Annotated in this window: 49 protein-coding genes and 1 pseudogene (1 of these 50 running past the window's edge); 28 read left to right on the forward strand and 22 right to left on the reverse strand. The window is 63.9% G+C overall.

Annotation, left to right across the window (positions count from 1 at the left end; all coding sequences use genetic code 11):
• Together G3N95_RS00005 and G3N95_RS00010 are read left to right on the forward strand one after the other, a co-directional pair.
• A partial coding sequence (locus tag G3N95_RS00005) for a class 1 fructose-bisphosphatase (protein ID WP_205967909.1) occupies window positions 1–934 on the forward strand: 934 nt, incomplete at its 5' end.
• A gap of 37 nt (window positions 935–971) precedes the next feature.
• Complete coding sequence (locus G3N95_RS00010; RefSeq protein ID WP_205967910.1) at window positions 972–1,844, forward strand: phosphoribulokinase; 873 nt, start codon at window positions 972–974, stop codon at window positions 1,842–1,844.
• Window positions 1,845–1,981: 137 nt separating this feature from the next.
• Here G3N95_RS00010 and G3N95_RS00015 read toward each other — a convergent pair whose 3' ends face one another.
• The 4 genes from G3N95_RS00015 to G3N95_RS00030 form a co-directional block, all read right to left on the reverse strand.
• Window positions 1,982–3,697, reverse strand: a complete 1,716-nt coding sequence (locus tag G3N95_RS00015) for an OmpA family protein (RefSeq protein ID WP_205967911.1) — start codon at window positions 3,695–3,697, stop codon at window positions 1,982–1,984.
• Between the two features lie 165 nt (window positions 3,698–3,862).
• Complete coding sequence (locus G3N95_RS00020) at window positions 3,863–5,251, reverse strand: DUF6513 domain-containing protein (RefSeq protein ID WP_205967912.1); 1,389 nt, start codon at window positions 5,249–5,251, stop codon at window positions 3,863–3,865.
• Complete coding sequence (locus tag G3N95_RS00025; RefSeq protein WP_205968703.1) at window positions 5,230–5,829, reverse strand: flavoprotein; 600 nt, start codon at window positions 5,827–5,829, stop codon at window positions 5,230–5,232. Before G3N95_RS00025 ends, G3N95_RS00020 begins: the two co-directional genes overlap by 22 nt.
• 7 nt (window positions 5,830–5,836) lie before the next feature.
• Window positions 5,837–7,942, reverse strand: coding sequence for a sigma-54-dependent Fis family transcriptional regulator (locus tag G3N95_RS00030; protein ID WP_205967913.1), 2,106 nt, complete (start codon window positions 7,940–7,942; stop codon window positions 5,837–5,839).
• Between the two features lie 335 nt (window positions 7,943–8,277).
• On the opposite strand from G3N95_RS00030, the gene G3N95_RS00035 reads away from it, so the two are divergent.
• Window positions 8,278–8,748: a dihydroneopterin aldolase gene (locus G3N95_RS00035; protein WP_205967914.1), complete on the forward strand. Its 471-nt coding sequence runs from the start codon at window positions 8,278–8,280 to the stop codon at window positions 8,746–8,748.
• Window positions 8,749–8,811: 63 nt separating this feature from the next.
• On the opposite strand, the gene G3N95_RS00040 is transcribed toward G3N95_RS00035, so the two are convergent.
• The 9 genes from G3N95_RS00040 to G3N95_RS00080 form a co-directional block, all read right to left on the reverse strand.
• Window positions 8,812–9,225 (reverse strand): hypothetical protein, encoded by a 414-nt coding sequence (locus G3N95_RS00040; RefSeq protein ID WP_205967915.1) that lies wholly within the window; start codon window positions 9,223–9,225, stop codon window positions 8,812–8,814.
• Between the two features lie 139 nt (window positions 9,226–9,364).
• Window positions 9,365–9,874, reverse strand: coding sequence for a formaldehyde-activating enzyme (gene fae / locus G3N95_RS00045; protein ID WP_205967916.1), 510 nt, complete (start codon window positions 9,872–9,874; stop codon window positions 9,365–9,367).
• Between the two features lie 134 nt (window positions 9,875–10,008).
• Complete coding sequence (locus G3N95_RS00050) at window positions 10,009–10,884, reverse strand: triphosphoribosyl-dephospho-CoA synthase (protein ID WP_205967917.1); 876 nt, start codon at window positions 10,882–10,884, stop codon at window positions 10,009–10,011.
• Complete coding sequence (locus G3N95_RS00055) at window positions 10,871–11,872, reverse strand: RimK family alpha-L-glutamate ligase (protein ID WP_205967918.1); 1,002 nt, start codon at window positions 11,870–11,872, stop codon at window positions 10,871–10,873. Before G3N95_RS00055 ends, G3N95_RS00050 begins: the two co-directional genes overlap by 14 nt.
• A complete protein-coding gene (mch, locus tag G3N95_RS00060) occupies window positions 11,869–12,972 on the reverse strand; it encodes a methenyltetrahydromethanopterin cyclohydrolase (RefSeq protein ID WP_205967919.1) in 1,104 nt (367 codons plus the stop codon). The genes G3N95_RS00055 and mch overlap by 4 nt, the downstream gene beginning before the upstream one ends.
• Window positions 12,947–14,170, reverse strand: coding sequence for an ATP-grasp domain-containing protein (locus G3N95_RS00065; protein ID WP_205967920.1), 1,224 nt, complete (start codon window positions 14,168–14,170; stop codon window positions 12,947–12,949). Before G3N95_RS00065 ends, mch begins: the two co-directional genes overlap by 26 nt.
• Window positions 14,171–14,189: 19 nt before the next feature.
• Complete coding sequence (locus tag G3N95_RS00070; protein ID WP_205967921.1) at window positions 14,190–15,116, reverse strand: NAD(P)-dependent methylenetetrahydromethanopterin dehydrogenase; 927 nt, start codon at window positions 15,114–15,116, stop codon at window positions 14,190–14,192.
• A gap of 90 nt (window positions 15,117–15,206) precedes the next feature.
• Complete coding sequence (locus G3N95_RS00075; protein WP_205967922.1) at window positions 15,207–16,274, reverse strand: beta-ribofuranosylaminobenzene 5'-phosphate synthase family protein; 1,068 nt, start codon at window positions 16,272–16,274, stop codon at window positions 15,207–15,209.
• Between the two features lie 277 nt (window positions 16,275–16,551).
• Window positions 16,552–16,938 (reverse strand): 4a-hydroxytetrahydrobiopterin dehydratase, encoded by a 387-nt coding sequence (locus tag G3N95_RS00080; RefSeq protein WP_205967923.1) that lies wholly within the window; start codon window positions 16,936–16,938, stop codon window positions 16,552–16,554.
• Between the two features lie 367 nt (window positions 16,939–17,305).
• Between G3N95_RS00080 and G3N95_RS00085 the strand changes: the two genes are divergently transcribed.
• The 7 genes from G3N95_RS00085 (at window position 17,306) to G3N95_RS00115 (ending at window position 32,433) form a co-directional block, all read left to right on the forward strand.
• The gene (locus tag G3N95_RS00085) at window positions 17,306–19,126 is read left to right on the forward strand and encodes a methanol/ethanol family PQQ-dependent dehydrogenase (RefSeq protein ID WP_205967924.1); all 1,821 of its coding nucleotides are present in this window, start codon (window positions 17,306–17,308) and stop codon (window positions 19,124–19,126) included.
• Between the two features lie 176 nt (window positions 19,127–19,302).
• Window positions 19,303–19,740, forward strand: coding sequence for a c-type cytochrome (locus G3N95_RS00090; protein WP_205967925.1), 438 nt, complete (start codon window positions 19,303–19,305; stop codon window positions 19,738–19,740).
• A 99-nt stretch (window positions 19,741–19,839) separates the two neighbouring features.
• Window positions 19,840–20,754 (forward strand): substrate-binding domain-containing protein, encoded by a 915-nt coding sequence (locus G3N95_RS00095; RefSeq protein ID WP_205967926.1) that lies wholly within the window; start codon window positions 19,840–19,842, stop codon window positions 20,752–20,754.
• A complete protein-coding gene (locus G3N95_RS00100) occupies window positions 20,751–21,560 on the forward strand; it encodes a hypothetical protein (protein WP_205967927.1) in 810 nt (269 codons plus the stop codon). The genes G3N95_RS00095 and G3N95_RS00100 overlap by 4 nt, the downstream gene beginning before the upstream one ends.
• A gap of 70 nt (window positions 21,561–21,630) precedes the next feature.
• Window positions 21,631–22,614 carry a LysR family transcriptional regulator gene (locus G3N95_RS00105; RefSeq protein ID WP_205968704.1) on the forward strand — a complete coding sequence of 328 codons (984 nt, stop codon included), beginning with the start codon at window positions 21,631–21,633 and terminating at the stop codon, window positions 22,612–22,614.
• A gap of 445 nt (window positions 22,615–23,059) precedes the next feature.
• The gene (locus G3N95_RS00110; RefSeq protein ID WP_205967928.1) at window positions 23,060–32,146 is read left to right on the forward strand and encodes a hemagglutinin repeat-containing protein; all 9,087 of its coding nucleotides are present in this window, start codon (window positions 23,060–23,062) and stop codon (window positions 32,144–32,146) included.
• Entirely contained in the window at window positions 32,143–32,433 is a 291-nt protein-coding gene (locus tag G3N95_RS00115; protein WP_205967929.1) for a hypothetical protein, read from the forward strand. Before G3N95_RS00110 ends, G3N95_RS00115 begins: the two co-directional genes overlap by 4 nt.
• Window positions 32,434–32,486: 53 nt before the next feature.
• On the opposite strand, the gene G3N95_RS40985 is transcribed toward G3N95_RS00115, so the two are convergent.
• Complete coding sequence (locus tag G3N95_RS40985; RefSeq protein ID WP_346778332.1) at window positions 32,487–32,744, reverse strand: SymE family type I addiction module toxin; 258 nt, start codon at window positions 32,742–32,744, stop codon at window positions 32,487–32,489.
• Window positions 32,745–33,142: 398 nt separating this feature from the next.
• On the opposite strand from G3N95_RS40985, the gene G3N95_RS00125 reads away from it, so the two are divergent.
• The 3 genes and pseudogenes from G3N95_RS00125 (at window position 33,143) to G3N95_RS00135 (ending at window position 36,087) form a co-directional block, all read left to right on the forward strand.
• On the forward strand, window positions 33,143–33,580 hold the full coding sequence (locus G3N95_RS00125; RefSeq protein ID WP_205967930.1) for a hypothetical protein: 438 nt from the start codon (window positions 33,143–33,145) through the stop codon (window positions 33,578–33,580).
• The gene (locus G3N95_RS00130) at window positions 33,486–34,241 is read left to right on the forward strand and encodes a hypothetical protein (protein WP_205967931.1); all 756 of its coding nucleotides are present in this window, start codon (window positions 33,486–33,488) and stop codon (window positions 34,239–34,241) included. Before G3N95_RS00125 ends, G3N95_RS00130 begins: the two co-directional genes overlap by 95 nt.
• 78 nt (window positions 34,242–34,319) lie before the next feature.
• Window positions 34,320–36,087 (forward strand): annotated as a pseudogene (locus tag G3N95_RS00135) (ShlB/FhaC/HecB family hemolysin secretion/activation protein).
• Between the two features lie 21 nt (window positions 36,088–36,108).
• On the opposite strand, the gene G3N95_RS00140 reads toward G3N95_RS00135, so the two are convergent.
• Window positions 36,109–36,315, reverse strand: a complete 207-nt coding sequence (locus tag G3N95_RS00140; protein ID WP_205967932.1) for a YbdD/YjiX family protein — start codon at window positions 36,313–36,315, stop codon at window positions 36,109–36,111.
• Window positions 36,316–36,327: 12 nt separating this feature from the next.
• On the reverse strand, window positions 36,328–38,406 hold the full coding sequence (locus G3N95_RS00145) for a carbon starvation CstA family protein (RefSeq protein ID WP_205967933.1): 2,079 nt from the start codon (window positions 38,404–38,406) through the stop codon (window positions 36,328–36,330).
• 205 nt (window positions 38,407–38,611) lie between these two features.
• On the opposite strand from G3N95_RS00145, the gene G3N95_RS00150 reads away from it, so the two are divergent.
• A complete protein-coding gene (locus G3N95_RS00150) occupies window positions 38,612–40,027 on the forward strand; it encodes a cache domain-containing protein (RefSeq protein WP_205967934.1) in 1,416 nt (471 codons plus the stop codon).
• On the forward strand, window positions 40,024–40,665 hold the full coding sequence (locus tag G3N95_RS00155) for a response regulator transcription factor (protein ID WP_205967935.1): 642 nt from the start codon (window positions 40,024–40,026) through the stop codon (window positions 40,663–40,665). The genes G3N95_RS00150 and G3N95_RS00155 overlap by 4 nt, the downstream gene beginning before the upstream one ends.
• Window positions 40,666–40,712: 47 nt before the next feature.
• Here the strand turns inward: G3N95_RS00155 and G3N95_RS00160 are convergent, their stop codons facing one another.
• Complete coding sequence (locus G3N95_RS00160) at window positions 40,713–41,372, reverse strand: hypothetical protein (RefSeq protein ID WP_346778333.1); 660 nt, start codon at window positions 41,370–41,372, stop codon at window positions 40,713–40,715.
• A gap of 13 nt (window positions 41,373–41,385) precedes the next feature.
• Between G3N95_RS00160 and G3N95_RS00165 the strand changes: the two genes are divergently transcribed.
• Complete coding sequence (locus G3N95_RS00165; RefSeq protein WP_205967936.1) at window positions 41,386–42,084, forward strand: phosphatase PAP2 family protein; 699 nt, start codon at window positions 41,386–41,388, stop codon at window positions 42,082–42,084.
• A gap of 13 nt (window positions 42,085–42,097) precedes the next feature.
• On the opposite strand, the gene G3N95_RS00170 is transcribed toward G3N95_RS00165, so the two are convergent.
• Together G3N95_RS00170 and G3N95_RS00175 are read right to left on the reverse strand one after the other, a co-directional pair.
• Window positions 42,098–42,769, reverse strand: a complete 672-nt coding sequence (locus tag G3N95_RS00170) for a DUF5074 domain-containing protein (RefSeq protein ID WP_205967937.1) — start codon at window positions 42,767–42,769, stop codon at window positions 42,098–42,100.
• 38 nt (window positions 42,770–42,807) lie between these two features.
• Entirely contained in the window at window positions 42,808–44,028 is a 1,221-nt protein-coding gene (locus G3N95_RS00175) for a helix-turn-helix domain-containing protein (protein ID WP_205967938.1), read from the reverse strand.
• An 86-nt stretch (window positions 44,029–44,114) separates the two neighbouring features.
• On the opposite strand from G3N95_RS00175, the gene G3N95_RS00180 reads away from it, so the two are divergent.
• Window positions 44,115–44,885 (forward strand): DUF899 domain-containing protein, encoded by a 771-nt coding sequence (locus tag G3N95_RS00180; RefSeq protein ID WP_205967939.1) that lies wholly within the window; start codon window positions 44,115–44,117, stop codon window positions 44,883–44,885.
• 2 nt (window positions 44,886–44,887) lie between these two features.
• Window positions 44,888–45,706, forward strand: coding sequence for a DUF2182 domain-containing protein (locus G3N95_RS00185; RefSeq protein ID WP_346778334.1), 819 nt, complete (start codon window positions 44,888–44,890; stop codon window positions 45,704–45,706).
• 66 nt (window positions 45,707–45,772) lie between these two features.
• Here G3N95_RS00185 and G3N95_RS00190 read toward each other — a convergent pair whose 3' ends face one another.
• The 3 genes from G3N95_RS00190 to G3N95_RS00200 form a co-directional block, all read right to left on the reverse strand.
• A complete protein-coding gene (locus tag G3N95_RS00190) occupies window positions 45,773–46,543 on the reverse strand; it encodes an SDR family oxidoreductase (RefSeq protein WP_205967940.1) in 771 nt (256 codons plus the stop codon).
• Window positions 46,544–46,573: 30 nt separating this feature from the next.
• Window positions 46,574–47,545: a zinc-binding alcohol dehydrogenase family protein gene (locus tag G3N95_RS00195; protein ID WP_205967941.1), complete on the reverse strand. Its 972-nt coding sequence runs from the start codon at window positions 47,543–47,545 to the stop codon at window positions 46,574–46,576.
• Between the two features lie 74 nt (window positions 47,546–47,619).
• Complete coding sequence (locus G3N95_RS00200) at window positions 47,620–48,474, reverse strand: alpha/beta hydrolase (protein WP_205967942.1); 855 nt, start codon at window positions 48,472–48,474, stop codon at window positions 47,620–47,622.
• A 153-nt stretch (window positions 48,475–48,627) separates the two neighbouring features.
• Here G3N95_RS00200 and G3N95_RS00205 point away from each other — a divergent pair, with 153 nt between their 5' ends.
• From G3N95_RS00205 to G3N95_RS00250, 10 genes are all read left to right on the forward strand, one after another.
• Complete coding sequence (locus G3N95_RS00205) at window positions 48,628–49,260, forward strand: ABATE domain-containing protein (protein ID WP_205967943.1); 633 nt, start codon at window positions 48,628–48,630, stop codon at window positions 49,258–49,260.
• A 313-nt stretch (window positions 49,261–49,573) separates the two neighbouring features.
• The gene (locus tag G3N95_RS00210; protein WP_205967944.1) at window positions 49,574–50,989 is read left to right on the forward strand and encodes an MmgE/PrpD family protein; all 1,416 of its coding nucleotides are present in this window, start codon (window positions 49,574–49,576) and stop codon (window positions 50,987–50,989) included.
• A 24-nt stretch (window positions 50,990–51,013) separates the two neighbouring features.
• Window positions 51,014–51,244 (forward strand): tautomerase family protein, encoded by a 231-nt coding sequence (locus G3N95_RS00215; RefSeq protein ID WP_205967945.1) that lies wholly within the window; start codon window positions 51,014–51,016, stop codon window positions 51,242–51,244.
• 16 nt (window positions 51,245–51,260) lie between these two features.
• Complete coding sequence (locus tag G3N95_RS00220) at window positions 51,261–51,467, forward strand: tautomerase family protein (protein ID WP_205967946.1); 207 nt, start codon at window positions 51,261–51,263, stop codon at window positions 51,465–51,467.
• A gap of 238 nt (window positions 51,468–51,705) precedes the next feature.
• Window positions 51,706–51,906, forward strand: a complete 201-nt coding sequence (locus G3N95_RS00225; RefSeq protein WP_241018194.1) for a hypothetical protein — start codon at window positions 51,706–51,708, stop codon at window positions 51,904–51,906.
• 429 nt (window positions 51,907–52,335) lie between these two features.
• Entirely contained in the window at window positions 52,336–53,439 is a 1,104-nt protein-coding gene (locus G3N95_RS00230) for an AI-2E family transporter (RefSeq protein ID WP_205967948.1), read from the forward strand.
• Window positions 53,440–53,457: 18 nt separating this feature from the next.
• On the forward strand, window positions 53,458–55,008 hold the full coding sequence (locus tag G3N95_RS00235; protein ID WP_205967949.1) for an efflux transporter outer membrane subunit: 1,551 nt from the start codon (window positions 53,458–53,460) through the stop codon (window positions 55,006–55,008).
• Entirely contained in the window at window positions 55,005–56,168 is a 1,164-nt protein-coding gene (locus tag G3N95_RS00240) for an HlyD family secretion protein (protein ID WP_205967950.1), read from the forward strand. The genes G3N95_RS00235 and G3N95_RS00240 overlap by 4 nt, the downstream gene beginning before the upstream one ends.
• A 7-nt stretch (window positions 56,169–56,175) precedes the next feature.
• Window positions 56,176–57,222: a DUF2955 domain-containing protein gene (locus G3N95_RS00245; protein ID WP_205967951.1), complete on the forward strand. Its 1,047-nt coding sequence runs from the start codon at window positions 56,176–56,178 to the stop codon at window positions 57,220–57,222.
• 182 nt (window positions 57,223–57,404) lie between these two features.
• On the forward strand, window positions 57,405–57,671 hold the 5' end (the start) of the coding sequence (locus tag G3N95_RS00250) for a hypothetical protein (protein ID WP_205968707.1). The gene runs 696 nt beyond the window's last position; the window shows 267 of its 963 coding nt (coding positions 1–267); its start codon is at window positions 57,405–57,407; the stop codon falls past the right edge of the window.

The following is a 57,671-nucleotide window of genomic DNA, read 5'->3' on the forward strand; positions in this document are numbered from 1 at the left end:
TGCCGATTCCGTGGCGGGCGGCGCGGTGCTCGCGTACGCGACGCGCCGGCGCAAGCTGGCCGAAACAGCCGCCCGCAACCGCGGCGCGGACGATGCCGACAAGCCCGAGTACCAGCTCGCGTTCGATCCGCTGAACTGCCCGTGGAACGCGGACATTAACGGCACGGCGGGCTCGATCTTTTCGGTGATGCGCGTGCAGTCGCAAGGCAGCGATGCGAACGGCGCGGATACGCGCGCGCAAGCGTATGGCGAACTCGACTGCGAGCCCTATGACGAAACGTACGGCGCGCCGTTCCTGCAACCGGGCCGCGAGCAGGCGGCGGCGGGCTACACGATCTACGGGCCCGCGACAATGCTCATCATCACGCTCGGCGAAGGGACGCACGGCTTCACGCTCGACAGTCAGACGGATGAGTTCATGCTCACGCATCCGTCGATCCGAATTCCCGACGAAACGGGCGAGATTGCCGTCGACGCGTCCAACGAGCGCTTCTGGGAGCCGCCCGTGCGCCGCTACGTGCACGAATGCCGCGACGGCCGCGCGGGCTGCCGCGAGCGTGATTTCAGCCTGCGCTGGAGCGACGCGCTCGTCGCGGAGGTGCATCGCATCCTGATGCGCGGCGGCCTGTTCCTGATGCCGCGCGACTACCGCACCCGTTCCGCGATGCGCGGGCGCCTTTCCGCCGTCTACGACGCGAGCCCGCTCGGCTTTCTCGTCGAACAGGCGGGCGGCATGGCGACGACGGGGCGGGAGCGCGTGCTCGATGCCGCACCGCGTACCTTCCACGAGCGCATGCCGTTGATTCTCGGCTCGGCAAGCGAGGTGGCGCGCATCGGCCGCTATCACCGCGAGCACGATCTCGGCATCGATGCGCCTTTCACGTCGCCGCTTTTTCGTGAGCGCTCGTTGTTCCTTCCGGAAACGTCGCTCTGACGGGCCGCCTTGAGCCGAAATACTTGGGAGACGGCGCATGTCAGTCAGACATCCGATTGTTGCTGTGACGGGGTCGAGCGGCGCGGGCACGACCACCGTCATGAGGAGCTTCGCCCACATTTTCCGCAGGGAGAAGATCAATGCGCAGATTATCGAAGGCGATGCGTTCCACCGGTACGACCGGCTCGGCATGCGCGAAGCGCTGCGGCAGAGCGAGCGCGACGGCGTGCGCAATTTCAGCCACTTCGGGCCGGACGCGAATCTGCTCGAAGAGCTGGAGCAGCTGTTCGCGGCGTATGGCGCCTCGGGCGGCGGGCAGTTTCGCCGCTACGTGCACGACGAAGCGGACGCCGTCGTGTACAAGCAGGACCCCGGGACGTTCACGCCGTGGGAGGGCATCCCGACGGGCACGGACATGATGTTCTATGAAGGGCTGCATGGTGCGGCCGTGACCAGCAAGGTCGACATCGCACAGCATGCGGATCTGCTCGTCGGCGTCGTGCCGATCATAAATCTGGAGTGGATCCAAAAGCTGCATCGTGACCAGACGCTGCGCGGCTATTCACACGAGGCCGTGGTCGATACGATCTTGCGGCGCATGCCCGATTACGTGAACTACATCTGTCCGCAGTTCTCGCGCACGCACGTGAATTTTCAGCGGGTGCCGACGGTCGACACGTCGAATCCGTTCACGGCGCGCGAGATCCCGCAACCCGACGAGAGCTTCGTCGTGATCCGTTTTTCCAAACCGAAGGGCATCGACTTTCCGTATCTGCTGACGATGCTGCACGATTCGTTCATGTCGCGGCCGAACGTGATCGTGGTGCCGGGCGGCAAGATGGGGCTCGCGATGCAACTGATATTCACGCCGATGATCCTGCAATTGCGCGACCGGAAGGCGCGGGCGTGAACATGACGCTGGCGGGGGCGTGTTGTCGTGCGTCTCAGTCGTGTGTTGGCTGACGGCCTGTAGACCGTACCCCGCGCGGGGCCGTCAGCTTCTTTTTTTTTGCTCCGCGCGCGGGTGTGCGGTTTATTGGATGCAGCTTACTGGGCGTGCGACGCGAACTCGATGCGTCGATTGTGGAACCGGCCGCTTTCCGTGTCGTTGCTGTCGACCGGGCGCTCGGCGCCATAACCTTGCGAACTCAGCGTGCCGGCGGGAACGCCTTGCGCAACGAGGAACGTGCGTACCGACTCGGCACGGCGTTTGGACAGCGCAGCGTTTGCTTGCGCATTGCCGATGTTGTCCGAGTAGCCCGCCACTTCGAGTTGCACCGGCTTGCCCGACGTCGCGCAGGACTTCAGCGCGGTCGCCGACTGGCGCAGATCGTCGGTGGCCGAACCCGGAATCTTCGCGCTGCCTGCCGGGAAGTTCACGACCTGAAGATTCAGCACCTTCGCGACGTCCGCGCCGGCGCACGAGCCGCCGTTGCCGGACAGCGCCGCGAGGGCCGCGCGGAACGATTGCGTCGCGTCTGCGACAGCCTGCTGCACGTTGAACACACCGATGTCGAACGTGGGGCCGAACAGCGATTTCAGCTTGTCGAGCCAGCCGAGTTTCGCGTCGGCGGCCGTGCCGCTCAGTTCGAGATGCGTGCCGTCGATTTTCACCTCGGCGCCCGGCTGCGCCATCAGCGGCAGCAGGCCGTCGAGATGGGCGAGCCAGTCTGCCGGCTTCGTCGTGGGATCGACGGTGATGTCGGCGTTCACAGTGGTCGGGCCGAATTTCTTCTTCAGCGCGTCGAGAAGTTGCTGTTTCTCGGCTTCGCTGCCGACGGTCGCCTTGAGGGTCGGCACGCCGGTCTTGTCGACAGTGAACGACAGATGGGAGTCGACGGTCGGCGCCGGGGCCGCAGCCGGTGCGGATGCAGCCACGGCAGGCGCGGAAGCCACGGGCTCGGAAGCAGCGGGCGCGGAGGCCGCAGGCGCAGATGCCGTCTGTTCCGCAGCAGGTGCGGCAGCGGCGCTGTCGTGGGCCGGCGTCTGCGCAACCTGCTCGTGCGTGCTGCACGAGCGCAGCAGCAGCCAGGCAAGCGCCGCGACGACCAGCGCCAGCACCCACCACAGCCAGCCATGCTTGCGGCGCGGCGCAAGGGTCGGCTGATCGGCGGCGAGGGGCGACACGGGCACGCTCACGGGGCGCATCGTGGGCGCGGGATGATCGAAATGCGCGGAGACGTCCTTGAGCTTCGCCAGCGTCGCGCTGCCGAACATCGCCGCGCTGCCGAGACCCAGCGCGTCGGCGATGCGGTCCGTCAGACGCGCGTTGACCGTCGGCGCCTGATGGCCGAGCAGTGTCGGCAGCTGGCCGACCAATCCCTGCGATGTGGCGAAGTGCTGCTTCAGAATGCCCATCAGCGTCGCGCCGACGACGCTGCACAGCGACAGCGAAGTCAGCGGCGATGCACCCGTCTGCGAAGAAACGGCCTCGGCCAGTGCGCCGATGCGATCGCCCGTGATCTTCTGCAGCAAGCCGCGGCCCGTCGCTTCGAGGCGGGCGAGGTCAGTCGTGCTGCCGAGCAGATAGGGCAGCTGCTTGCCGATGTGCGCATCGACATCGGGCGACTGGATGGTCGAAAACAGACTGCGCGCGCCGTCGGGCGTGCTGCCGCGATGCATGATCGCGGCTATCAGCGCGGGCGCAGCGGTGTCAGTGACCTTGCGGGTGAGATCGGGCGACAGACCGACGGCAGTCGCGAGGTTCCGGACGACATCCTCATTCAGGACTGTCTCCAGCAATTTGAAAACATTGATGCTCATCGACTCGTTTCCTGTGGTTCAAGGACGGATCACGCTGACCCATCCGTCGGACGCACAGACTATACGGAGTGCAAATGATGATCACGAAGGTTGACACAATTTGACAGCACGCTGCCGCGCGCTAGAAAACGGCTGACAGATTGCCTTCGAAGCCGCCGGCGCAGACTACGAAGCGCTGTTTTTCTTCGTCGGACCGGGCGCGCACCACACGTCGAGATTTTCTTCCGGCCGGTCGACCTGGCAGCCCCAGTCGAGCGCCTGATCCTGATCGAAGCGCTTGCCGAGTTGCCATGCGATTTCCGCGCGCGCCGTCTGCACGCCCATGTAGAACGCGTGGCCGCCGTCGTGTTCGAGCTTCAGGTGCGGATAGAGCGCGAACGGATCGCCTTCGACGACATGCGTGTCGCGGTTGTACACGTGAATGCCATCCGTCGTGACCTGCACGCGGAAATTCGGATCGCGCACTTGCGCGGCCAGCGCGGCGATTTCGTCGGCATCGTAGGGGAAGGGGCGCTTCGCATGCAGCGCCGAGAGCGCGGGATCGATGCCTTTGGGCAGCACTTGCGCGTCGTGCGCGGCGTGCATGATGCGTCGCGCGACATCCGCCTCGCGAACGGCACGCCGCGCATGCAGGCTGACGGAAGTGGTCAGCACCGCCGACACGCGCAATTCAGCGGCGATGCCGAGCAGCACCGCATTGATGCCGCTCGTGTCGGCCTCCGTCAGTTCCGTCAGATTGCCGACGCCGAGCATGATCGCAATGTCGGGATAACGCTCGCGCAACGCGACATAACGTCCTATCGAAGCGGCGAAGCCGAACGGTATCGGATCGAGAATCGGATCGGCGAGAAAGGGTTTGCCGCGCGCCGTGAGCGTGTCGATCGCCTGATGCAGCGAGGCCGTATCGCGCGGCTCGCGTGCGACGACGATGGGCGTCGCGGGCACTTCGTCGGCGATCCACAGCGTGTCGACGTTCAGGCTCATCAGGTAATCGGCGCCCGCGCGTCCGCCGCGCAGCAGTTCGTCGGCGACCATCGAATCGACGCTCACGCGATAGCCGCTCGCCTTCAGCATGCGCACGGCGTCTTCGAGATGCGGGAAGGGCGTGTCGGGCAGACAGCCGACGTCGATCACATCCGCGCCCTGATCCGCGTAGTGTTTCGCGCGGGCGGCGATGCCGTCGAGATCGAGCCTCGGCGCGTCGACGATCTCCGCGAAAATCGCCGTCGCGTAGCGCGACAGGTCGAATTTTCGCGCCGCGTGCCCGAAGTGCTGCGGCAGGTCTTTCGCTTCTTCCGGCCCGCGCTCGACGGGCACGCCGAAATGCTCGCTCAACGCCGCGAGATCGCCGCGGCAGCGTCCGGGCACGATCATCCGGTCCGCGCGCAGCGGCAACGCGACGCGCCGGCGGATCATGTCCGCCGTCATCAACGCGGCGACCTGCAGGCCGATTTCGCGCACTTCCCACGTGAACGGCACGTTCGCCATGCCTTCCAGCACCTGCACGACACTTTTTTCGGCGAGCCTGCCGGTCAGGAAGACGATGTGTTCCATGCGAGCCCGAGGTTCGATAGCCGTTCGCTCAATGCCGCGCGCAATTCGTCGAGCGAGCGCGCGACGGTCGTATGTTCGATGCGCGCAAGCCGTTCGACGTTTTCGAGTTCGATCGTGCGCGGCCGCACTTCGACCCATTCGTGCGGGCTTTGCGTGATCACGCTCGGCTCGGTGTCGCACGCGAAAACGATGCCGGGCACGCATTGCTTGCCCGCTTGCGCGTAGAGATTGGTCGGCAGCGTGTCGGAGATGCCGAACGCGCATTTGGCAACGGTGTTGCTGGTGGCGGGCGCAATCACGACGGTGTGATAGATGCCTTCGTACAGCATGCCGACGGGGACGCTGCTCGCGCTGTTGTCGCGCACCACGCGAAAGTGCTCGCGCAGCTTCGGCACGGTCCAGCCGTACAGCGGCAACACTTCCTCGCCGGCGGCGGACAGAAAGAGATCGACGCCCGGCAGCGCGAGCGCAATGGCGACCGACTCCTCCAGCATGTGGCCGGAGCCCGTGATGCACCACGCAAAGCGCGCGTCGGGGCGAAACTCGCCAGGACGGCGGACGGGCGACGGCGCGCTCATGCGTGATTCATCGGCCATTCATGCTCGCTGCGTCGTCAGCCGAAGCCTGCGCGCCGTCGTGCGAGAGCCGGATGTGCAGTCTGTGCATCTTGCGGTACAGGGTGTTGCGGCTGATGCCGAGTGTCTTCGCGACGTTGCTCACGTTCCAGCGGTGTTCGTCGAGCATCGCGAGCACGGTTTCGCGTTCCTTGAGCTGGATCGCGTTGAGCGCCGACAGATCGGTGTCGTCGTCGAACGGCGGCGCGACGGCCGCGCGCGCGGACTGCGCGAACTGTGCCGTGGACGAAGCGCGCGTGTTCGTACTGCTCGCATCGTCGACGATTTCGGCGGGCAGATGCGCGCAACGGATCTCCGGCCCGTCGCACAGCGCGATCGCCATTTGCAGCACGTGCCGCAACTGCCGGATGTTGCCCGGCCACGCGTAGTTGACCAGCGCCTGACGCGCTTCCGCGCTCAGTTCGGGCGGATCGTCGGATTCGCTTTCGAGTATGTGCTGCACGAGCGGCAGCAGATCGGCGCGCTCGCACAGCGGCGGCAGGTTGATCTCGATACCGTTCAGCCGGTAGTACAGGTCTTCGCGGAACAGCCCGCGCTGCACCAGATCGAGCAGATTGCGGTGGCTCGCGCTGATCAACTGGAAATCGACCTTGATCGTGGTTTCGGCGCCGAGCGGCGTGACCTCGTGTTCTTCCAGCACGCGCAGCAGCCGCGCCTGCAAGGCCATCGGCATGTCGCCGATTTCATCGAGGAACAGCGTGCCGTTGTTCGCCTGCACGATCTTGCCGCGCCGTCCTTCGCGCTGCGCGCCCGTGAATGCGCCCGCGCGATAGCCGAACAGCTCGCTTTCGATCAGCGTTTCCGGCAGCGACGCGCAATTCACCGCGACGAAAGCGCCCGCCGCGTTGGGGCTGATGCTGTGCAGTGCGTTGGCGAAGACTTCCTTGCCCGTGCCCGTCTGGCCTCTCAGGATGATCGGGATCTTGCGCTGGATCACGCGCGCGGCCAGCTGGCTTTGCGCGGCCATGCGCGGATCGCCGAACTCCAGGTGCGAGAGCTTGTCGAGTCCCGCGGCAGCCGGCTTCGCTTCGCGCGGCGTTTTCGCGCGCGGATTGCGGTTGATCGACACGTCGCTCCACGGTCCGCGCGCACTGGGCACAGTTTGACTCGCGCCGCCGAACGACTCGGCATCGCGCGGCGTTTGCGCGATCAGGAAGAAACGGTTGTTGGCGTGCGCGCTGTAGACGGTGATCGGATGGAACGAGCCGCGGATGCTGCGCGCGATCATGTCTTCGAGCGTCGCGCTGAACGCTTCTTCGATCCGCTTGCCGCACAGCTGGTCGGGCGAACGCAGATCGAGCTGGAACAGCGCGCTGCGATTCGCGGCCAGCACGACGCCGTCGTCATCGACGGCGAGCTTGCCGGCATGCAGCGTGCCGACGAATTCGGGGCGGCTGTGAAAGTGGACCGTATTCGCGCGCCGGTAGCGCGAATCGATCAGCCGGTTCTCGATCATCTGGCGCGACATGCCGACCAGCACGAGCGAATGCTGCTGCAGCATCCTCGAGCGGCTCGTCACGTCGAGCACGCCGACGATCGTGCCGCGCTCGTCGAAGATCGGCGCCGCCGAGCAGGTGAGGGACGTGTAGCGCGGATAGAAGTGTTCGTGCTGATAGATGGCAAGACACTCGCGCTCGGTCAGGCACGTGCCCATGCCGTTCGTGCCCGCTTCGCGCTCGCTCCATACGGCGCCGACGCGCAAGCCGTCGGCGGCGACGGCCTCGCCGAACGGCACCGACGACACCTGATGCACGATCACGCCGTTTGCATCAACGAGAATCACGGCGAGTTCGGGGTCGGCGAGCTGCTGGTAGAGCGTGGTCATTTCCAGCTTCGAGCAGGCGATCAGGTCGCCTGCCGCCTCTCGATGCGTGTTCAGTTCCGGTTGCGTGAGCACGGGCGGCATGACGAAACGGCCCGGATCCAGCCCGAAATCGACGAGACAACGCGTCCACGATTGCGCGACCGAATGGCTCATCGAGCACGCGGCAGGCTGGTTGTTGACGATGTTCAGAACATCCCGGACGTGCGAATTGATGTCAACGAGCGATGACATTAGGGGCGTCTCCGATGCGCTGGGCTCGGTGCTCGCCATGATGCCGGTGAGCGGGGCGGCCTACGCTGTATGTAAGTGTTTTCCCCGTGTGCTTCCCGTGTGCCTTTGTGTGCCGCGCGTCTCTCGCGCGCGTGGCGCAACCGCTGACGTATGTTCTTTGAATCCGATCCGGCGCACTCAGCGAACACTGTACAACCCGTGTCGCGATACATCAATAAATAGTCGTACGAGTGTTGCGCACTGCGCCTGCTTTTTGCTTTGCATCATCCGGCATGAAAACCGAATTCGATCGAACGATGCGCGTTGCACGCGCGGTCTCTATGCGGAGCCCTTACATGGACCGTTTCAATCCGGGAAGCAGTCCCATCCATTTTACTGTCGTGTTGCCGTCGAGCGCTCGGCCCGCGCGCGAACCTGAGGAACGGCGGCACAGTGGCGCCGCACTCGATATCGTGTATATCGAAGGCTTCGCCGCGCAGACGGTCATCGGCATCGATACCGATGAACTGCACGAACCTCAGCCCGTACAGATGGATCTTGCGATCGGCGTGCCGTCGCTGCGCGCGTGCAAGACGGATCAGATCGGCGACACGATCAATTACGCGGCCGTGCGCGCCGAGCTGCACACGCTGCTCGCAACACACAAGGTCCAGCTGCTCGAGGCGCTGGCCGAACGGATCGCGCAGTTGCTGATCGACCGGTTCGGCGCGCATTGGGTGCGCGTGAAGCTGTGCAAGCCCGCCAAATTCGACGACGTCGCAGCCGTTGGCGTGATCATCGAGCGGCAGTGCGAACGCTTCGACTAGTTTCGCCTGAAGGGCACGCATCGCCCGTGCCCGGTTGCTGAGCGGGAGCGTGGACTCAGCTGCTCACTTCGACGCGGAAGGCGAGGGCTTCGCGAGCCCGCACGCCTGATACGCCTCCTGCTGCAACGCGCGATATTTCTTCGTCTGCGCACGCGCACGGTCGACGCGGAATTCGTTGCCGCCTTCGCCGCCGAGCGCCGCGTACTTCGAGAAGGTCATCTGCTCGACGTAATCGTCATACGGGAGTGCGGCCGCGATCTTGTCGATCGCGCACGAGCACTTGTAGACGTTGGCGAAGTCGTGGCCGTTCTCGTCCATGCAGCCGAGCACGTATTCGACGCGGCCCTGCGTCGGGTAGTCATTGCCCTTGGCGGGCGCATTGTCGGCCGTGGCGTCCGCGGCCAGCGCGGCAAGCGGAATTACTGCAACGCACGCGAACGCCGCGACAGCGAGGCGCGTGCGACAACGTGAGGTCATATCGATGCCTTTAGCGTAAGTTCTGCATCCCGCTCCCGGAGTACGCACGGGAGAAACACGCGCGGCGCGAGCCGCGGCGGACCTCGACGGCCCGCCGCGGCTCGCGCGCGCGACACTGCTTTCGATGCATACGGCACGCCTAGTTCGGGGCGAACGGGTGTGCCGCGCTGCCCTTCTTCGACACCACTTCGGCGGCGCTCGGCTCGCCCGCTACCGCGCGCTGGAGCGCTTCGCGAGTCGCCTTGTAGTTGAACTCCTGAATCTTCTTGTCGTCGTCGGCTTCCCAGTGGATGAAGACGCCGACGCAGATGAACACGTCGTCGGCTTCGTCCTTCGGAATCGTGCCGTCTTCGACGCAATCCGCGACGGCGAGCGCCACGGCGTGCTGCGCCGGGCCGAACATCTGCACGGCCTGCTTGGCGCCCTTGATCGTCACCTTGTTGAACATCACGGTATTGGGTTTTGCCATCAGGTTCGGTGCGACGACGGCGAGCAGCGACGTGAAGCCGTCCTTGTTGTTGGTGAGCGCGTGGCAGAAGGCGGATTCGGCGGCAGAGCCTCGCGGCCCGATGATGAGATCGATGTGAGCGACTTCGTTGCCTTCACCGATAAGCGACTCGCCTACCAGGACGCGGTTGATCTTGGCCATGCTGTTCCTCCAGTGAATTGGGTCTGTCGACGTGGGACGAACTCGCGACGCGTGGCGACCGCAGCGCGTTTTTCGAGGGGGACGCAACGCGTTCCCGTCTAACAGGAACCGTGCCAATCGGACGAACGAGCCCTTCAAACAGGGGTAATTGCCAGGCGTTGCGGGTCGATCAGTGCACCGGCGAAGAGCGCAGCGACAGTCAGGTCGGCGCTCGTGCCTGGGTTGACGCCTCGCGCCTTCAGTTCGGCATCCCATGCTTCGAGCTGCGCGGCATGTGCTTCAGGCCCGGCAACGCGCGCTTGCGCGTGACGCTCGCGTGCCTCGCGCGTGACACTTTGCGCCAGCGTCTCGCCATGTTTGCGCAGTATGTGCGAGTCGGGCCACGCGCCGAGGAAGGTCAGGAACACGTCGAGCGTGAGCGCGGTCGCCGTCGTGCCCTTCGAACGGGCGAGGGCGTCGAGGCCCGCGCCGAAGATATCCGCGAAGCCGTTCGCGTATTGGCGTGCGATGCTGTCGCGTCCGGCGGCCAGCGACATGGCAGCGCGCAGATCGACCGTGGGCGGCGCGTGGACGGATTGCTCGGGCGCGTCGCCGAGTCCGCCCGGATTGGCGAGCGCAATCGCACGGTAGGCGGCGCGCGCATCGTCCAGGTCGAGCGTCGACAGCACCTGTTCGACGGCGGCTTGCCAGTGCGCGGCGTCGAGCGTTGCCGTGCGTTCCAGCGCGGCTGCCAGCGGCGCGACCAGCAGAACGATGCCGAGATTCGTGTTGCACCCGGCGATCTGCCGCGTGCGCGTCACCGCTTCGAGGATGCGCGTGCCGACGCTGGCGCCGCGCGCGAACAGCGCGGGCGCGGCTGCCTGCGCGCTGTCGATGAACTGCGCGGCCTGCATTCCGTGTCCCGCGCTCGCGACACTCACGTTGCCCGGTTTCGCCGTTTCGACGTCCAGCCGGCACGCGAGCAGAAACGCGTCGCGGGCGCGCGCGAGAAGCTCGTCAGCGGCCTGCATGGAGCGGCGTGACAGGCAGCGACGGCGCGCCGCTCGCGGCGAGCTTGCGATCGAGCAGATCGTCGACGAGCGCTGCCGCGATATCGACGGGCGTCACCGATTGCAGCCCGCGCCACGCCGCGACGCCGTTTACTTCAAGCACGAGCGGCACGCCGGTCTGGTCGGGCGTCGACAGATCGGGGATCAGATCGACGCCGGCGTAATCGAGGCCGAGTGCAGCCGTCGCACGCTCGGCGAGGCCCGCGAGCGTCGGATCGAGGTCGGCCGGTTCGCAGCGCGCGCCGCGCGCGACGTTGTGAATCCAGCCGCTGCCGCCGGTTCGCCGCATCGCAGCAACCGCGCGTCCGCCGATCACGAGCACGCGCCAGTCGTAGCCTCGATGACGCACGCGAGTACTGCCGACGAAACGCTGCAGATACGCGACCTCGCTGTAGCTGCGCAGCGGCGGCAGCGGTTTCAATGCGCCGTTGGCGGGACTCGCGCCGAGCCGCCGCAAGCCTTTGCCCTGCGAGCCGAACAGCGGCTTGAGCACAACCTGACGCGCGGCAGCCGTCTCGCGCATCAGCACGCGCTGCGCAAACGCCGCTGATTCCGTCGCCCATGCGGGCGGCGTCGGCACGCCCGCGCGATGCAGCAGGAAGCTCGTCATGGACTTGTCGACGCTGCGCTCGATTGCCCGCGCATCGTTGTAGACGGGCACGCCGCACTCGCGCAGCGCGTGCAGGATGCCGAGGCGCAGCGTGACCTGCTCGAACGTGCCGCCCGCGATGCCGCGCACGAACACCGCATCCGGGAGATCGCGCGCGAAGCCGGGAATCGCGAGTCCGTACTGCGACCATGACGTATCGATGCGGCACGCGGCCAGATCGACGCAACGCGCCTCGACGCCGCGCGCCCGAAACGCCTTCTTGAGCCGGCCCGTGTGCCAGCCGGTTTCGTCCGTCATGATCGCAACGCGCAGGCCGCTTGCCGATGACAGATCGCTCATGGCGCCCCCGGTCCCGTGACGCCCGGCGTGGTCGACGACGCCGATGCTTCGCCCGTCGCACCAAATGCATCGCCTTGCCAGAGCGTGTGCAGCAAGGCGGCATCGAGCCTGCCGCCCCGATAGGTCACGCCGCTTTCCAGGCTGCTCGCCCACACTTCGGCGGGCGCGAACAGCGACGGATCGATCTGATAGAAGTCGTGGTTGAACGACGCGAAGATGTCGGCGAACGGCCGCCCGTAGTCGCGCGAATTCGACGACGGCAACTCAGCCGCGAGCCGCCGCGCCACGGCGTCGCTACGCACGGTCAGATGCACGCGCCCGCCATAGAGGATCGCGTCGTTCGTGCGGCCCATCGCGGCGAGTCCGTCGGGCGCGGGCGGCGGCAGCGGCGCGGTGCCGCTCGCCTCGACGATCTCGCCGAGCGGCACGCCGAGTACATGCGTCTTGTGCAGCGCGACTTCGACCACGCGCGCGACAACCTGCACCGTGCCGGCGACCGACTGGGTCGGCGTGACGATGACCGTCAGCCGGTCGGGTGCGAGACCGCAATCGCCGGCGATTTTTTCCAGCACCGCTTGCGGCGGCAACTGGCCGACTTCCATCACCAGCACACCAGCGTCGTGCCGATCGCGATAGCCGAGTTCGTCGAACAGCGTTTCCTTACCGGCCAGCGCGCGCGCCGGTCCCGAGCCGAGCGAGAAGAACTTCTTGCCGTTGTTCTGCTCCTTGCTCGCGGACAGGCTCCAGCCCGCGTACTGGCTGCCGAGGCACGCGAGCACGGGCGAGGCCGTGTGCACGTCGATCATCGCGGGCCACAGCGGCTCGTGTTCGGCGCTGATGCGCGTCTCGATGCGTCCGAGGCCGCCCATGCAGATGCGCGCGATCGTCACGCCCGCTTCGACGCAGCCGGGCGATGCGATGCCTGCATCGACGATGGTCGGGCCGAAGGCATGGCGCGACGATGCCACGCGCAGCCGCGCGGCGTCCGCGAGCAGTTGCGCGACGAGCGGCGCGGCGAGCGCGTTGACGCTGGGCGCGTCGCCGGCGATGGGCGGCGGCGCGTTGCCGCCATGTTCAGCCGTGGGAGTCGACGAGTTCATGGGCAGGCTCCGTGCTGGTTTCGATGCGTTGCAAAAGGCGCTGCGTATGGCGTTGCAGTTCGTGCATCAGGACGGCGCGCGAAGCGGCCGCGTCGACCGTCACGAGCACTGTGCAGACCGGATGGCCCGCTTCGATACGCGTGCCCGCGTGCGGAATGTCGTGACAGACGGGATCGACGAACAGCGCGTCGCTGAAACGCCGTGTGACCGTGAATGCATGAGGCGCGAATACGACCTGTTGTGCGGCACGGCATTGCGGCGCACCGACGCGGGCAGTCGGCAGACGGCCATGCAGGCAGGCGTCGATGTGCGCGGCGAGCAGGCCGCGCGGCCACGCGTCGCGCCATGCGCGTTCGTATAAAGCCATCGTCGACGACGGCCGCGCGTTGACTTCGAGCACGCGGATCGCGTCGCCGTCGAGCAGGAAGTCCAGGCTGTTGATGCCGACGAGATTCGCACGTGCCGTAATCGAACGTACGACACGATCGACCTGCTGCGCGATGTGCGCGGGCAGATCGACGGGGCCGAGCGAGCCCACGTGCAGATAGGGCAGCGCGCCGCTCGTGATGTGAAGCTGCTCCGCATGGCCGATCACGCACGCTTCGCGCCGCGCGGCGATGAAGAGCGCCGACATCGACAGTCCTTTGCCTACGCGCTGGAAGTAGCCGGAATGTGCATCCGTTTGCCCTGCTGGAAGGATATGCGTGCCGCCGCAGCCGTCGGCGGCTTTACGCAGCCAGCCTTCGGGTTGCGCGGGACGCTCGAAAGCGATCTCAGGGTGCGCGAAGCCCAGCTCGCCGAGCAATGCGAAGAAGCGCGCGGGATCGCGCACGGCCGCCGTCGCGTCCGCGTCGTTGCCGATCAGGCGCGGCAGTCTTGCCGTGTCGTGCAACCAGCCGATGTGCGGCTCGATACCGCTGCCGGCGATATAACCAGTCAGACGCGGCAGCCGCGCCACGCGGTCGAGTGCCGCGTGCAGCTTGGCGCGATCGAGCGACAGCCCGCTGCCGCCGGTATCGAGCCACAGCTTCGCGTAACGGCGCGTGTCGCGATCGCCGAACAGGTCGAGCGCGGCTACCTGATAGCCGGCATCCGCGGCGGACTGTGCAAGCATGCGCGCCGACAGGCCGACCACCGCGACGAACGGCGCGGAAGCGGACGGGTGCGAGCGGCTGCCGCTCGCGGACGTCGCCGGCATGATGATGCCTCGCTGCGCGCTAGCTGCGTTCGGCGACGACGGCGCGCGCTTCGTCGAACGCTTCCGTGAAGCCGAGATACGCGGGCTTGCCGGCCGTGCGCATCCGCGTGAACAGCCGATGCTCGACCTGATACTTCACATTGCCGATCGCGAGCGCGCCAATGCCGATCGCATCGGGCCGCACGGCGCCCGCGAGCGGTTTGCCGTCGTCCATCACGTTGACGCCCGCGATGCCTTCGGGCGGCACCGCGTTGACGTCGGCGGCGATCAGCAGACGCGGCGCCTGCGCGAGATCGGCGGCGCCCGTCACCTGCACGCCGGCCGCCGCCGTCGCGAAGACGATATCGGCGTGTGCAAGCGCCGCATGCAGCGTCGATGGTGTGCCCGTGCCGACGCCGGAAGTCTTGATGCCGAAGCGTTCGTCGACGTCGTGGCTCGCGCGCTCGGCACGCGCAGCGTCCGAATGGCTCGCGATCGCGACATGCGCGCCGAGGGTCGCGGCGATGGCGGCAGTGACGCGCCCGACGGCGCCCGTGCCGCCGAGTATCAGCACGTGCTTGTCCTTCAGTTCTTCGCCGTACTGCGCCTTCAGGTGATGTTCGACGAGCGCGACGAGCGCCGCCGATGTCGTATAGGCGCCGCTCGGGTCGGCGAACACGGAGACCTCGAACGGCGGAACCATCGCTTCGCGCGCGCGGTCGAGCATGTCGGCGGCGAGCATCACGTCGCGCCCGCCGATGAAGATGCCCGTGCGCGACACGCCTTTCGGGCCGCGCGAAAAGATCGCGTCCTGGGTCAACTGCACGACGTTGCGCACGTCGACGTCGCAGTACGGCACGAGAATCTGATAGCCGGCGTCGGCGGCCATGTTGACGTCGAAGGGGCTCATCTGCGGCGTCGGGGTGAACATATGCAGGATGTAGGGCCTTTCAGTGGTTTGGGACATGGCGTCGGCTCTTTCGTAGTCGATATGGGGCGGGCGCGAGGGGCTGGCGCGCTGTGATTCGGTAAGTCGGCGGATAAGCGGGCATCCGGCTTACTGCGCGTCGATGCCGAAGCGCGGTTGCTGGACGGCGTAATAGCGCGCGCCGCAATTGCGGCCGCGCGTCACGGAACACACGATGCCGGGAAACGCGCGCGTCGCCGCGCGGGCTGCGGCGAGTGCGTCGTCGGCGTGGCGCGAGCTCTGAACGAACGCGAAGCCCGTCGGGCCCCACGAGCTTTGTCCGACGCCCGCTGTCTGGTTCGCCGCGATGGCCTGCATCGCGGCCGCGACGGCGGGGCTCGAATACACGCCGCCTTGCACGGGCGCGAAGTATTCGCCGATCGATTGCTGGATCTCGCTGACGCCGGCAGCGAATGCGTCGAAGTCGCCTTGCGCCATGCCGGGCAGCACGCGCATCAGCAACTGATGGCAGACCTCGGCGGCGAGCGTGTGCGGGAAGGGCGGCAGCGCGGCGAGGCCGCGCTTCTCTTCGTCGCCGTGCAGACCTTCGCGCGTGGTGTCGTCGATCAGCACGATGCGCCAGTCGTCGGGAAACGGCTGGCGCGCGAGCAAGGGCGGCAGCGCGGCGGCGCTTTTGGGCGCGGTACTGATCGAGGCGGCCGTCGCCGCACGGCCCTGGCCGCCGTCGACGATCAGCCCGCCGTGATCGAATCCGAGCACGCCGATGCCGGAGCGCGCGCCGCGTCCGAGCCGTTGTGCGAGTTCCGCCGTCGTCGCCGCGATGCCGGCGAGCCGCGCATACGCAGTGCCGACCGCGAGCGCGAGTTGCGTGCCCGAACCGATCCCGCAATGCGCGCGCGCTGCCTGCTCGACTTCGAGCGATACAGCGGGTCCGCCATAGGCGTCGTGCAACAGCGCGAGATAGCGTTCGATGCGCTCGCGCTGCGCATCCGTGGATGCGCCTTCGACCTGGGTGTCATCGGCGTGCCGCGCTGTGACGCGCGTGCCGCATCCCTCGATGACGATGCCGATGCTGCCGAACGCGCGTCCGAGCGATCCGTTGGGATCGAGAAAGCCCATATGCAGCCGGCCGGGCGCTTCGACGGTGATCGCCGAGATGGCAGGCAGTGTCGACGTGCGTTCGGATGACATCGGCATGCGATAGCTTCCTTGTCGAATCGTGTATGCGCGGGCGCGGCCGCGCGGGCTGACGCGACTGCACCCGTCGACGTCAGGCAAGAGGCGTACCACGCGCGACGCCGCGCGGATTCGCGCGCATCGGCCGAACCATGCGCCGCGTGCGGTCGATGCGCGTGCAGCACGGCGCGCGACATCGCGTGTCAGATACGGCACAGCGCAAGCCGCCGCCGCCACGGGCTGTCACGCATGGCACGATGCCGCGCGTTCGCAGCGATAGCGAACGCTGGACGCTGCGTCAGCCCTTCGGCGTGTCGTACTTGATATAGCGGAAGCGCTGATCGTCCGCGGGCGTCCCTTCGAGCGGGCCGCCTTCCTTACCCGGCTGCCACTGGATCACTTCCTCGATCTTGCGCGCGAGCGCGAAGTCCTTGTCAGTGATGCCCTTCGCCGTATGCGTCTTCAGCTTCACGACGACAAACGCATACGACACCGTCAGATCCGGGTGATGCCACGCCGCTTCCGCCAGATGGCCGACGGTGTTGACCACCATCAGCGTGCCTTTCCAGCTTTCCGTGCGGTACTTGCGACGCAGCCAGCCGTCTTCGAGATACCAGTGCTGCAACGGACCTTCGAGTTTCTTCTGGACTTCCTCGTCGGAATACACCTGTTCGCTTTGCGTCATGACGAACCTCCGCTCGTGTCGTGAGAGGGGAATCGCACGGGAAACCTCGCGCCCCGTGCGCCTTGCCAACCGGGCCTGCCGCGCGTGCCAATGCGCCTGCTGCACGCCGTCCTGCGAATTGCGTATCTGACACAGTATGTCCCGCCGCACGTCGCGAAGCGCAACACGTTGACGCCGGGAGGCCGTGTGGCGGCGGTCAAACGCGACCGGCATGGAATATGCGATCCGCCGTCATACGCATGGGCCGGGCAATGGATCCGGCGCAGCAAAGGCGTTACCTGCATCCAGAGGCGCGGCTGGAGCGACCCGGTAGCGTGTCATCGGTAACTGGACGGTTTCAACCAGTATCACCCATTCTGGAGGAGACATGAACGTACGCACCCTGGTTCTTGGACTGGCGGTGTTGGTTGCGACGGCGCTGAACTCGTTCCTTGCGTATGCCGATCCGCAACTGGACTCGCTGATCAAGAACCCATCGAACTGGGCGGCGCAGGCAGGTGACTATGCGAATCACCGGTACAGCCCGCTCAAGCAGATCAATGAAAGCAATGTCGGCAAGTTGCAGGTCGCCTGGACGATGTCGACGGGCGTGCTGCGCGGTCACGAAGGTTCGCCTCTCGTGATCGGCGACACGATGTACATCCACTCGCCGTTCCCCAACAAGGTCATCGCGATCAACCTGAAGGATCAGACCTTCATCTGGCAATACGAGCCGAAGCAGGACGCGTCGGTGATCTCCGTGATGTGCTGCGATACCGTCAACCGCGGTCTCGCGTACGGCGACGGCAAGATCTTCCTGCAACAGGCCGACACCAAGCTCGTCGCGCTCAACGCGAAGACGGGCGAAGTGGTCTGGACCGCGCAAAACGGCGATCCCAAGGCAGGCGAGACCAACACCAACGCGCCGCACGTGTTCGGCGACAAGGTGCTGACGGGCATCTCCGGCGGCGAGTTCGGCGTGCGCGGCCGTCTGATCGCGTACGACATCAAGACCGGCAAGGAAGCGTGGAAGGCCTACAGCACCGGGCCCGACAACGAGATGCTGCTCGACCCGCAGCAGACGATGACCTGGGCAGACGGCAAGATGCAGCCCGTCGGCGCCGATTCGTCGATCAAGAGCTGGAAGGGCGATCAGTGGAAGCTCGGCGGCGGCACCACATGGGGCTGGTATGCGTGGGACCCGAAGCTGAATCTTGTCTACTACGGCACGGGCAATCCGGGCACATGGAATCCGACGCAGCGTCCCGGCGACAACAAGTGGTCGATGTCGATCTTCGCGCGCGACCTGAATACGGGCAAGGCGAAGTGGGTCTATCAGATGACGCCGCACGACGAGTGGGACTATGACGGCGTCAACGAAATGATCCTGGCCGACATCGCGGTGAACGGCAAGAAGACGCCCGCCATCGTGCACTTCGACCGTAACGGCTTCGGCTATACGCTCAATCGCGAGACAGGCGAACTGCTGGTTGCACAGAAGTACGACCCGGCCGTGAACTGGGCGGATAGCGTCGACCTGAAGAGCGGACTGCCGATTCGCAACGCATCGTACTCGACACAGAAGGCAGGTCCGGACCACAACGTGAAGGGCATTTGCCCGGCTGCGCTGGGTTCGAAGGACCAGCAGCCTGCGTCGTTCGATCCGGGCTCGAATCTGTTCCTCGTGCCGACCAATCACGTCTGCATGGACTACGAGCCGTTCGATGTCGATTACGTGTCCGGCCAGCCGTATGTGGGCGCGACGCTGTCGATGTATCCGGGTCCGAACGAGAAGGGCGCGATGGGCAATTTCATCGCGTGGGATGCGGCCAAGGGCAAGATCGTCTGGTCGAAGCCGGAACGCTTCTCGGTATGGTCGGGTGCGCTGGCGACGGCAGGCGGCATCGTCTTCTACGGCACGCTGGAAGGCTACATCAAGGCCGTGCGCATCAAGGACGGCAAGGAACTGTGGAAGTTCAAGACGCCGTCGGGGATCATCGGCAACGTGTTCACGTATGAGTATCAGGGCAAGCAGTTCGTCGGCGTGTATTCGGGCATCGGCGGCTGGGCAGGCATCGGCATGGCAGCGGGCCTGCAGAAGTCGACGGAAGGCCTCGGTGCAGTCGGCGGCTATCGCGAGCTGGCGAAGTACACGGCGCTCGGCGGCACGCTGTTCATCTTCGCCATTCCGGGTGGATCGAACGGCTGATCGCGGTCCCGTTTGACTGGCTCGCGCAAGCAGTACGCGCAGCAGTTTCGCAGCAGCAGTGACGTAGCCGAAGACGCCAGCATGCGGTCTTCGGCTTCGAAAGAAAGTGAGTACCGTGTGCGGTCGCCATGTGTGACCGACGAGCAGCTTCAATCGAATGATAGGGAGACGAACGCATGAAAGGCCGCGTTGTGCTGTCGCTTGCAGGTGCGTTACTGGCGTTGAGCGCTTTACCTGTTGTCATGACCAATAGCTGGGGGCAGTCGTCGGACGCGCCCCAGGTTCAGAAGGTCGCTTATAAAGTCGTCGACGGCAACAAGGTCGACAACGATACGCTACAAGGATGGAAAACCTGGCGCGCGCTCGCCTGCGAACGCTGCCACGGCGCGAAGCAGGAAGGACTCGTGGGTCCGTCGCTGATCGACGCGTTCAAGACACTCGACAAGAACGAATTTCATCGGACGGTATTCGGCGGACGTGTCGACAAGGGCATGCCCGATTTCAGTTCGAGCCAGATGATGCAGAAGAACTGGGAGAACCTCTTCGCCTACCTGAAAGGCCGCTCCGATGGCAGCATCAAGCCGGGCGATCTGCAGGCGATCGATGCCAAATGAGCCACGAATGAGCCAAATAATGTCGTGCGATACTGCGTGACGCGCCGCTATGCCTGGTATCGCGCGCCACGTCGCATGACGCACAATCCGGAGACCTCCATGTCCGATCGCAGAACTTCCGTCGTCCATGCCGTATGTGCAATGTTGACGTTGTGCTGCGTGTGTATCGGTGCGCCGGCGGCGCACGCGCAGGGCGCGCCCGCGCCGAATCTTCCGAACAACGACGGTGCCGACAAGGTGCTGCGTGTCTGCGCCGATCCGAACAACATGCCGTTGTCGAATGACAAGGGCGAAGGCTTCGAGAACAAAATCGCGGCTGCGATGGCCAAAGACTTCGGCTACAAGCTCGAATACACGTATTTTCCGCAGCGCATGGGCTTCGTGCGCCACACGCTGCGCGACAAGGTAGACAACTCCGAGCAGTTCAAGTGCGACCTGATCATCGGCGTGCCGCATGGCTATGACATGACGTCGACGACGCGGCCATGGCTGCATTCCACGTATGCGATGGTGTTCAACAAGCGCCCCGAGTTCGCGAGCATCAATACGCCTACCGATCTGCTGAAGCTGCCGCCGGATCAACTGAAGAAGCTCAAGCTCGGCATCTTCTCGCAGACGCCCGCCGTCGACTGGCTGCTGTCGAACAACCTGATCGACCAGGCCGTGTCGTATCGTGCACAAAGCGGCGATCCGAATGCGTTTCCGGGCGAGATGATCCAGCACGATCTGGCGCAGGGCAACGTCGATGTCGTGTTCGTGTGGGGGCCGATTGCGGGTTACTTCGCGAAGCAGGCAAGCGATCGCGTGAAGCTCGTGCCGTTTCCGCCGCAGCAGGGCATCCGCTTCGACTATGAGATTTCGATGGGCGTGCGCTACGGCGAGAAGGCATGGCACGACAAGATCGACCAGTGGATCGCCACGCATCAGAACGACATCAACCAGATCCTGACCAGCTACGAAGTGCCGCTGCTGCCGCTGGCGAGCGCGCCTGTCGCATCGGATGCACCGAAATGATGGGCGCCTGTGCAGCAGACGTACGCGTTCGCACGCGTGCGTTTGCGTTGCGCGGCGTGGCTGCGCTGACGGTGCTCGCTGCTGTGTCGATGACGTTGCCGCAAGCGGCGCATTCCGCCGATGCGGCTAGTGGAGCCAGCGGAGCGGAGGCGCCCATTGCGCCCGCCGAAAAGCTGCTGTTTCTCACGCCGCATCTGCATGGCGTCGCGTCGCAGACGGAACTCGACTATGCGCTCGTCGTGACAGCGCCGCCCGACAAGCAGACGGACCGGGTCCGCGTGCTCGTCGCGAGCGCCGACAACGCGAAGAGCGACGCCTCCGTCAGCGATGCGAGCGGCAAGGTGCAGTTGCCTGAGAACCTGCCGTGCAACCCTGTGATCCTGTATTTTCTCGAGCGCGATATCGCGGAAATGGAGCAGGCGACGGGCGGTCAGCGGCGCTATTTCCAGCAGCGCGTGCGACTTGCGCTGGCCGCGAGCCCACCCATCACGGACGCCACGGTCCAACTGGACGGCAAGACCGTGAGGGCGCGCAAGATCGTGATCCAGCCGTATCTGCACGATCCGAACGCGCAGCGCTTTCCGAAGTTCACGAGCAAGCGCTATACGTTCGTGCTCGCCGACGGCGTGCCGGGCGGCGTGTCGCTGTTGCGCACCGATGTGCCCGGCGACAACGACGACTTCGCGCATCCGCAGAAGACGGAGTCGTTGAGCTATGAAGGCTCGCTGCACAAGTTGCAGCCGCCTGCGCAGGGCAAGCCGTCTTCACCGCCGGCGACACCCAACGCGCCGCGCGCGAGCCGCTGAATCCGTCGATGTCTGGTGTGGCGACAGGCAGCATGCCCGCTGCCTGTCGCTATGCGCATGGGAACGCATGATGAACCTGATCCGCTCGCTGACGCTCAGGCAATTGCAGATCTTCGTGATCGCAAGCCGCTTGCCGAGCTTTGCGCGTGCGGCGGAAGAATTGCATCTGACGCAACCGGCCGTGTCGATGCAGATTCGCCAGCTGGAGGAGGCGATCGGCATGCCGCTGTTCGAGCGGATCGCGCGGCGCCTCTCGCTGACAGAAGCGGGCGAGCGGTTGTCGCATCACGCAAGCCGCATTCTTGGCGAGATCAAGGATGCCGAAGACACGATGACTTCGCTTGCTCAGGCCGATAGTGGGTCGATTGCGGTGAGCATCGTGAGTTCGGCGACTTACTTTGCGCCCAAGTTGCTTGCGCAGTATTCGAAGCAGTATCCGAAGGTCGATGTGCATTTCTCCGTCGGCAATCGGGAGACGTTGTTGCGGCTGCTGCAGGACAACGCGACCGATCTCGCGATCATGGGGCGGCCGCCGCCTGAACTCGGCACGACGGCCGAACCGCTTGCTTACCATCCACATGTGATCATCGCACCTGTGACGCATCCGCTGCGCGATGCGCGGCGTTTCGATATGCAGGAGCTTGCGGGGGATACGTTCTTGTTGCGCGAGCCTGGGTCGGGGACGCGGGCTGTTGCCGAGCATACTTTTCGGCAGCATCTTTTTACGCCTTCACGGTGCGTGACGCTCGGCAGCAATGAGACGATCAAGCAGGCTGTGATGGCGGGCATGGGGGTCAGTCTTATCTCGTTGCATACGCTTGCGCTGGAATTGCGGACGCGGGAGATTGCTCTGCTCGATGTCAATGGGACGCCCGTTGAGCGGACCTGGCAGATCGTGCATCTGGCTTCCAAGCAGCTGTCGCCGACTTGTGTGACCTTTCGGAGGTTTTTGCTCGAGCATGCTGAGCCGTTTCTTGAGGCGGAGTATGCGGAGTTTGTTGCCGCGTTGTCTGCGCGGCGGGGGCCGCGGAGTGCTAAGGGTGGGGTGTTGTAGTGGTTTTTTTGTCTGCGACGCAGTCGCGAGTTTGGTTTTTTGGTTTTGGTTTTGGTTTTGGTTTTGGTTTTGCTTTTGCTGGCATCCGCGTTTTTCTTCTGGTTTGCTAGCGTTGCCCCTGTGCGGGGCGGCACCTACTTTTCTTTGCAGCGGCAAAGAAAAGTAGGCAAAAGAAAGCCGCTCACACCGCCAATCCTTGACGATTGCCCACGGAATATCTACGCCCCATATCCCATCTAGTTCACCCTCCGATTCGACGCAACTCTTTTTCAGCCTGCCCGATTGCGGGCTTTTTTTCGTCTGCCGGTTTCGCGTCGCGGCAATCAGATATCACCTAATTTCCGCGAACCGTTGTGTGTGTGCGTGGTTTTGCAATCCTTGACAGATCTGCCTGACGCATTCCGATAGCTTTGCGGATTCAGCTTAATTCGCATAACGAATAACAATGAATCAGAGAAGCCATCGGCTGGTATTCAGCAGACTGAGAGGCATGCTGATCGCGGTCGAGGAAAGCGCGACGGCTTCCGGAAAATCGGCCGGCGAAACACGCGTCTCCGGACGCGCATCGCGGAAGACAACCCACTCACCACTGCAACGCCTGGCGGCACTGCTGCCCGCCGTGGCGCCGCTTCTGGCGTTCGCGCAGATCGTTCCGGGCGGCGCGCACGCGCCCAACGTCATCCAGACACCGAACGGTCTTGAACAGGTGAACATCAATCGCCCGTCTGGCGCGGGCGTGTCGGTCAACACCTACAACCAGTTCGACGTACAGCAGCGCGGCGCGATTCTGAACAATTCGCCTACGATGGTGCAGTCGCAACTCGGCGGCATGATTAACGGCAATCCGAACTTTGCACCGGGGCAGGCCGCGAAGGTCATCGTCAACCAGGTCAACAGCGCAAGCGCATCGCAATTCAACGGCGCGCTCGAAGTCGCGGGCCAACGCGCGAACGTGGTGTTGGCAAATCCGTCAGGGATTTCTGTCAACGGTGGCGTATTTATCAATACGAGTCGCGCGACCCTGACAACCGGCACACCGAACTATGCGGCGGACGGTTCGGTGTCGGGCTTCAATATCACAGGCGGCAACATCACGGTCAGCGGCGCCGGTCTGAACGCGTCGAACGTCGATCAGGTTGATTTGCTGTCCCGCGCCGTGCAGGCCAATGCGGCTGTCTACGCGAAGGCGAACCTGAACGTCGTGACTGGCGCGAACAGCGTTGATTACAACACGCTCAACGCCACGCCGATTGCGGGCGATGGCGCGGCGCCGGGTGTCTCGATTGACGTTAGCAATCTCGGTGGAATGTACGCCAACCGCATCCAGTTGGTCGGGACGGAATTGGGCGTCGGCATTTCACTCAAGGGCATCACGGCTGCGCAATCGGGCGACCTCGTGCTGACTACGGCGGGCAAGCTGGTATTGGCCGGCCAGACCAACGCGAGCGGCAACATCAACGCTTCCGCGCACGACGGCATCGACAACAGCGGCACCACCTACGCACAGCAGAACGTCAACGCGACGACATCGGGCGCGCTCACCAACAGCGGCACGTTCGTCGCGCAACAGAACACCAGCATCAGCGCGGGCAGCGTCGCATCGACGGGCACGCTGGGCGCCGGCGTGAACAGTAGCGGTTCGGTCGGCAACGCGGGCGACCTGAATGTTGCGACGACCGGCCAGTTGAGTGCGACCGGCTTGAACGTGGCGGGCGGCAATGCAACGCTCGCGGGTGGTGGCGTCAATCTCGCGGGCAGCAAGACGGCGGCGAACGGCAATCTCGCGCTGAACGCCCGCGCGGGCGACCTCAACCTTGCCGGCGCAACCACGAGCGCCGGGGGCACAGTCAATGCACAGGCGACGGGCGCACTGATCAACGACAACGGCACGATGACGGCGAATGCCGTCACGCTGAACGCGGGCAGCCTTTCGAACCAGGCAGGCAACGTTTCGGCACAGGGGCCGCTCAGCGCTACCGTGGCGGGCAACGTGTCGAACCAGGGCGGCCAGTTTGTTTCGCAGGGTGCGATGCAGATTCGCGGCGGCACGGTCTCCAACTACCAGGGGACCATGCAGAGCGCGGCGGGTTTCGGACTGTACGCGGCCTCGCTGGACAATACGGCGGGCCGCATCACATCATTGAACGGCGACGGCCTGAACCTCGGCATCACGGGCACGCTGCTGAACGGCATCGGCGGCGTGATCGGCGGCAACGGCAACGTCGGCATCAGTGCCTACACCCTCACGAACGCAGGCCAGTTCAGCGCGGTCGGCGCGCTGGCCCTCTCGGCGTCGAGTCTGGTCAACAGCGGAACGGCCACGGCGGGCGGCGCCCTCACGGCCACCGCAACCGGCGCGCTCTCCGACGCAGGCGGCACGCTCTCGGGTGCGACCGTCGCGGTCACGGGCGCATCGATCGACAACACGAAGGGCAACATCAACGGGAATGGGGTTGCGGTTTCGACACCGGGCGACCTCATCAACCAGGGCGGTGCGATCACGCAATCGGGGACGAGCGCGCAGACGGTCAGCGCGGGCGGCAAGCTCGACAATTCGAACGGCGGCCAGATCGCGTCGAACGCCTCGAACCTGAGCGTCACGGCCGCACAGGTCGATAACGATACGGGTGCCATCACCCACGGCGGCACCGGCACGCTGGCGATCAACGCGGGCAACGGCACGGGTGCAATGTCGAACGTGGGCGGCACGGTGACCAGCAACGGCAACGTCGTCGCGCAGGCCGGCGCGTTCAACAACACGAACGGCTCCGTTTCCGGCCAGGGCAGCGTCACGGCGATGGTCGGCGGCGCGCTGGACAATACCGGCGGCAAGGTCCTGTCGAATACCGACCTGAGCGTGACGAGCGGCACGCTCACGAACGACAGGGGGCAACTCGGCGCCGGGGCGAACGAAACCATTCACACCGGCTCGATGACCAGCATCGGCGGCAAGATCGTTGCGCCGGACCTGTCCATCACGACGACCGGCACGCTGGACAACAGCGCGGGCGATATCGAGGCGAACCAGCTTGCGCTCTCCGCCACGGACCTCCTGAATCGCGGCGGCTCGATCACGCAGTATGGCGCTTCGGCAATGGGCTCCAGTGTCAGCGGCACCTTCGATAATTCGAATGGCGGCACGCTGCAGACCAACAGCACGGATTTCAGTCTCACGCCCTGGGCCATCAACAACAACGGCGGCTCGATCCTTCACGCCGGAACGGGCACGTTCACGCTGTCGCCGGGCAACGGCGCGGGCACCTTCACGAACGTGGGCGGCCAGCTCATCACGGCGGGCCAGCTCATTGCGCACGCGGGGAATCTCGACAACACCACGGGCGTGCTGGCGGCACGCGGGAATATCACGGCCATCATCGCCGGAGGCGTGAACAACACGTCCGGCGTCATGCGCGCGCTGTCGTCCTTCTCGCTCACCAGTGGCGGCGCGCTGACGAACGTGCACGGACAGATCCAGTCGGGTACGGGCGCGGCGGGCGACGCCGGCACGCTGGCCGTGCAGGCCCCCTCCATTGACGACACGAACGGCGTCATCGGCAATCTCGGCACGGGCGACACGACCGTTCAGGGCGGCAGCGAACTCATCAACACGGGCGGCCAGGTCACGGGCAATGGCGATGTCAGCGTGAATGCGTCTGCCATGGTGAATACCCAGGGCGGCCAGGTGAGCGGCGCGAACGTCGCAGTGTCGGGCGACACGCTGGACAACACCAGCGGGGCCATCGGCAACGTAGCGGGCAAAACCGGGGACGTGACGGTGACGATCACGGGCGCGATCAACAATACCAACGGCCAGATGGGCGCGACCCATGACCTCGCGGTGAGTGCCGCCACGCTCACGGGCGGCGGGGCCTACAACGCGGCCAATGACGTGGCGGTGAATCTCCAGGGCGACTTCGCGCCCACGCCCGATGTGCAGTTCAACGCGGGTCGCAACCTGTCCTTTACGCTGCCGGGCACGTTCACCAACGGTGCGATGGTCCAGGCGGTGAACGACCTGAACATCAACGCGGGCGATGTCGACAACAGCGGCGTCATGATGGCGGGCGGCACGCTCACCACGCACGCGAATACGCTGGAGAACACAGGCGTGATCGTGGGCGGCAGCGTGTCGCTCAATGCCAGCAGCAGCATCACCAACGTGGGACCGGGCGCGCTTATCGGTGCGACGGACAGCAACGGCACGCTTGAACTGCTTGCGCCCGATATCGAGAACCGCGACGACACCACGGCGACCGACACGCAGGCGACGACCGCGATCTATGGTCTCGGCAAGGTCGTGCTGGCAGGTGGAAAACATGCAGACGGCAGCTACAGCAATGCCGCGCTGATCCGCAACCAGTCCGCACTGATCGAGTCGGCGGGCGACATGGAACTGCACGCCGCTCAGGTGACGAACACCCGCACGACCATGACGACGACCGGCTTTAACCAGCCCGTCGATCCGGCGCTGCTCGACCAGCTCGGCATCAGCCTGTCGGGCTGTACCTCCACGGTCGCGGCTGCCTGCGCCGCCAGTCATCCCTTTGTCGGCTGGATCAACGGCACGCCCGACCTGACCGGCGGCGTGCCGACCGATCCTCCCCACGGCGGACAGTGGAACAGCGGCTGGCAGTACACGACCTACACCGGTGTTGCGCTGGCGAACCTGATCGCCGGTATCAGCCCGCAAGGCCAGATCATCGCCGGTGGCAATCTCGATGCGTCGTCGGTGGGCCTGTTCCAGAACTACTGGAGCGCGGTGGCGGCGGCCGGCAACCTTGCCGCGCCGGTATCGCTCGACCAGAACAGCTGGCAGGGGCAGGCAGCGCCAGGCGTACAGGTCACCTATTCGGGTGAGTATCACTACACGAATTACGACCACAGCATTAATGACTGGCAGCTGCCGTTCGGCGATGCGCCGTTTGTCGGTTCGCGGCCTGGCGGCTATACGCAGGCGGCGCCCGCCGATATCCGCCACTACTCGCTCCCAGGCTATGAATCGTCGTTCGTGGCGGGCGGTACGCTTTCAGGCAACGGCATCAGCATCAACAACACGGCGGGCAATGCCGGCATTCCATCGCTGAATCTCGCACCCGGTCAGGCCATGTCGGGCGTGAACATAAACGGTATCAGCGGCAACGCGAGCGGCGGGAAGTCTGGCGCGGCGTCAGTCAATGGCGGCGGCAGCATGGTCGACCCGGCGATTGCGAGCGCCACAGCGCAGAACGTGCTGCAAAACCTCTCGGTTCCCCAGGGCGGACTGTTCCACCCCGCGACCGCACCGGGCGCAACGTACCTGATCGAAACGAACCCGGCGTTCACGAACCAGAAGACGTTCATTTCGAGCGACTACTATCTGCAACAGCTTGGCCTGAATCCGCAGACGACCGAGAAGCGCCTGGGCGACGGCTTCTACGAGCAGCAGCTTGTACGCAACCAGATTACGTCGCTGACCGGCAAGGCGGTACTCGGCCCGTACACCGATCTTCAGTCGATGTATCAGGCCATGCTCGACGCGGGCGCGTCGCTGTCGAAGTCGCTCGACCTGCCGCTTGGCATGAGTCTGTCGCCTGAACAGGTAGCGGCGCTGACCAGCAATGTCGTCATCATGCAGACGGAGACCGTCAACGGGCAGCAGGTATTCGTGCCTGTCGTCTATCTCGCGAAAGCCAGTCAGCAGAACATGAACGGCCCGCTGATTGCGGCGACCGACATCGACCTCCAGAACGCGCAGACCTTCACGAACAGCGGCACTGTGCAGGCTGGAAACACGATGTCGATTCAGGGCAACCAGATCAATAACGCTTTCGGCACGCTGCAAAGCGGCGGCCTGATGTCGCTGAACACAAAGGGCAATATCGACCTGACTTCGGCAGCCGTGAACGCGGGCAGCCTCGCGCTGAACGCGGGCGGCAACCTGATCCTCAACACGGCGGTCAATACCGTCAACCAGGTCAGCGCGACGGGCGCCACGCGAACCACGAGCACGCTCGGCCCTATTGCGAACCTGAATGTCGCTGGCAACGCAGCCATCGTGACGGGCGGCAACTTCGAGCAGAACGGGGCCAGCCTCAATGTCGGCGGCAACCTCGGCATGGCGGTTGGCGGCAATTACGACCTTGGCTCGGTGCAGACCGGCGAGCACAAGGTCGTTGCGCGCGCCAATGGCAGTTCAAACACCGATTTCAACCAGACGACCGGCAGTTCCATCAAGGTCGGAGGCGTTTCGCAGATTGGCGTGGGCGGCAACCTCACGGCGACGGGCGCGAACATCAACCTGGGCGGCGGCGGTGTCGTTGCGGCGAAGGGTGATGTCACGCTCCAGGCGGCAAAGGCGACCTCGACCGTTGACAGCCATGACTCGGGCAGTGATTCACACGGCAGCTACGCGTCCACGATCCACCGCTCCGACGATACGCTCACGGCGACGACGCTCAATTCGGGCAATTCGCTCACCGTGGCGTCCGGCAACAACATCAACGTCACCGGCAGCACGATCAATCTCGACAAGGGAACGGCGACGCTCGCGGCGACGAACAATGTGAACATCGGCGCGGCGACGGAGACGCATGTCGATAACGGTCAGGAACAGCACAGCCATAGCAATGTGGTGAGTGGCAAGCAGGTGTCGAGTTCGAGTGACACCACTGCCACGCTCTCACAGGGCAGCATGGTTTCTGCGGATGCCGTCACGATCTCAGGCGGCCACGATATCAACGTGAACGGCAGCACGATTGTGGGCACGAACGATGTCGCGCTGAACGCCGCCCATGACGTGAACATCACGACGACGCAGGACACGATGCAGTCGTCCAGCAGCTACCAGGAGACGCGCACGGGCCTGGGGACGAGCGGCCTGACGATCACGGTCGGCACCAGCAAGCTCGCGACGACTGACCAGGAATCGAGCGTCACGAACAACGCGAGCACGGTCGGATCGCTGAACGGCAATCTCTCGATTCGGGCCGGCAACACGCTACACGTCACGGGCAGCGACCTTGTCGCGGGTGGCAATCTCGCGGGCACGGCAGCGAACGTCATCATCGACGCGGCAACCGATACGTCGCACCAGGCGCAGACGCAGAAAACCAGCAGCAGCGGCGTGACGATTGGCCTGTCCGGATCGGTCGGCGATGCGATCAACAGCGCCTATGCGCAGGGCCAGGCGCTTGCGAACGGCAAGAGTAACGGCCGCGCCGATGCATTGCATGCGATTGCGGCGGGTGGCGATGCGGCAATGGCCGGCATGGGCGCAGCGGGTATTGCAGCCGGCGCGACGGGCCCGAATGCGCCGAGCATCAGTGTGCAGGTCAGCATCGGATCGAGCAAGAGCCAGAGCCAATCGTCGGAAGACCAGACGACGCAGCGCGGCTCGAATGTGAGGGCGGGCGGCACTGCGGCATTTGTTGCGACCGGCGACGGCACGCGCGGCAGCGGCAACGTGACAATTGCCGGCTCGAATGTGAGCGCGAATGATGTCGTGCTCGCGGCGAAGAACCAGGTCAACATCGTCAACACGACGAACACTGATGTCACGCAAAGCTCGAACAGTTCCAGCAGCGCGAGCGTGGGTGTGTCGTATGGCACGCAGGGCTTCGGCGTCTCGGCGTCGATGTCGAATGCACATGGCGACGCGAACAGCAATGCGGCGATCCAGAACGCCTCGCACGTCAATGGCACGAACAGCGTGACGGTGGTCTCAGGCAGCGATACCAACGTCATTGGCTCGCAGATCAATGGCGGTACGGTGAACGCGGCTGTCGGCGGCAACCTGAACATCCAGAGCGTGCAGGATACGACGGTGAGCACCGCGCACCAGAGCAGCGCGGGCGGTGGCTTCAGCGTCAGCCAGGGCGGCGGCAGTGCGAGCTTCAGCGCGCAGAACGGGCATGCCGATTTGAACTATGCGGGCGTGAACGAACAGGCGGGAATCAACGCGGGCAACGGTGGCTTCGATATCAACGTCGAAGGCAACACGGGCCTGACGGGCGCGGTCATTTCCAGCACGGCGGATGCGTCGAAGAACAGCCTGAGCACCGGCACGCTGACCTGGCGCGATATCCAGAACCAGTCGCACTACGACGCGACGAGCAACGGCATCAGCGCGGGTGTGGGCGTGGGTAACACTGGCAAGGCTGTTGGCCCTGGCTCGGTAAGCGGTACGGGTGGCGTGACGCCGATGATGAGCCAGAACGACAGCGGCGATTCCAGTTCGACCACGCGCAGCGCGGTCGGCGCGGGCGCGATCAACATCACCAACGGCGCAGCGCAGACGCAGGACGTGGCGGGCCTGAGCCGCGACACGACCGGCACCAACCGCAAGGTGTCGAATACGCCCGACGTGAATCACCAGCTTTCGCAACAGGCCGACACGATGCAGGCCGCGCAGGCGGCGGGTCAGGTGGTGGCGCAGGGAATCGGCGCATATGCGGATAAGAAGCGCGATGATGCGCTCGCCACTGCGAAGGCGGCACTGAAAAGCGGCGACATCGACAGCGCAACGGCCGCGCTCGCGGACTACGACAACTGGGATGAGGGTGGGACGGATCGGGTTGCACTGCACGTAGCAGGCGGCGCACTGGTAGCTGGGCTGGGTGGTGGCGGCATCGGCAGTGCAGCGCAAGGTGCGGCGGGTGCTGGTATCGCGGCTTGGGCTGCGGGGGATCTGAACCGGCTGGCCAACGGCACGCGCGACGCGCTGGGTGGAGGTGATGCGGCGCAGATGGCGGGCAACGTGCTGTCCAATGTCGTGGCCGGTGCGGGCGGGTTCCTGATCGGCGGCACGACGGGCGCATTCACGGCGGGCAATGCGGACCTCTACAATCGAAGCACGGGTAACGGTGACGGCAAGGGCGGCACGATCAATTCGGCTGTAGATTCTGTGAAGAACGCAGCGGCTGGCGCGTGGAACGGTCTGGTCAGCCTTGGCGAGGTTATTGCCAATGTCCCGAACGGCGGCCCGTTTGCTTCGCCTGGCGATCCTGGCTATATCTCGGCGAATGGGCTGAAGCTGCCCTACACTCCAGGTGATCAGGTCGGACCGGGGGTGGAGTTCTTTACGGCCGCGCTGGCGACCAGGGGTGTTGGCACGGTTACTGCGGCGGAAGCCGAAGCAGAGGCGCAAGCAGCGTTGAGATTGGCGCAGTCCACATCCAGCAACTCCATCAATCAAGCAGATTTGGCGACGCTTGCAGCTAATGGAGTGAAGTTCACATCTCAGAACGTGGTGGCAACGGGAACCACGTCATCAGGGCAGACTGTGTTTCTTGAAGCAGGAAATGCAAATGCTGGACTTCAACACATTATTCAAGAGCACGGTGCCGAGTTTGCGAGCATGGGAGTGGCGCCAGCGCAAATTCCCGACGTGTTAATGCAGACCGTAACCCGAGGGACGATTGTTGGCTATCAGGGTGCAGGTACAGGCAGGCCTATCTACGAAGTGACTATTAACGGCCAACAACAGCGAATTGCGGTCACAGTCGGTAGCAATGGATATATTGTTGGGGCGAACCCCAGAGGCAGTGCAAAATGATGAAAATCAAGGTGATGGCGGACTATCGGTGCTATCCGCTCTGGGATATGGCACCTGGAATGTATGGGGACGTTGACCCAAACAGCTTGCCTATCTCAGCGGAATTGAAGCGTCAACTCATTGCTTGGGCACAGGAGTTTGACGCGACATTGAATATGGATGATCCTGCGAGCTCAGGTTTTAAAAGCGACGAAGCAGCCGCTGCATTTAAAGCGTGTGGTCTTCAACTGGCAAGACGTTTGCAGCTAGAACTCGGCACTGATGCCGAGGTTTCCGTGCAAGTGTAAATGCAACAAAAACAAACACAGTTTCGAGCTGGGTTTGCTGTTTATAGCATTGTTCAATCCGGCGTGATGACGAGCCGACCGTACTGGACCTCGATCCTCACGCGTTGACCGGGTTCGAAGCCGGCGTGCTCAAGCCACATGCCGGCGATGCGCAGCCAGGGGAAGAAGGTAGGCGTTCGCCAGTCCCTGCCGGGTTTCGGTGAAGGCCGCCAGCGCATGAGCTGCTGGACGGTGGCGCTGCGCTCGGGATGAGCGGGCAATGCATGACGGGGTCGGCGCCGGGGTGGGTTCGCCAGGGCTTGCACGATCATGGAGCAGTGGGACACGAGCGCCCTGTTCCGCCGGGTTTGCCGTCGCACTGCGTGCGCCGTCAAACCCGGTGGGATGAGATTGCTTCGTGATGCGATGTAATTGAGATGTTCAGAACCTGCCTTCTTGCGGACTCGCGCCTTCTGGCCAGAAAGCGCGTCGGGGCAAAAAATTGCAGGCTCCGATGCATGTCAGGCGAAACCCGTTTGCAAGGGGTTGTTGCGTCGGGGAAAAACCGGATTCGACAACGGCGGGCGCGTCGGATGCACGCGTCTGGCGCGAGGGAGGTGACACGCGCGCAGGTCTCCAGGCCGCGGGCGGCGCGCTGATTGGCGGGCTTGGCGGTGGTAGCGCGTTCGGCGCGATAGGAGGCGCTGCGGGCGCAGGACTCGCGTCAAAGATGGCCGGCCAGACGAAGGAAGTTGCGGGAGCGGTGACGGACGCGACGGGTTCGTCGCTGGCGGGCAATATTGCGGGGAATGTCCTCACAGGTCTGGCTGGCGGGGTGGTCGGCGGCAGTGCGGGCGCGGCGATCGCGTCGAACGTAACCCTGTATAACCAAGGGCATGATAAGAACGAAAGTGAGGCCGAAAAAGAAGCCCAAGAGCTTCACCACGAGGTGGAGGCGGAGCGAGCAAAGCTCGGTCAGGTCTTTGTGCCGAGTGAGGGCAATGGTCCGGTCCAGGTGCGAGGAATGGCGGGGGCAGGTACGCTATCCCAAGGTACGCAAGCAGCGACGAATAATGGACCGAGTGCACCGGTCTATAACCCTGGCGGTGCAGCGCGCGGCTGCGAACAGTGCAAACTGGTCGTCTGGTTCGCTGTCGGATACGGTTGAAAAAATTGCTGGGCCCAACGCCCAGGTCTCTTACACGGATTCAGGGAAAACGATCTACACCAACCCCGTCAACGGACTCTCGGTGGTGTACGACAATACCGGAAACTATTATCGAGTGACGAATTCGGCTGGACAGTATGTCGATCAAAACGGGAATCCGCTGCCGAACAACGTTCCACTAGTTGGGCCAAATAAGACCACGCAAACAGGTGTGCCGTCCGGTATTCGACCAACACTGATCCGACGAAATAGAGGCATACCTATGCAAATGAAGGCATCTAAGTTCATTGGAACGCCCTCTGACTATCAGGCAAGCGAAGAGATTGAGTTTCAACTGACTGGCGAGCTTTCTGAATGGCTATTTGCCACGCGTTTTTGGCAGAACTTCAACGCGACGCATGACACCATCTTCGACCAATTCGAGGAAGATGAAGTAACCATTGAACTTGTGAAACAGGTTGCGGCATCCATTTTCGCGAGAATTCGCGACCTTAGAACTGTTGACCAACCATCGGTTGAATTTGTCTACCGGCGATTGCCGGACGGGATGCCCGTGACAGCACAAATAGCCAAGGACGGTTTGATCGAGGAAATGACGAGATTGGGTGAATTTCTGACCCTGATTGCAGAGCGATACGCGAAAGCGACATTCGACCTGTGAAAGCGTAGAAGTGAATATGGCGAGCACGCTAATAATGTGCTCGCCGCACATCAGGCAGAATCAGGGACTAATTTACCAATGAAGATAAGCAAGAGGCTGGCGGTATTGCCGCTCACAGCCCTGGTAACACTCGCGTCTAACGCGCAGCAGACGCCGCAGCAGCCGCACGCGCGAACGCCGAACAGAACCAGCAGTTACAACAGCAGCGCGACGCACAGCAGCGCGCCCAGCAGGTCAACGCGCCTGCCGTGCGCTCGACGGCACAGAAGGCCGAAGGCTTTCCCGTGTTACCCGTCGAAGCGCCGTGCTTTCGCATCGACGCGTTCGCGCTCGACGTGCCCGCCTCACTGCCCGATATCGCACGCAAACACGGCGCATCCAACCTGCCGCTCGACCCGTTCTGGTTCGCACGCGAATGGCTCGACCACTACAAGGGGCAGTGCATCGGTAAAGCTGGACTCGACACCCTCACGAAAGGCTTGCAGCAGACGATCCTGTCGCGCGGCTATGTGACCACGCGCGTGCTGCTACCCGAACAGGATCTGTCGGCGGGCACGCTCAAGGTCGCGCTCGTGCCCGGTGTCGTGCGTCATATCCGTTTCGCCGATCCTGACACACGCGGCACATGGAAGTCCGCGTTCCCCGCGCGCGACGGCGACCTGCTCGACCTGCGCGACCTTGAGCAAGGGCTGGAGCAAATGAAGCGTGTCGCGTCGCAGGACGTGGACATTAAGATCGAGCCGACAGAAACACCCGGCGAGAGCGATGTCGTGCTGAACATGAAGCGCGCGAAGCCATGGAGCTTCGTCGCATCGGTCGATAACTCGGGCACCAAGGCAACGGGCAAGTGGCAAGGCAACGTGAGCCTTGGCCTTGACAACCCGCTCGGCCTGAACGACGTGCTTGCAGCAGGCGCGAACCAGGACCTGTCATTCGGCAACAAGACACTTGGCTCGCACGGTTTCAACGGCTCGTACTCCGTGCCATGGGGCTACTGGACCGCGACGCTGTCGGGCAACACGAACACGTACTATCAGAACATCGCGGCGGTCAACGAGACGTTCGTATCAAGCGGCAATTCGCAGACAGCCGCGTTCAGGCTCGCGCGTGTATTGTCGCGCAGTCAGACCGACGTACTCGGTGCCTATGTCCAGTTGTCGAAGCGCTTCGGTGAGAGCTTCATCGAAGGAACGACCATCCCGATTCAGGACCGCAACAACACGTTCATCGAAGCAGGCGCGACTGACCGCCACTATTTCGGCGCGGCTCAGTTCGATGGCACGCTCGCATATCGCCAGGGCGTTCGCGGCCTCGGCGCGACTGGCGATCCGAACCCCGACCTGTACGACCAGACCAACAAGCCCGCAACCTATCCGACGTATCTGTTCAGGATGGCCGTGCTCGACGCGAACCTGTCGATTCCGTTCGCTGTCGCGTCGCAAGCCTTCCGTTACGTGACGACCGTTCACGGTCAGTTCACGAACGACACGCTGTTCTATCTCGACGACCTGACGATCGGCAGCCGCTACACGGTGCGTGGCTTCGACGGCGAAACGATGCTCGCGGCAGAGAAAGGCTTCTACTGGCGCAACGAACTGCAATGGCCGATCTTCCAGACCGGGCAGACGCTCTATGCAGGGATCGACTACGGCCGCGTGTTCGGCCCTAACACGGCGATTCTGGCGGGCACCCAACTCGCAGGCGCGGTGATCGGCATTCGCGGCGGCATACCGGCGAAGTACGCGGGAATCTCGTATGACCTGTTCGTGGGCACGCCCATCTACAAGCCAGCCAGATTCCCACCGCACGCGTGACGCTCGGAGTTCAGGCAACAGCGCAGTTTTGATAGCCAGGAAAATCCCAACCCTCAACAACACTTCCCAGCACCACCCCCATACCGCGCATCCTGCCGCTCGCGAAAAAACTCCTCATAAGTCATGACAGCACGATCAGGATGGGTCGCAGCCATATGCGCGACATAAGTCGGATAGTCGGGCAGACCGACCATCAACCGCATGGCCTGCCCGAGGTATCGCCCAGCGTTGCGCACGTCTTCCCGAAGTCCTGAGAACATCGTGCGCTCCTATCACTGTGTGCCGCCGGCGCGCGATGCACCGGGCAGCACTTCGAACGGCGTTTCACGCACGGTCGGCAAATCGGCGCGACGCGCGCGCAACACAGCGAGCACGCCATACACGACGACGCTGACAACCACGAAGATAAACAACCCGGCAAGCGTCGCATCGACATAGTCGTTGAACATGATCCGATGCATCTGCTCGATCGATTTCGCAGGCGCAACGATCTTGCCCGCATCGGCAGCAGCGCCGAGCTTTGCGGCATGCGCCAGGAAGCCGACCTTCGGATTCGCGTCGAAAATCTTCTGCCAGCCGGCCGTCATCGTGCAGATCAACAACCAGACGGTCGGCACGAGCGTCACCCACGCAAAGCGCTCGCGCTTCATCTTGAACAGCACCACCGTGCCCAGCACCAGCGCAATCCCCGCCAGCATCTGATTCGAGATGCCGAACAGCGGCCACAGCGTATTGATGCCGCCAAGCGGATCGATGACGCCCTGATACAGGAAGTAGCCCCACGCGGCCACGCACAGCGCCGTCGCAATCAGATTCGCGGGCAGCGACTCCGTGCGCTTCAGAGCAGGGTGGAAGGTGCCGAGCAGATCTTGCAGCATGAAGCGTCCGGCGCGCGTGCCCGCATCGACGGCCGTCAGGATGAAGAGCGCTTCGAACAGGATCGCGAAGTGATACCAGAACGCCATCATCGCTTCGCCGCCGATCACCTGATGGAGAATCTGCGCCATGCCCACGGCGAGCGTCGGTGCGCCGCCTGCACGCGCGACGATCGTCGTTTCGCCGACGGCCTTTGCGGTTTGCGTCAGCATCTCCGGCGTCAGCACGAAGCCCCATTGCGATACCGTCTGCGCGACGGCGTCCGGTGTCGTGCCTAGCACGGCGGCCGGCGCGTTCATCGCGAAGTACACGCCCGGCTCGATCACGGCAGCGGCGACCAGCGCCATGATCGCGACGAACGATTCCATCAGCATCGCGCCGTACCCGATAAAGCGCGCGTTGGTTTCGTTGTCGATCAGCTTGGGCGTCGTGCCCGACGAGATCAGCGCGTGGAAGCCCGATACCGCGCCGCAGGCGATCGTAATGAACAGGAACGGGAACAGGTTGCCCGACCACACGGGGCCCGTACCGTCGACGAACTTCGTCAGCGCAGGCATCTTCAGTTCCGGCGCGACGACCAGAATGCCGATCGCGAGGCCGAGAATCGTGCCGATCTTCAGGAACGTCGACAGATAGTCGCGCGGCGCGAGCAACAGCCACACGGGTAGAACGGACGCGATGAAGCCGTAGCCGATCAGAATCCACGTGAGTTGCGTGCCGTTGAACGTGAACCATGCGGCGAGCGTCGGGGAATCATGCACGCTCTGACCGAACACGATCGACGCCATCAGCAGCACGAAGCCGATGATCGACACTTCGCCGATACGGCCCGGACGGATGTAGCGCGTATAGACGCCCATGAAGAGCGCAATCGGAATCGTCGCGGCAACCGTGAACGTGCCCCACGGCGAGTTGGTCAGCGCCTTCACGACGATCAGCGCGAGCACGGCGAGAATGATCACCATGATCAGGAACGCGCCGAAGAGGGCGATCACCCCTGGCACGGTGCCGAGTTCCATCTTGACCAGATCGCCGAGCGAGCGGCCGTCGCGGCGCGTCGAAATGAACAGCACGATGAAGTCCTGCACGGCGCCGGCGAACACAACGCCCGCGAGGATCCACAGCATGCCGGGCACGTAGCCCATCTGCGCGGCGAGCACCGGGCCGACCAGCGGGCCTGCGCCCGCGATTGCCGCGAAATGATGGCCGAACAGCACGTATTTGTTGGTCGGCACGTAGTCGAGGCCGTCGTTGTGACGCGCGGCAGGCGTCATGCGCTGCCCGTCGAGCTGCAGCACATGGTTCGCGATGAAGCGGCTGTAGAAGCGGTAAGCGATCAGATAGACGCAGACGGCGGCGATCACGACCCAGAGGGCACTGACCTTTTCGCCATGCGCGAGCGCGATGGTGCCGAACGCAAATGCGCCGAGCAGCGCAACCGCTATCCAGACCAGAAACGAGGAAGCCCGGTTCATGGGTGTCTCCTGTGTACTTGTATAAATGCCCGTCAGCGCCCGCTGGCGAGACCGATTGCAGCGCGCAAGGCGCACGCCGCGCATGGTCGAAGATGTGCCATGCTTTGGGCGTGTAGTATTCGTGTTCGTCGAGTGCGCCACAAGCGCACAACTACGTAAGCGCGCTACGTAGAACTACGTAGGCAGTCCGACTGGTCTTCCGCAGATGAAACTCAAGGCAAAGATATTCATGCTCGCCATCGTGCCGTTTCTGGCCGCGATCGCAGGCATTGCATTCGGCGTGCGCCATCAGGCCACGGGGCTTGCGAGCGCGCAGCACGACACGACGCAATCCGCGTATATGGCGAGCAAGGAAATCGAACTGAGGCACTACGTCGACCTCGCCACCAGCGCGATCAAGCCGCTCTACGACGAGGCGGGCAAGAACGCGCGCGACGACGCGATCTTGCGCAACCGTGCGCTTGCGATGCTCGAGAAGATGGACTTCGGCCAGGACGGCTATTTCTTCGTCTATGACATGCATGGCCGCTCGCTGATGCATCCGCGCGAGCCGGATCTCGTCGGACGCGATCTGTGGACCTTGCGCGACCCGGCCGGGTCGTTGACGATCCAGCAGCTCATTGCGGCCGCTGCACAGGGCGGCGGCTATGTGCGTTACGTGTGGCATCGGCCGTCGACGGGCAAGCTCGCGCCGAAGCTCGGCTATGTCGTTCCGCTGCCGCGATGGGGCTGGATGCTGGGCACGGGCATCTACCTCGACGACGTCGACACGACGCTGGCGCGTATCGATCAGCGCGCGTCATCCGACATCGAACACACGATGTTGTGGATCGGCGCCATCGCACTGGCGGGCCTGTGCGTGATCGCCGTGTGCGCGCTCGTGCTCAACGTGAGCGAATATCGCAGCGCGGACGCGAAGCTCAAGCGTCTCGCGCAACAGGTGGTCGAGTCGCAGGAAAACGAGCGGGCAAGACTGTCGCGCGAACTGCACGACGGCATCAGTCAGATGCTGGTGTCCGTGAAGCTGCTGCTCGAATCGGCGCTCGCGCGTTTCGAACTGAGCGAGCCGCGCGTGCAGCCGGCGGAAACGGCGCTGTCCACGGGTATCGGCCGTCTCGGCGACGCGTTGCGCGAAGTGCGGCGCATCTCGCATGCGCTGCGTCCGTCGATGCTCGACGATCTCGGGCTGGCGGCAGCGCTCGAACAGCTGACGCGTGAGTTGAGCGCGCAAGGTCATCTGGCCATCGGCTTCACGCATGTCTCACACGATCACGCCGCGCACTTGCCCGATACCGTCAAGACCGCGCTGTTCCGTATCGCGCAGGAAGCGCTGACGAACATTTTCCGGCATGCGCAGGCGACCCAGGCGGCCGTGTCGCTGGATGTGTCCGCGAGCCGCGTCACGCTCTCCATCAGCGACGACGGTCGCGGCTTCGACGTCGAACGGGTGCAGGCGGACCCGCGCGCGGGCGTCGGCCTGCGCAACATGCGCGAGCGGCTGGAGGCGCTCGACGGCGACCTGCGACTCGACTCCCGGCCGGGTCATACCATCGTCACCGCGACCGTACCGATCTTCGCACGCGAAGCGCTACCCATCGACATGCAGGCAGATCCGTCATGAACAGTCCAGCGGGCGCGGCGCGCCTGATTCTCGTCGACGATCATCCCCTCGTGCGCGACGGCTTGCGCGCGCGGCTCGAAGCCGTGCCGGGTTTCGCGGTGGTCGGCGAGGCGGGCAACGCCGACGAAGCGCTGGCGCTGGCGGCCGCGCACGAACCGGACCTCGTGCTGATGGATGTCGGCATGCGCGGCATGAACGGCATCGCGCTTGCGGCGCTGTTCCATGAGCGTTTTCCGGGCATACGCGTGCTGATGCTGTCGATGCATGACAACGTCGAGTATGTGACGCAGGCCGTTCGCGCGGGCGCGAGCGGTTACGTGCTGAAGGATTCGCCGGGCGCGGAGATCATTCGCGCGATAGGCGCGGTGCTGGAAGGCAAGACGTACTTCAGCGAAGGGCTCAGCGCGCGGCTCATTCATGCGTCGGCGATGCGCAACCCGATCGAACGTTTGACGCCGCGCGAACGCGATATTCTCGATCAGCTCGCGGAAGGACTGTCGAGCAAGCAGATCGCGCAGCGCAACGGCCTTTCCGTGCGAACCGTCGAAACACACCGGCTCAATCTGAAACGGAAGCTGGAGATAGAAGGGCAGGCCGAACTGATCAAGTTCGCGGTGGAGCATCGGCGCACGAACTAGCTGCCGCTTGCGCGATGCATTGTGCAAGCGGCTGATTCCTCATCGCGCTACGAGCGCGTGCCAGGAGCGTCTTTGCCGTAAGCGTTGTGGTGGGCGTGGTTCACATGCGAACCCGTGTGCGCTTGCGCATGCAGACCGGCGCGATCGCCGGCGCGTTCGAGGCCCTTGTCGCGGTCGCCCGAAACGGGGCCGTTAGTATTGGCGTGACCTTTGGCACTCATGTGACTCGCCGACATGCCACCGGGGCTTCCCATCGATGAGCCGGGACCGCTGCCATTTCCATTGCCGTGGCCGCCCGCGTTTCCACCGCCGTTGCCTCCACCGTTACCGCCGCCGCCACCACCGCCACCACCGCCGCCACCACCACCACCGCCGCCACCACCACCACCGCCGCCGCCGCCGCCACCGCCACCGCCACCGTTCGCAAACGCGGGCACGGCGGATACGCAGGCCAGCAGCAGTATCGCGGCCGCAATGGCCGGTTTCGACTTCATCATGATCGTCTCCCTGATGTCGTTTTTGATCTGCGGATTGTATGAGCTTGTGCGCGTGCGAACGCTTCGCAAGTGGTAATCGACTGTAAATGCTGTATCGGGCATGGCGCTGTTGCGCCGTGCTTTTACGGAAGGTTGCAATTTGCTGTCAGAAACTTCGATGAGCTTGCGTATGCTTCGTCGGCTTCTAAAAACCTCGACGTCGACGAACACCTGCCGGTTCCTCATGCACACCACTTTCGACCTTGCGATTCAAATGTTCCTGTCGCAGCATGCTTTCGCATCGCCTGCGATCAATCATCTCGCGCGAGTGATCTCGGGGCAGGTCATGTTCAAAGGTCTCGTATTGATGCCCGTGCTGTGCTTCATCTGGTTCAGACAAGGCGAACGAAAGGACTGGGAACGCGAGATGGTGATTGCGACGGTTGCGAGCGGCATCGTATCGCTGGCCGTCGGCAGAGTGCTCGCCGTGTTGCTGCCGTTCCGGATGCGGCCGATCGCGGACCCGGCGCTGCACGGTCTGTTTCCGCCCGTCGGTCTGGACGGCGCGAGCGTGATCGCATGGAGTTCGTTTCCGAGCGACCATGCGATGCTGTGGATGGCGGTAGCGACGGGTATCTTCCTGATCTGGCGCAGTGCCGGCACGGCGGCGCTGCTCTACGCAGCGATGTTCATCTGCTTTCCGCGCGTCTTCGTCGGCTTGCACCATCCAACCGACATCCTGGCGGGCGCTGCAATCGGCATCCTGTTCACGTACATCGCGACGCGCGACGCCGTCCGCGAACGCTTTGCCACGCCCGTTCTTCGATGGATGGAGCGGTCGCCGGGCGTGGGCTATACGATGGCGCTGCTGCTGGTCTTCGAACTGGTCACGCAGTTCGACGAGACGCTCCACCTGTTGCACGCAGCGACACGCACGCTATAGACGGGCGAATTCTTCACGCGCCAGTCGTGGTATCGGCAGGCGCTTCGGCCTCGCCGTGCCTGGGCCTGCGAACCGCACGCAGTTTGCCGCTGTTGCCGCCGCCACAGTAGAACGTGTCGGCGCCATCCGATTCGAGCCCCGATACGCCGATTCCATCCGGCATGTCGAGCGTCTCCAGCACTTCGCCCGTGCGCGGATCGACGCGCCGCAAGTCGCTCTTGTCGTCCTGCCAGGTGCCGTGCCAAAGCTCGCCGTCGACCCACGTCACGCCCGTGACGAACCGGCTCGATTCGAGCGTGCGGAGAATCGCGCCCGTCTGCGGGTCGAGCTGATGGATCTTGCGGTCCTGATACTGCCCGACCCACAGCGAGCCTTCCGCCCACGCGAGGCCCGAGTTCATGCCGTCTGGCGCGGGTATCGTCGCGATCACCGCGCCCGATTGCAGGTCCACCTTGCGGATGGTCCCTTCATCGATCTGATACAGGTGATGGCCGTCGAATGCGGTGCCGGCCGTTGCGGGGACATCGATCGAACGCACGGTGTTTCCGCTCGACGGATCGAGCGCATTCACCGTTGCGCCGCCGGCAAACCAGACGTTCTGGCCGTCATACGTGACGCCGGCCACGCTGTCGATGCCCGAAAACGGGCCGTATTCACGCACGATTTCAGCAGGTGAGCGCTTCATGCTTCCATCCCTGTCGGTGAAGTATCGAGCCTTACATGCTAGTCGATTGGCAGCGGCGTGGGGAGTAACAACGCCGTCGCGAATCCGGGCATGGGCGGCATCGTCCAGCGGCGCGCGCGGCCCTGTCCGAACGATTGCACCTTATCCGCCGACGCAAGCGAATCGAGTGCGCGCTGAACGGTCCGCTGGCTGGCGCCGAGCGCCAGCGCGAGCGCGGAACTCGACCACGCTTCGCCATCGGCGAGCAGCGCGAGCAGCGTGGCGTGTGGTTCGTCGACGGGCCGCGCCAGCACTGCTACTTCGGCGGCGCCGTGCGGCATCAGTACGAAGCCGCGCTTGGTCGCGCTGATATCGGCGAGCGCGCCGAGCATCGAGCGCAGCCGGCCGATCTCGACGCGCAGGCGCGCGCGATGCGATTCGTCCACATGCTTCATTCTGAACGCGCGTTCGATCAGCGAGTCGCGCGGCACATCGGCGGGCCATGCTTCCGCCAGTGTTCGCGCGAGATTGAACAACACAGGACGGCTGGCGAGCGGAATCACGTTGTCCGCCTTGCGCACGGCGTGACGGCAAGCATCGACGAGCAACGCATCCGACGCCATCCATGCTTCGACATCGCCGAGCAGCAGGAGCTTTTCTTCGCCGCGCGAGATCAGGCGCGCGGCAGGCTCGTTCAGCAGGCGCGCCGCGCTTTCGACTTCGACCATCAGACCGGGAATGCCCGCATGCTGCGCGGCGCGCCGGGCTCTCGCAAGCGCCGCGCGCGCAGGTTCGGTGTGCAGCCGCCGCATTGCGATGCCTGCCACGATCAGTTCGTGCGCCGCACGTGACGCAGGCGGCAACGGCGCCGGATCAAAGCTTTCGAGCAGGGCTTCGGCTTCGTCGAGACGTCCGATCAGAACCAGGCGCCGCACTTCGAGTTGGCGCGCGTGTGCGGCATTCAGACGGTCACCATGCGCTTCGAGCGTCTTGCGCGCCGCATCGAGCGATTTCGCGGGCCACCCGAGGTCGCGCGACGCGAGCGCGATTTCCGCTTCGGCGACGATGCAGCGCGCACGGGCCACGGCTTCCCTCGGACCGAAGGCGCGCGCCGCGCTGCGCACGAGCGCCTTCGCGCGTGCGAGATCGCCGAGCTGCGCCATCGCGATGCCGCGCAGCGCGAGCGCGGGCGCGTCGTCGCGCAACGCGACGCAATTCAGCGCACTGAGCGGATCACCCGCCGCGAGCGCGCGCGCCGCGGCTTCGATGACTGCGTCCATCTGAATCACGCCACACTTGTCACTCCCGCCTATTGGATGTCGCGCACTAATCTAGCACGGACGATTCTTCAACGGAGGGACGAACGATGAGCACGCATACGGTTGGTACACGCGACGCCTGGCTGAAAGCGCGTCTTGAACTGCTCGAAGCCGAAAAGGCGTTGACGCGGCGCAGCGACGAACTGGCGCGACAGCGCGCGGCGCTGCCCTGGGTCAGGCTCGACAGGCAGTATCGATTCGAAACGGACGACGGCAGCGCGACACTAGCGGATCTTTTCGCAGGACGCTCGCAGCTCATCGTCTATCACTTCATGTTTGGACCCGACTATGCGGCGGGCTGCCCGTCGTGCTCGGCGATTGCGGATGCCTTCGATGGCATGGCCGTTCATCTTGCCAATCACGATGTCACGCTGACGGCCGTATCGCGCGCGCCGCTGGCAAAGTTGCAGGCGTACAAGCAGCGCATGGGCTGGAAGTTTCCGTGGGCGTCTGCGCACGACAGCGAGTTCAACTTCGACTTCAACGTGTCGTATACCGAGGCGCAGCAGCGCGCAGGCGATATCGAATACAACTTCACGCGCGGCGGGCATGCGATGGACCTGACGCCTGCGCCGGAGCCCGTCGTCCAGTTCGCGGCTTGCTGCGGAACGGACGCGCCGACTTACTCGCGCGACCGGCCAGGCATGAGCACCTTCGTGCTCGAAGACGGCGTCGTGTATCACGCGTACTCGACGTATGCGCGCGGCCTGGACGGACTGTGGGGCATGTATCAGTGGCTCGATCGTGCGCCGAAAGGGCGCAACGAGACGGGTATCTGGTGGCGCCGTCACGACGAGTACGAACAGCGGCGAGGCTGATCGTGGATATCGTCGGCGCGAGCCTGATGCCTCTCGTGTCGCGACACGTGTACACGGCGCGCGTGTCGCAGCGTGTCTTCGTCGGTGTCGTGGCGCTCGTCTTCGCGATATGCGCCGGAGCGACGGTGGTCTGGTGCCTGTCGATGTCGACGATTCCAGAGCTGCCGATGACCGGCGGCTGGTCGCTGTCGATGACCTGGGCGCCGATGTGCGGACAGAAGTGGCCACGCATCGCGGTTTCGTTCGTCGGCATGTGGATCGTGATGATGGCGGCGATGATGTTGCCGTCGCTGGCGCCTGTGTTGTGGCGTTATCACGAGGCATTGGGCAGCACGGGCAGGCCGCGTGCGTATCGGCTCACAGTGCTGGCAGGCATGGGTTATTTTGCCGTGTGGGCAGTCCTGGGTGCGATCGTATTTGCGTTGGGCTTCGTGTTCACGATGCTTGCCATGCAATGGCCCTTGCTGTCTCGCGCCGTGCCTCTCGCAGGCAGTCTCGTCGTGCTGCTTGCGGGCGGGTTGCAGTTCAGCGGATGGAAGGTGCGTTATCTGACATGCAGCCAGGGCGTCTCGTTGTGTCGCGAAGGATCGGCCTGTATGCATGGTGCGCGGCTCGGCATTCATTGCATCGTTTGCTGTGCGGGATTGACGGCCGTGCTGCTCGTCAACGGCATGATGGACTTGCGCACGATGACGCTCGTGACGCTCGCCATCACCGCAGAGCGTCTTGCTCCAGCGCCCGAACGCGTTGCGCATGCGATCGGCGTGGTTATCGTCGTGATCGGGTTGTCGATGTTCGCACGAGCGATAGTCTTGTTTTGACCGCATCTGCGCATCAGAAAACGGCATGCAACCGGCACGCAAACCCACTGCGTGCCGGCCGCCACCTCAGATCGATTTCACTTCTCCGCCATCCATCCGCAACGTCGATCCTGTCATCCAGTGCGCGCCCGGCGACACGATGAACGCCATGAGTTCCGCGATTTCCTCGGGCGTGCCGTAGCGCGCAATGCCCGCTTCCTTGGGAAACTTCGCGGTCGCTTCTTCGACGCTCATGTTGTGCAGCGGCGCCCAGTGTTCGAGATACGACTGGCGACGTCCCGTCATCACCGGACCGGGCAGCACGCTGTTGACCTGAACGCCGTCCTCGATGCCGCGATCCGACAACGCCTTCGCCAGCGCGACGATCGCCGCGTTGATTGTGCCGACAGCCGCATAGGGCGCCTTCGGAAACAGCGCGGAGTTGCCCGACATCAGCACGACCGAACCCGAGGTTTCCTTCAACGCGGGCCATGCCGCAATCGTCAGGCGGCGCGCGCCGTGCAGCTTCAAGGCAAGACCGTGTTCCCACTGTTCGTCGCTCATGTCGAACACGTCGATTTGCGGCACGGCGCCTGCAATGTTGAGCAACGCGTCGATCCGCCCGAATGCCGCGAGTGACCGATCGACGACTTCCTGCGCCGCGTTGCGCAACGACAGGTCGATGTCGATGGCCAGTGCTTTTGCACCTGCATCGACGACAGCCCGCGCGGTTTCATCCAGATTCTCTCGATTGCGCGCAACCAGCACGATCGCGTCGAAGTCCTTTGCCAACCTGATCGCCGTCGAACGCCCGATGCCCTGGCTCGCGCCCGTGACGATCGCTACTTTGCTGGACATAACATGTCTCCTGGTTCGATGGATGGACGCTCAGTGAACGACGACCATCTTGCCGCCGGCTTCATTCGCTTCCATCACACGATGCGCTTCGCGAATCTGATCGAACGAGAACACGCGCGATGGCCTCGCGCTGAAGCGGCCCGCTGCGACATCGGCGGCGATCGCTTGCAGCGGCACATCGGACAGCGGAAAGCCGGGCGTGCCGAACACGAAGCTGCCGAAGAACGTCAGGTACACACCGCTCGACATTTGCAGCAGCGGATTGAACTCAGGGATCGGCGCGAGGCCGCCCAGCCAGCCGGCCAGACACGCACGGCCGCCACGGCGCAGCATTGCGAGCGAGTCGAGAATCACGCTGTTGCCGACGAGGTCTAGCACGGCGTCGATCTGCTTCGCTTCGGCGATGCGCTTCGACAGATCGGGACCTTCCAGTTCGACGCGCGATGCGCCCAGCGCTTCGAGCATCGCAAAACGCGCCGGATTGCGCGTCGTCGCGATCACTTTCGCGCCTGCATTGACGGCCAGATTCACGGCAGCCTGTCCAAACGAAGAGGTCGCGCCGCGAATCACCACCGTTTGACCTGCCTGGATGTCGAGGTTGCGGAACAGGCATGTCCACGCCGTCGCGTAGGTTTCCGGAATCGCCGCGAGTTCGGCCCACGGCAGATCGGATTCGATCAGCGCGACGTTCGATACGGGGGCTCGCGTGTACTCCGCGTAGCTGCCGTTGATCGTGCGTCCCAGCCCGCCCATCAATGCGGCCACTTTTGCGCCCACGGGAAACTCGCCACCCGGACACGACTTCACGATACCCACGCATTCGATGCCGCTCACCTTCGCGGCTTCGGCCCATTCGCCGCGCCGCATGTGCATTTCGGCGTGGTTGATGCCGAACGCCTTGATCTCGATGACGACATGACCTTCCAGCGGTTCCGGTTCCGGCAGTTCCGTATAGACGAGGCTGTCGAGGCCGCCGAACTTTTCGAGCACGATTGCGCGCATGAGGGTTCTCCTAAGGTAGAGGGCGCGTCGGACGACGCAGTGTTATCGGGCAGATGCGAACCCACCCGTCGATGTCAGCGAAGCAGGAAGCCGGCAATGGCGGCGGCGATGTCGGCCGCGTGTGTTTCGAGCGCGAAGTGGCCCGTATCGAAGAAGCGCACGTCGGCGTCCGGCAGATCGCGCTTGAACGCTTCGGCGCCCGGCGGCAGGAAGAAAGGATCGTGCTTGCCCCACACCGCGAGGAACGGCGGCTGGTACGTGCGGAAATACTGCTGGAACGCCGGATACAGCGCGACGTTGCTTTGATAATCGCCGAACAGGTCGAGCTGGATCTCGTGTGCGCCCGGACGGTTCATGTAGTAGTCGTCGAGGGAGTAGCCGTCGGGCGAAACGGCCGTCGGGTCGGTGACGCCGTGCGTGTATTGCCAGACCGTCGCGTCCTTCGTCAGCAGCGCGCGCAGTGCGTCGCGGTTCGCCTGCGACGGATCCTTCCAGTACGCCTGGATCGGGTTCCAGCCGTCGCTCAGTCCTTCCACATACGCATTCCCGTTCTGCGAAATGATTCCCGTGATGCGCTCGGGATGCTTCAGCGCGAGCCGGAAGCCCGTCGGCGCGCCGTAGTCGAACACGTACACCGCGAACCGGTCGAAGCCGATCACTTCCGTGAACCGGTCGATCACGTTGGCGAGATTGTCGAACGTGTAAGCGAAGCGCTCGCGGTCCGGCATGTCGGACTGGCCGAAGCCCGGCAGATCCGGCGCGACGATGTGAAAGCGGTCGGCCAGCAGCGGAATCAGATCGCGGAACATGTGACTCGAACTCGGAAAGCCGTGCAGCAATAGCAGCTTCGGCGCGCCGGCGCGGCCGGCTTCGCGATAGAACACGTTGAAACCGTCAACGTCGGCGCGGCGATGGGCAATCGTGGACATGGCGTTTCTCTCCGTAAAAAGTGGGTGTCGCGGGTGGCGACTTAGGTAACCTCTAAAAAAGTGATAATCAGGTTACAAAGTGCGGATGTAACTTGTCAAGTGGTTTTTTAGTGGTTACTATGACAGCATCGTCACCTCGCATTCGTCATAGCAATGGACTACCGCCAGATTCCGGCCATCTTCGTGGCCGACGCTCCGGGCCTCGACTTCCTGAACTCGGTCGCGACGCCCGTCGACGAACCCGTCGACTGGATCGTCGACGGCGAAGGCCTGCTCGGCTGGCTGGAGCAGGCGGGCATGGTTCCGCCCGACGCGCTCGCTGACATCCGCACGGGCTCGACGCCGCAGAAACTCGACGAAGTCGCGGCGCAGGCGCGTGGGTTACGCGAGTGGTTTCGCGGTTATGTGAAAACGAGGAAAGGGCAGCCGCTGGCGGCAAACGATCTGCGCGATCTCGAACCGTTGAACCAGTTGCTTGCGCGTGACGTGCAGCATCGCGAGATCGTCGCGAGCGGGCCGGGCGAGGCGGGCGTGTTTTCATTGCACGCGAAGCGGCGCTGGGAGTCGGCGGAATCGCTGTTGATGCCGATCGCCGAGGCGCTGGCGAAACTCGTCTGCGAAGAGGACTTCACGCACGTGAAAGCATGTGAAGGACCGAAATGCACGCTGCTGTTCGCCGATCACACGCGAGGTCACGCGCGCAGGTGGTGCAGCATGGCGATCTGCGGCAATCGCGCGAAGGTGGCCGCGCATCGCGCGCGGCTCAAGGAAAGGCAAGGCGAGTAGTCCGCTATTCGCGCTTCGTGAAGGCGCGCTTCCATCCAGGCACAATCCGTTGCATTGACGCTCGTACGGAAACACTCGCGTCATTGCCATCGCACGCGTACGCGGAAAACATCACGTCCGGAACCGCAGCGTGACGCTCGACGACGTCTCGTGCGTTGCCCATCACCATCGTCTGATTCGCGTGGTGCCTATCTGTGAATCTGATAGCGCTATGCAATCCCTTCGCTTGATGCGCCTGTCGATCGATGCGACTGTGTGGCCTCGATTGCATGCATCGACATCCATCAGCACATCGGGAGACGGAGATTCAGACATGAGTTCACTCACCACAGTGGAGCGTATCGGCAACTTTGCAAACAACGCTCGACTGTCGCATCTGTCGGAAGCATCGAAAGCGCTATTCAGACGCAACATTCTCGATAGCCTCGGCTGTGCGATTGCCGCGCTTCCCGGCGCACCATTCGCAGCACTTCGCGACCAGTTCCACGAATATCGCGGCACGCAGCGGGGCTCCTGCACGCTGATCGGCGGCGGTCACGCGGCGCCCGACGAAGCCGCGCTCTATAACTCCGGCCTCGTGCGCTATGTGGATCTTCTCGATAGCTACATGTCGCCGGGCGGGCTGTGTCATCCCAGCGACAACTTTGGCGCGATTCTCGCGGCCTCCGAACATGCGTCGGCGTCGGGCGCCGAGTTCATGCTCGCGCTTGCCGTGGCCTATGAAATCGAGTCGCGCATCACGGCTGTCGTCCCCGTGATGGCGAAAGGATTCAATCACGCGATCCAGCTCGCTGCTTCGGCGGCGGCCGGTGCCGGCAAGCTGTTTGGATTGTCGGCGGAGCAGATCGCACATGCCGTTGCCATCGCGACCGTGGACAACGTTTCGTTGACGTGCGTGCATTCGGAGCCGGTTTCGCAGTGGAAAGGATTTTCGCCCGGCATCACCGGCATGCGTGCCGTGTATGCGGCATCGCTGGCGAAGCGGGGTTTCACCGGCCCGCTGCGCCTGTTCGAGGGGCCGAACGGACTTGAGCGGATGTTCGATCAGCCTGTCGATATCGATTGGGAAAGCCCGGCGCTCGACGTCGTTCAGCAGACGGTGATGAAGAAATACTGCTCGCTGATTCACGGCCAGCCGGTTCTCGAAGCAACGCTGGCGCTTCGCAAGCAACACGGCATCTGTGCCGAAGAAGTCGAAGCGGTGCAATGCGACATCTTCCAGATGGGCTATGACATCGCGGGCGGCGGCAGCTTCGGCGCAAAAGACCGGCCGATGACGAAGGAGCAGGCCGACTACAACCTCAAGTACCTGATTGCCGCAGCATTGCTCGACGGTCAGGTCGGACCGGCGCAACTCGAAACGCAGCGCATCCAGGCTGCCGACGCGCAGGCATTGCTCGGCCGCGTGACGGTCGCGCCCGATGCGACCTGCTCGTCGCAGTATCCGAATGAACTGAATACGCGCGTGACGATCACGCTGAAGAGCGGGCGTGTGTATTCGAAGGAGCACGTCGGATTCGAGGGGAGTATCGAGAATCCGCTCACGTGGGAACGCACCGTCGAGAAGTTCAACTGGCTCAGCGAACAGTACGCGGGCGACAGTCTTCGAGAAGAGATCGTCGAACTCGTTACGAAGCTGGAGACACACTCCGTGAAAGAGTTGATGCAACTCATGAGCCGTGTCAGCCCGGAAGCGAAGTTCCCCGCCCGGCATCCGGGCATCCAGTAAGTCGAATTTGATCAGGAGATACTGATGGCACTGATTTCGTGCGATATGCGTTTCGGCCGTACGGACGAGCAGAAGCGCAAGCTTGCAGCAGGCCTGTTGCGCATCGTCGGCGATGCAACGGGCGAAACGAAAGAGGATATTTTCGTGGTGTTCCGCGAAGGACGCGGCATCAATTTCGTCGAGCATGGCGAACATTTGCCCGAGTATGTCGAAGGCGCGGCAAACGACAAAGAACTCATCGCACGCCTCAAATAAACCAGGAGACGCTTACATGCCATTCATCGAATGCCATATCAAGAAGGGGCTGTCACAGGCGCGCCGCGAACAGCTGATGCGCGACATCATTCAGGTGACGCATGATTCGATCGGCTCGGACCCGAAGATCATCAATGTGATCATCCACGAGCATCCCGCCGAAAACATCAGCATATCGAGCCGTATCAACGGAGAGGAATTCAGGCGGGAAACGCCGGTCTGATCGCTCTCGTGGCGTTGCTCATTCTTTTCTTAACAGGCTTCACTACGTGACAAGTGGCGGCTATGCTCTACGTGTAGTCAAATCCGCTGAACCCGGCGCCATCGGGTCGACCCTGGAAGTGCACTGCGTCGGCTCGCTGGCAAACGCACAATGATGAATATCGTCGACGGGAGACCATGTCATGGCTGACGCAAAACGACTCTTTGCCGCCCTTGTCGCTTCGACGCTTCTCGCCAGTATGCCGGACGTGTCATGGGCGACGGAGCAGGCTCAACAACGCCGTGCCGGGCGCGATGTGCGACAGGACACCCGCCAGGGTTCACGCCATACCAAGCAGGACTGCCGCGCCGCGAACCAGAAAAGCAATTCGCAATGCCGGCAGGACAAGCGCGATACCAAGCAGAACGGGCGGCAGGCAGCCCGTGACATCAAGTATTGAGCTGAATCCGGACGCGATCCGCGCATGCACGGAGCAAAGAAATAAAAGTCCGGATATGCGACCAAAGTCCAATTGAATATTGTGGGAGCAGGTCCGATAGTACAGGTACGTCGGATGGTTACTGCTTTGCATCATATGCGTGTCGTTGGGGCGCGTCGCCTGAGGCTCGAAGGCCGCCGCGCTTGTAAACGCTTGCTCGCAGGTACGCCGTAGCATCGCTGTCATGCGCAGATCGCGGGTGGTGCAGTCCGCGGGACAACGCTGTCGCTGTGTAAAGAACCCGGAACAGTTGAGAAATATTCGCAAGATGGTCGAGGCGGAAGTCGTCTACTCAGGCGCGGTCGCGATATCCGTAGCGCCCTGCACGAGCACGTAGCTTGCCGGCTGATCGGTGCTGATTCGCGAGGCGACCTGGCGGGAGAACAACCTATGCTGCTCACACCGATTACCGAACGGGTGTTGTCGAGAGAGTTGCTCGACGTGCTGATCCGCGCCGGGCTCATCGCGGTTCTGGCCAGCTTCTGTTTCCGGATCTTCGTTCCCTTTCTCAACCTGATGGTCTGGGCACTGATTCTCGCGATCACGCTCTATCCGCTTCAGGTCCGGCTGCGCCGCGCGCTAGGGGGCAAGGATGGTCTCGTTGCGACGCTGATCATTCTCATCGCGTTCGGCGTCATTCTCGTACCGACATACATGCTGGGTCTCGCCGTTGCCGATTCGATCGAGCATGCGATGGGCATCGTCAAAAGCGGCAGCTTCCGCATTCCGCCGCCTGCCGATTCGGTCGCCAGCTGGCCGGTGGTGGGCCAGCGTGTCTACGATTTCTGGCAGCAGGCGTCGACGGATCTCACGGGTCTCGCTCAGAAGTTCGCACCGCAACTCAAGGGGGCGGCTGTCGTGCTGCTGGAAACGGTGACCGGGCTCGGCGCCGGGCTGCTGGTCTTCTTCGTCGCGCTGATCGTCGCGGGTATCTTCATGGCCCATGGCGAGAAGGGCTATCGCAGCGCCGTGCAGATTGCATCGCGCATCTCGGGCCCGGACAACGGACCGCAGATCGCCGACCTGTGCACGTCCACGATTCGCGCGGTGGCGCAGGGCGTGGTCGGCATCGCGTTCATCCAGATGCTGCTGATCGGCATCGGCTTCGTCGTGATGGGCATACCCGGCGCGGGTCTGCTCGCGCTTGCCGTGTTGCTGATCGGCATCATGCAGTTGCCCGCCACGTTGATCACCATTCCGGTGATCGTTTTCGTCATCGTCACCGAGGGCGTCAGCACGGCAACGATCATCTTCTCGGTCTACATTTTCGTCGCGGGCCTCGCCGACAACGTGCTCAAGCCACTGCTGCTGGGCCGCGGCGTGGCCGTGCCGATGCCCGTCGTGCTGATCGGCGCGCTCGGCGGGATGGTCACGGGCGGCGTGATCGGTCTGTTCATCGGCCCCGTGATGCTCGCAGTCGGCTATCAGCTGTTCTGGCGCTGGGTGAAAGACCAGCCGCAAGTCAAAAACGTTCAGACACAAGAGCAGCCTTAGCGCTGCGAGGATCGCGCTGTGTCTTTCGCGACACGTCCACCTGGAATCGCAGTGCTGCTCGGGGCGGTCTGCCTGAACGGATGCATGCGTGTCGGACCGGATTTTCAGCCGCAGCATGAAGCGTGGAGCGAGCACTGGCGTAGCGCATCGATCGAGCAGGTCACGCAGTCAGGAACCGCGCCCGATATCCGCCAGTGGTGGCAGATATTCGGCGACGCGAATCTCGAACGGCTGATCGCCGAAGCGGATGCGAACAACGGCGATCTGAAGATTGCCGGTCTGCGCGTTCTCGAAGCGCGCGCGCAACTCGGCATCGCGCTGGCGGGACGCTATCCGCAGGTGCAGCAGGCGAGCGGCAATGTGATGTACGGAGGGCGCAAGCGCTCCGATGGCTTCAATACCCGATCGGGCGGTTACTGGCAGTACGGCGCAGGCTTGAGCATCGGTTGGGAGCTGGATTTCTGGGGGCGTTTCAGTCGCGCGATCGAATCCGCCGATGCCGCGTTTTTTGCGGCGCAGGCCAACCGCGAGGGGGCGCTCGTTCTGTTGCACGCCCAGGTCGCCGATACCTACTTCACGATGCGTACGGCCGAGGCGCGGCTGCGTATCGCGCGCGAGAACGCCCAATTGCAAAAACGCAGCTACGACATCGCGCAAAAGCTCTTCAAGAGCGGAGAGACGGATGAACTCGATCTCCAGCAGGCCAAGACGCAGTATCTTGGCACGCTGAGCAGCATCCCGGAGCTGGAAAGCCAGATCGTGCTCACGCACCACGCGTTGTCCGTGCTGCTGGGCCGCCCGCCTGGACCGCTGCCCGAGCTGGATGCGCAGTCGGGCAAGGAAGGCGTCGTGCCGCTCGTGAGCCGCGCCGTACTGCAGGACGTGCCCGCCGATCTTCTGCTGCGTCGCCCCGATGTTCGCGCCGCCGAGTATCAGATGGCCGCGCAGTCGGCGCAGATCGGCGTGGCGAAAGCGGATCTGTATCCGTCCGTGTCGCTGGTTGGCTCGCTCGTGTGGAGCGCCAGTTCGCTCACCGGTTCGCCGAACACGCTGGCGCTCGTCGCCGGTCCGAGCGTCACGTGGAATATTTTCGACCACGGCAGGATCACCAACAACGTGCGGGTGCAGGACGCCCGGCTGCAACAGTTGACCGTCGCCTATCAGAACACCGTGCGCGAAGCGGCTCGCGAGGCCGACGATGCCGCGACCGCGCTGATCGCCGCCTTGCAGCGCGACACGATCCTGAACGACGCGCAAGGTGCCGCGCGACGCTCGCTGACGCTCGCCAATACGATCTATCGCGAAGGCTACTCGGACTTTCAACGGGTACTCGATGCGCAGCGCGCGCTGTTCGCGCAGCAGGATGCGTATGTCGTCAATCGCAGCAATGCCGTCGGCGACCTGATCGCGCTTTACAAGGCCCTCGGCGGAGGGTGGGACACGGATCAGCCGCTGATCGACGCGGCGACTCGCGAGCAGATGCGGCAACGTACCGACTGGGGCGATCTGCTGAACGATACGACCTCGAAATCCGACTCGCGCGGTCAGGCGGAAGGTGCGTCACGATGAGCGATACGTCCGGTTCGAAGGTCGGTGCGTCGCCTGATCCGTCTCAACCCGCGTCCCAGTCCGCGCCTGAAACTCCGCCTGCATCCACCGTGGAGCCGTCGGGCAAGGCGTTGAAAATCGTCGTATGCCTGATCGTACTGAGCCTGATCTGGTATCTCCTCGCGGACCGCTTCACGCCTTATACCCAGCAGGCGCGGGTCCAGGCGTACGTCGTGCCCGTGGCCGCCGAGGTGTCGGGACGCGTGACGCACGTGTTCGTGCACAACAATCAGGAAGTCGACGCGGGTCAGATGCTGTTCGAAGTCGATAGCGAGCCGTATCGTATCGCCGCTGATCGCGCACGCGCCGATCTGGAGTCCACGCGCCGCCAGGTCGGCGCCAGTACGGCCGGCATCGATTCGGCGCTTGCCGGTTTGCGGGCCGCGATTGCCAACGAGGTCAAGGCGCGGCAGGACAGCGACCGCCTGGAGCGGCTGTATCGCGAAGACGAGGGCACCGTGTCGCTGCGCCGCCTGGAAGTGGCGCGCGCGACGCACGAGCAGGCACAGAGCCAGGTGGCTGCCGCACGTGCCGAAGTCGTGCGGGCGCGCGAGCAGCAGGGCGGCAGCGAAGCCGAGAACGCGCAGTTGCGCAGCGCCGCCACCGCACTGGAAAAGGCCGAACTCGATCTCACCAACACGCGGATCAAGGCGCGCTCGGGCGGCGTGGTCACCGATCTGCGCACGGAAGTCGGCCAGTTCGCGGCGGCGGGCGGGCCTGTGATGACGTTGATCGCGATCCGTGACGTATGGATCAGCGCCGACATGACGGAGAACAACCTGGGGCATCTCCAGCCCGGCACGCCCGTGGGCATTGCACTGGATGCGCTGCCGGGCGAAGTGTTCACAGGGCGCGTGCGCAGCATCGGTTATGGCGTGAGCGTGGGGCAGAGCACGCCGCCCGGCAGTCTGCCCACCGTGCAGAACAGCCGCGACTGGCTGCGTCCCGCGCAACGCTTCCCCGTCATCGTCGAATTCGATGAGAGTGAGCGCGCGCGTCTGCATGACATGCGTGTGGGAGGACAGGCCGAGGTGATGGCGTTCCCGAGTCAAGGCAATCCGCTCAATCTGCTGGGACGCGTGTTCCTGCGTGCGATGAGCTGGGTTTCATACCTGTACTGAGGCACCTATGCAGCTCGCGCTTCAGCGTGCCGGCTTTCGCTCACTGCGCATCGCCACTGGGATGGCGCTTGCGCTTGCGCTCAGCTTCGGACTGGATTTGCCGATCCCTGTCATCGCGCCCGTGTTCGCGGTGTTTCTGCTCGCCACGCAGAGCCGTCCGCTGCCGCTGAAGGCAGCCGTCGCGCTCGCGCTGGTCGTTGCGCTCACGACGGGCAGCGGTCTGCTGCTCGTGCCCTTGCTGCGTTACTACGCGTTTGCGGGCGTGATGCTGACGGCACTCATGCTGTTTCTGGCTTTCCGCTACGGACTGCGCGGCGGGAACAATCTCGTCGCGACCTTTCTGGCGGCGGGATTGACGATGATTTCCGCTGCGGGCACTGCGGACTTGCAGCTCGCGGCGACAGTCGTCGGCGCGCTGACGAAGGGGCTGCTGCTTGCGGTGCTGGTATCGGCCGTCGCTCACGCGCTGTTTCCCGAGCAGGCGAGCGCGCGGCCGCAACCCGCCGCGCGAGCGTTGTCCGGAGACCAGGCCACGGCCATCGCACTGCGCGCGACGCTCGTCGTGCTGCCCGCCTATCTGCTTGCAATGACCGATCCGGCGAGCTACATGCCGATCATCATGAAGTCGGTGAGCCTCGGCCGGCAGACCTGCACGACGACGGCCCGCACGGCAGCCCGCGATCTGATCGGCTCGACGCTGCTCGGCGGTCTGCTCGCCATCGCGGTCTGGTTTGCGCTCAAGCTCTTCGTGCATCTCTGGATGTTCTTTCTGTGGATGATGCTGATCGGTCTGCTGGTGGGACGCAAGTTCAATGGCCTCAGCCCGACGCGTTATTCGCCTGGTTTCTGGCTGAACAGCCTCGTGACGATGATCATTCTGCTCGGGCAATCGGTGCAGGACAGTGTCGCGGGTAAAGACGTGTACACCGCGTTTGCCGTGCGCATGTGGCTCTTTCTGGCGGTCACCGTCTACGCGTGTTTCATGCTTCTGCTGTTCGAGAAGCGGGGGCAGGGGCGAGCCAGGTCAAAGCGCAATGCGGTTCGTCGCCCCTGAGAGGAGCCGGCAATGGACAATGCGACAAGCGACGGCGTTGTGCGCCTGCGGGCTCGCCGGTGGGAAGGCGCAGAAGGGTAGTCGTCAGAGGATGCAATCGACAGGAGCGGGTTATGCAATTGCCTACCATCAGATCGGCGCATGGACGAGCGGATATTCCGTTCGCGCGTGCCAACGCCGGTATGGTTCGCAGGCTAGGGACATGGGGCGCGGCTTTGCTGATCGCGCTGTTGCCTTGTCAGTCGCATGCACAGGCGGCAGGGGGGCAACTGTCGGATCGCACGGTCATCGGCGGAAACGTGAAGCGGCATGCCGACGCCGTGCTTGCTGTCATGTCCTACACGACCGTCCCCGATGTGACGACCAGCTCGCTGTCGATCAACAGCGGCGCGACGGGCAATCCCGGTTTTGGGCAAACGCAGCTGGGAGGCGGATTCACCCTGAGCCGG

The organism is Paraburkholderia sp. Tr-20389, from assembly GCF_017104565.1.
Taxonomy (GTDB): domain Bacteria; phylum Pseudomonadota; class Gammaproteobacteria; order Burkholderiales; family Burkholderiaceae; genus Paraburkholderia.

Excerpts from the sequence above, each read along its gene's own strand:
- G3N95_RS00075 (WP_205967922.1), bottom strand. The coding sequence starts at position 16,274 with ATGCCGATGTCATCCGAACGCACGTCGACACTGCCTGCCATCTCGGCG.
- G3N95_RS00155 (WP_205967935.1), top strand. The coding sequence starts at position 40,024 with ATGAACAGTCCAGCGGGCGCGGCGCGCCTGATTCTCGTCGACGATCAT.
- G3N95_RS00035 (WP_205967914.1), top strand. The coding sequence starts at position 8,278 with ATGGACCGTTTCAATCCGGGAAGCAGTCCCATCCATTTTACTGTCGTG.
- G3N95_RS00105 (WP_205968704.1), top strand. The coding sequence starts at position 21,631 with ATGAACCTGATCCGCTCGCTGACGCTCAGGCAATTGCAGATCTTCGTG.
- G3N95_RS00230 (WP_205967948.1), top strand. The coding sequence starts at position 52,336 with ATGCTGCTCACACCGATTACCGAACGGGTGTTGTCGAGAGAGTTGCTC.
- G3N95_RS00170 (WP_205967937.1), bottom strand. The coding sequence starts at position 42,769 with ATGAAGCGCTCACCTGCTGAAATCGTGCGTGAATACGGCCCGTTTTCG.
- G3N95_RS00055 (WP_205967918.1), bottom strand. The coding sequence starts at position 11,872 with ATGAGCGATCTGTCATCGGCAAGCGGCCTGCGCGTTGCGATCATGACG.
- G3N95_RS00205 (WP_205967943.1), top strand. The coding sequence starts at position 48,628 with ATGGACTACCGCCAGATTCCGGCCATCTTCGTGGCCGACGCTCCGGGC.
- G3N95_RS00025 (WP_205968703.1), bottom strand. The coding sequence starts at position 5,829 with ATGAGCGCGCCGTCGCCCGTCCGCCGTCCTGGCGAGTTTCGCCCCGAC.
- G3N95_RS00050 (WP_205967917.1), bottom strand. The coding sequence starts at position 10,884 with ATGCAGGCCGCTGACGAGCTTCTCGCGCGCGCCCGCGACGCGTTTCTG.
- G3N95_RS00100 (WP_205967927.1), top strand. The coding sequence starts at position 20,751 with ATGATGGGCGCCTGTGCAGCAGACGTACGCGTTCGCACGCGTGCGTTT.
- G3N95_RS00200 (WP_205967942.1), bottom strand. The coding sequence starts at position 48,474 with ATGTCCACGATTGCCCATCGCCGCGCCGACGTTGACGGTTTCAACGTG.
- G3N95_RS00010 (WP_205967910.1), top strand. The coding sequence starts at position 972 with ATGTCAGTCAGACATCCGATTGTTGCTGTGACGGGGTCGAGCGGCGCG.
- G3N95_RS00195 (WP_205967941.1), bottom strand. The coding sequence starts at position 47,545 with ATGCGCGCAATCGTGCTCGAAAAGTTCGGCGGCCTCGACAGCCTCGTC.
- G3N95_RS00190 (WP_205967940.1), bottom strand. The coding sequence starts at position 46,543 with ATGTCCAGCAAAGTAGCGATCGTCACGGGCGCGAGCCAGGGCATCGGG.
- G3N95_RS40985 (WP_346778332.1), bottom strand. The coding sequence starts at position 32,744 with ATGATCGTGCAAGCCCTGGCGAACCCACCCCGGCGCCGACCCCGTCAT.
- G3N95_RS00220 (WP_205967946.1), top strand. The coding sequence starts at position 51,261 with ATGCCATTCATCGAATGCCATATCAAGAAGGGGCTGTCACAGGCGCGC.
- G3N95_RS00125 (WP_205967930.1), top strand. The coding sequence starts at position 33,143 with ATGGCCGGCCAGACGAAGGAAGTTGCGGGAGCGGTGACGGACGCGACG.
- G3N95_RS00110 (WP_205967928.1), top strand. The coding sequence starts at position 23,060 with ATGAATCAGAGAAGCCATCGGCTGGTATTCAGCAGACTGAGAGGCATG.
- G3N95_RS00225 (WP_241018194.1), top strand. The coding sequence starts at position 51,706 with ATGCCGGACGTGTCATGGGCGACGGAGCAGGCTCAACAACGCCGTGCC.
- G3N95_RS00175 (WP_205967938.1), bottom strand. The coding sequence starts at position 44,028 with ATGGACGCAGTCATCGAAGCCGCGGCGCGCGCGCTCGCGGCGGGTGAT.
- G3N95_RS00015 (WP_205967911.1), bottom strand. The coding sequence starts at position 3,697 with ATGAGCATCAATGTTTTCAAATTGCTGGAGACAGTCCTGAATGAGGAT.
- G3N95_RS00040 (WP_205967915.1), bottom strand. The coding sequence starts at position 9,225 with ATGACCTCACGTTGTCGCACGCGCCTCGCTGTCGCGGCGTTCGCGTGC.
- G3N95_RS00115 (WP_205967929.1), top strand. The coding sequence starts at position 32,143 with ATGATGAAAATCAAGGTGATGGCGGACTATCGGTGCTATCCGCTCTGG.
- G3N95_RS00140 (WP_205967932.1), bottom strand. The coding sequence starts at position 36,315 with ATGTTCTCAGGACTTCGGGAAGACGTGCGCAACGCTGGGCGATACCTC.
- G3N95_RS00020 (WP_205967912.1), bottom strand. The coding sequence starts at position 5,251 with ATGGAACACATCGTCTTCCTGACCGGCAGGCTCGCCGAAAAAAGTGTC.
- G3N95_RS00095 (WP_205967926.1), top strand. The coding sequence starts at position 19,840 with ATGTCCGATCGCAGAACTTCCGTCGTCCATGCCGTATGTGCAATGTTG.
- G3N95_RS00085 (WP_205967924.1), top strand. The coding sequence starts at position 17,306 with ATGAACGTACGCACCCTGGTTCTTGGACTGGCGGTGTTGGTTGCGACG.
- G3N95_RS00180 (WP_205967939.1), top strand. The coding sequence starts at position 44,115 with ATGAGCACGCATACGGTTGGTACACGCGACGCCTGGCTGAAAGCGCGT.
- G3N95_RS00070 (WP_205967921.1), bottom strand. The coding sequence starts at position 15,116 with ATGTCCCAAACCACTGAAAGGCCCTACATCCTGCATATGTTCACCCCG.
- G3N95_RS00210 (WP_205967944.1), top strand. The coding sequence starts at position 49,574 with ATGAGTTCACTCACCACAGTGGAGCGTATCGGCAACTTTGCAAACAAC.
- G3N95_RS00130 (WP_205967931.1), top strand. The coding sequence starts at position 33,486 with ATGGACCGAGTGCACCGGTCTATAACCCTGGCGGTGCAGCGCGCGGCT.
- G3N95_RS00090 (WP_205967925.1), top strand. The coding sequence starts at position 19,303 with ATGAAAGGCCGCGTTGTGCTGTCGCTTGCAGGTGCGTTACTGGCGTTG.
- G3N95_RS00145 (WP_205967933.1), bottom strand. The coding sequence starts at position 38,406 with ATGAACCGGGCTTCCTCGTTTCTGGTCTGGATAGCGGTTGCGCTGCTC.
- G3N95_RS00030 (WP_205967913.1), bottom strand. The coding sequence starts at position 7,942 with ATGTCATCGCTCGTTGACATCAATTCGCACGTCCGGGATGTTCTGAAC.
- G3N95_RS00080 (WP_205967923.1), bottom strand. The coding sequence starts at position 16,938 with ATGACGCAAAGCGAACAGGTGTATTCCGACGAGGAAGTCCAGAAGAAA.
- fae (WP_205967916.1), bottom strand. The coding sequence starts at position 9,874 with ATGGCCAAGATCAACCGCGTCCTGGTAGGCGAGTCGCTTATCGGTGAA.
- G3N95_RS00065 (WP_205967920.1), bottom strand. The coding sequence starts at position 14,170 with ATGCCGGCGACGTCCGCGAGCGGCAGCCGCTCGCACCCGTCCGCTTCC.
- G3N95_RS00245 (WP_205967951.1), top strand. The coding sequence starts at position 56,176 with ATGCAGCTCGCGCTTCAGCGTGCCGGCTTTCGCTCACTGCGCATCGCC.
- G3N95_RS00240 (WP_205967950.1), top strand. The coding sequence starts at position 55,005 with ATGAGCGATACGTCCGGTTCGAAGGTCGGTGCGTCGCCTGATCCGTCT.
- G3N95_RS00215 (WP_205967945.1), top strand. The coding sequence starts at position 51,014 with ATGGCACTGATTTCGTGCGATATGCGTTTCGGCCGTACGGACGAGCAG.
- G3N95_RS00165 (WP_205967936.1), top strand. The coding sequence starts at position 41,386 with ATGCACACCACTTTCGACCTTGCGATTCAAATGTTCCTGTCGCAGCAT.
- G3N95_RS00150 (WP_205967934.1), top strand. The coding sequence starts at position 38,612 with ATGAAACTCAAGGCAAAGATATTCATGCTCGCCATCGTGCCGTTTCTG.
- mch (WP_205967919.1), bottom strand. The coding sequence starts at position 12,972 with ATGAACTCGTCGACTCCCACGGCTGAACATGGCGGCAACGCGCCGCCG.